Raw genomic sequence first — 56,328 nt, 5'->3', positions numbered from 1 at the left:
TCGACGCGGGGTACAGCGTCACCAGCACAGGCAAGCCTCAGCCCGAACGCTACCGCGCCAGCGTGGAGGCCCTCAGGAACCGGAGGCAAAAAGCTGCTTCTGTCTTGCTCGCACCTGATCTTTACTTGGTTGGCACCCGTTATGCGGACGCCTTCGATCATCTTGTCAGCTATGAAGCGCTACGCGGCGCTCTGAACGGTGAGGATCTGGAGCTTCTCGATGCGGCCATCGCGCAGGCTGCTACACCTTACGATCCGATTCCAAACGCCAGCAGCGGTGCCTTCCATGCTGATCTTAAGACCTTCGCATCTCTGCATTTCCCCGAGCTGATCATCAAGAAAAATCCGAATGGGAACGGCGTGCGGCCGGGCGGCTCCAATACGATCTATTTCGATGTGCCGCGCACACTGAAGAATTGGTCGCACTTGCCACGCCCGCGTATGTCTCTCCAATGCCGTGACCTTGGCGCGCCGTCAGCTTCGGTCAAGATCATGCTGGGCGGATTGGGTCGTCTGGCAGGTAGTATCGCCGCCCCGCAATCATTGTCGGAAATCGGAGGATACATCCGCCCCGCTGGGCAATCTCTAGGTCTTGTACTCGACACGCCGCAGCTCGACATCCAGCAGCCCGTCGACGCGCAAGTCTTGAAAGTTGAAGAGGGGTTGGAGGCCGCTCGCAAACTCACCGCTTGGTGGAATAGCAGAGCTGAAACGTTTCAGGTTTGAACAAAGGAAAACCCATGAGCCATATCGATTCCATCATTGCCCGCATTCCATCTATGGATGCAAAATCGCGTACCAATCTACGCGAAAACGCCGGAAACAAGTTAAAAATATCTCCGGAAGACAGGAGCGCTCGCCGTGTACTCGATGCCCTGAATGCCTTTGAGGACACCAATGACAGGTCGCAACGCCTTGAGGTGACCGGCCTGCTCGAATGGGAGAAGCGTCCGCACAATAAAATATTCACCTTTCGAGCATTTCACGAAGGTCGCGTCGTTGGAAAGATATTCAAGCGCGCCAACCACTCCACTGTCGAAAAGGACGTTTACTCTGTTGAAATCCTTAGTCAGCAACTTCCTGAAAAATTCCACCATATCAAAGATGCACGCGCCGCAGGTGAAGCTGCCTTCGCTGAGCAGAACGCGAAAAACAACCCCAGGAACATCGGGTGCACTGATCCGCAGGACGGATAGGGAGAAAAACCGCCAAATGGAAAACCTTGTCACATTCTTCCTTGTCGTTCTCATCTTGATCTTTCACCGACCGCTCGGCGCAATTCTGGGAGGCCTTTTTGCTATCGCTGTGCTCGGCGTGGCGTTGGTAATTTTCTTCTTTTTTCTGAGAAGCATGTTGTTCAGTTCATGATGGTTTTGGGGGTTATTACAGGTTCTGCCCTGAGGAGTAGAAGATGCTTCTTATTCCGGAAAATTTACGAACTTGGCGACTTTCTCGCGAGCAGACATTCGCGCATTTGCAGCGAAAGCCCGCTCCGTCCGCTCCTTACCTGTTCAGGCACGGCGCAGCGAATATCAGCTTCCGACTGATGTCGGCAAGAACAGCGACATTAGAAAAATCAGGCAGGCATTCCATCTGCTTTCGGAAGATTGGGGTCCATCTTATCCCACGGCTGTGCGCTGCTGACGTAAATGTCACGGCTTGGCGTGTACCAGCTCGGATCATCCAGGCTCCCCGCAAACAGGATCATAGCCCCTTCACTTGCCTTGTTGATCAGGAACAGCGGAGACCCACAGTCAGAACAGAAGCCGCGAAGCATGGCATGGCCGCGATCAGCTCGGCGCTCGAACCACTTCGGTTCCCCTTTTTCGAGCTTGAAATCTGCCTGTTTCACCAGGACAGCCGGAAAATATGCACTTCCAGTTGCCTGCTGGCAATCACGGCAATGGCAATTCCCCATGTAGCGGGCGACACCTTCGGACCTGTATCGAATTGCTCCGCAAGCGCATCCACCGGTGAACTGTTCTGGCAACATAAGTATTCCTCCCAAGTGTACCTTAGGAAAGTGAACTTATTTCGCAACACCCTTAAGGTCCTGCATGGCTTTACTGGGAAAACGGTCCTTGGATCATCGGCGGTCAAGGGCAGGTTTGTCCGCATACCACCTGTTCGCCATCGCCTCGATTTTGCGCACGCCGCCAATGTCAGCAACGCGCGCTGCTACCGCAGCATCCCGGCCGGTCGGCGGACGGCGGCTGTGGGCCGTCCTTGCCACGGCCAATGTCAGCAACGCGCTGTGGTTCTCACCCACTCATGCCAAGCGCAGAATCGGTCGAAATGGGTCTACCGGCCGTTAGCTGCGCTTTGCGGAAAGGCTTGGTTCCCTGACCTGATTTTGGTAGTCCGGCAACTCGATCGAGCCGTTCTCATAGATCGCTGCCTGCGTCTCGCCATTGTCCCACCGATACAGCAGGCCGATTTCTTCGCCTGTCTTTATACACGTAATGCGGCCGATGGCTTCGGCCGTTAAGCGAACACTTTCATGTTCGGGCATAACTAGCCCCTCTCGTTACACAATTCCTTGGGATCGACGCCGAGAGCATCTGCGATCCTCTCCAGAACATCGAGCGATGCTGAATTCCTAGCGAGTTCGATCTCGCTGATATAGCTGCGATCGACTTCCGCAGCTAAGCCTAGTTGTTCTTGGCTCAATCCTCTGGAATTTCTTAGATTCCGGATATTTAACCCTACTCGTTCTCGAAATTTCATGGCCTGTATTCGGCCAGATCACAAGAACCGCTCTACGGAATATATTCCACAAAACGCGCGCGAGCCTCACAAAGAGCATGCTCGCATATGGTGTAAAGGCAGAGAGTGGCGGTAGGGTAACAATAGTGCAATAATGTAATCAAAAGGCATGAATTGATATGCGGTGCAGATTCATCAGGAATTGGCTCGGCGGGGTCGCTATGGCTTTGCTTTCAACCGTGGCTCCACAAGCGGCGAAAGCCTATCAGGTGGACTGCGCCATTCTGCTTTGCCTGGCCGGTGGGTGGCCCGCGTCAGCAGAATGCGCCCATGCCCGTGCCGTGTTTATCCGCAGGATTACGCCCTGGCCGATTGAGCCGCCGTTGCAAATCTGGCGCTGCCCGATGGGTGTTTCTGAGCCCGCGCCGTTGCAAATTACGGCCCCTAAAATCTGGGAGGCCAGCTACCGAAATGGTCAGGCACTCGGCGAAGTCATTCTGGCTCAGGTGGCTGAAGGCGGTGCCGATATCGACATCAGTGGTCTGGAATTCGATTTCGTGCGCTCGATCCGCGTCTGGGATGTGCGGTACTATAGTCATCGCGAACGTGGCCGTGATGATGATTGCTCTGAAAGTTACAACATGCGCCTCGGGACCTATGGAACGCAGGGTGAATTCGGCTGGCAACGCACGACGCCAGCGGCCGCCCCACAATGGGTTCTGCCGTCACGGCGCTGTTCTTCGTCAAGCTGGCGTCGCGGGGTCGGTGTCGAATGGGAAGATTACGAAGGCAACCATGGATATGAGTGGGTGGCCTACTAGGGCTATTCGCCGATGTCCTTCATACGTTCTGCGATATCGCCCGCAATGCGTTCATACAGGGAGGCTTGCTTGTCCCTAGGTGAGCCGGGCTTCGGGTTTCTTCGGCGGATGCGTTTGGCGAGCCAGAAGAGCATCCGGGCCGCTGGATCAGACGTCGCATCCGGTTCTGTGGCCGGATACTTCTCCTCTAGGGCGACGACGATTTCCTGGGACAGGCTGCGCCGGTTGAGGGAGGCATGCGTTTCCAGACGCTTCTTCAGCGCGGCAGGAAGCAAGAGTTTGAATTGGAGCAAAGCTTCTTCTTTCATGATTCCATGATGGACAATATTTGTCCTCAATGATATGGACATTTAATGTCCTTTTGTTGAGGTGTAAATATGAAGACAACCCAATTCAAACTGAACCTACCAGCGGACGTGAAAGCCTGGCTTGAAGAAGAAGCTGTGCGGAACTTGCGCTCGCAAGGCGCTCAGGTGGTGTCATGTTTGCGGGCAGCCATGTCGCGGCAGGAAGCCGTGGGTGAGAGGGCTGAAAAATGAGCCCAAGCCATATCCAGTTGATTCCAACCCCAGAGCTCGCGCTTCTCTTCGGTTACAATGAACCGAGCGCGTCCTTCTATGACTTCTGCCGTAGGACGGGTATCGCTCCAGTGCCAGGGCGGCGCGGGTGGTATGACCCGAAACTCATCCGCGCGCGATTGGATGCTGTTCAGGGCATCAGCGCGGCAGAACGCGAGGCCACTTCGCAACCGAGCCTCGTTGCACAGCGGAGAGCGCGCCGTGCCCAGAAGTAGTCTTCCCAAGGGCGTCCACCGTGTCCGGCGCAAGGTCGTGTCCGGTGTTCGCTACCATTTCTATGCTTGGCGGGGTGGCCCCAAATTTTGGGAGGGGACGGACCCGAACCCCAAAGAGCCCGAATTCTTCCATGCGTTTTCACAGTGCGGTACGCCCGTGAGCCCGGCCGAATACCTGACGACTCACTTGGTCGACGATTTTCTGTCCAGTGCGTCCTTGCCCAAGGCTGAGCGTTCAAAGGCGGATATCCGTAAATGGCTGGAGTTGTTCCGTGAGGAGTTCGGCGCAGATCCTGTCGCGATGTTCGAAGAGCGTGCCTCAAGGGGCGAGGTCAATAATTGGCGCAAGAAGTGGCTTCATTCGCCCAAGCAGCACGATATGGCGGGCACCCATGCGACGCGCGTCCTCAATTGGGCCGTGGAAGAGGGGAAGCTGAAAGAGCATCACTGCCACAAGCTCAAGAAGCTCTACCAATCGAACCGCACAGAAATCATCTGGACGAGCGGCGATATCGCACAGTTCAACAAACATGCACCCAAGTGGGTCCAGAGGATTCTGACCGCCGGATGCGAAACCGGTTTGCGAGCGGCCGATCTGGTTAAGGTTAAAATGGACCAATTCGAAGACACGCCGCACGGCAAGCGCTTACGTTTCAGGACCAGTAAGCGCGGCCAGATCGCATATATCCCTGCCACATCGGCACTTGAGAAATTGATCGCAGAGACGCCGGAAGAACAAGAAGAGCTTCTGGTATCAGAGCTTGGCAGGCCTTTGACGGCCCGTTGGGCATCGAACCAGATCACCAAGTGGCGGCGCGAAGCTCAGATCCCCCCTTGGATCGACGGCAGGGAGAAGACTCTGTCTGATACGCGCGGGACGGCGGCGACAAGATTGCTAAATGCCGATTTGTCTTTGCGCCAGATTGCGGTGCTGATGGGGTGGTCGGTTCGCTACGCGGCGCAGGTAATCGAGCATTATGCGCAGGTTAGTCCGGACGAAAGCGATGCGGTTCTGCGCAAGCTCAATCGAGCAAAATCACTGTCTCAAGACACAAAAATGTAAACGCCCCTGTAAACGCGGGGCCTCAAACACGGCAAGGAGTGATGTAAGTGATTGTTTTTAAATGGAGGCGAGTACCGGAATCGAACCGGTGTACACGGATTTGCAATCCGCTGCGTCACCACTCCGCCAACTCGCCATCCGTGGTGTTTGGCTTCTCTATCGCCAATTCCGGGGCCATGTCCAGCCCGGAACCGCAGCGCAGATGCAAAACTGTCGGCTGAAATCAGTTTTGCAGGGCTGCGACGCATTATCCAGTTTGATCCGTGCGGGATTGCCGCGTCTGGCTATCTATGGCAAGAGAAGCCAGACGTCTTAGAAATGATAGGCCAGACATGACTGATTTTGCCATGCGCCGCACGATGATGGTGGACACGCAAGTTCGCCCGTCTGATGTGACCAAATTCCCGATTATCGAAGCGATGCTTTCTGTCCCCCGCGAAGACTATGTGCCGGACGCCAAACGCGAAGCTGCCTATGTTGGCGAGAATATCCCACTGGAGGGTGGACGCGTTATGCTGGAGCCGCGCACATTGGCGAAAATGCTGGATGCCGTGGATATTCAGAGCGATGAACTGGTGCTTGATCTGGGATGCGGGTTTGGATACAGCTCTGCCATTATCGCGCGCCTTGCCGATTTTGTTGTCGCCGTCGAAGAGGACGAGACGATGGCGGCGGAAGCACAGGCGAACCTTTCTGAGCACGGGGCAGACAATGTCGCGGTCATCGCTGGTCCTCTGACCGAGGGAAATGCCAAGAACGGCCCGTATGATGTGGTTCTGATCCAGGGAGCGGTTGAGGCTGTGCCATCGGCGATCACGGATCAACTGAAGGACGGTGGCCGGATCTGCTGTATATTCGCCGAAGGTATGCTGGGCACTGTGAAAGTGGGTTACAAGATCGACGGGAATGTTGTGTGGCGCCATAGTTTCAGCGCCGGTGCCCCGGTGATCGACGGGTTTCAGAAAACCCGCGAATTTGTACTTTAATGAGACCCGGGATGGGGCAGACAAAACTGCTCCGATCCAGGCACGAGTGAGGTTGCAGAATGGCCCGTCGATTTGGAATGAAATGTGCAAGCGTCCTGTTGGCGATCGGCGTTTCTGCCGCGCAGGCGCCGTTGGCCATGGCGGAAACGCTGTCTGATGCAATGGCAGCCGCTTATAAGCAGAGTGGTCTTCTGGATCAAAACCAAGCTCTGTTACGCGCGGCGGACGAGGATGTCGCGATTGCACAGGCAGCACTGCGCCCGACCTTGAACTATGCCATTACCCATGGCTGGACGGACCCGAACACCAGCATTTCCGGCAACTCGGCATGGGCCACAACGGCGTCGTTGACGGCCGAGTTTCTGATCTACAATTTCGGGCGCGGCAAGGCGGCAGTTGAGGCACAGAAAGAGATTGTTTTGGCCACGCGCGACGGATTGGTCAGCGTCGAGCAGCAAGTGCTTTTGCGTGCGGTCAAGGCCTATGTGGACGTTCGATCTGCCGTCGAGAATGCACAGCTTCAGAGCAATTCGGTCCGGGTTTTGACACAGGAATTGCGTGCGGCCAATGACCGGTTCGAAGTGGGCGAAGTGACCCAGACAGATGTCGCATTGGCACAGGCCCGTCTGGCGGCGGCGCGCGCCAACGAAGCTTCGGCGCGCGGCAATCTGGAAATCGCCCGTGAAGAATATCGGGCGGCAACCGGAAACTTGCCCGGTGCGCTGTCCACACCGCCAGCCCTGCCGATGACGGCAAAAACACTGGATGCAGCCAAAGCAATCGCGCGTCAGGGGCATCCTGATATTCTTGCGGCGCAACACAATGTGGCGGCGGCTGACCTTGCAATCGAGATTTCGATGGCCGCCATGAAACCGACGCTGGTCGGTAGCGCGGAAACCAAATGGCAAGATGTGGGCGGAACGGATTTTGTCTCCAACAACGTCGGGGTGGCGCTTCGGGGAACGATCTATTCTGGTGGTAAGCTATCGGCGGACTATCGCAAAGCGGTCGCAAATGCGGAAGCTGCTCGCGCCGGGTTGCATCAGACCCGTTTGGCTGTCGATCAGGGCGTGGCCAATGCCTGGGCGCAGCTTGCCATTGCGGCGGCTTCTCTGGAAGCGACCGAACGTCAGATCCGCGCCAGCCGGGTTGCCCTGCGCGGTGCCCGGGAAGAAGCACAACTCGGGTCGCGCACCACGCTTGACGTGCTGAATGCCGAGCAAGAGCTCTTGAACGCAGAGGCCAGTCGCATCACCGCACAATCCAACCAATACCTCGCGGCCTATTCATTGTTGTCGTCGATGGGATTGCTGACCGCAGAGCACCTGAAACTGGGCGTGGTGATTTATGATCCCGAGGCCTATTTCAATACGGTCAAGTCCGCACCGGTCCAACGGGTCAGCCCGCAGGGCAAGCGTTTGGACAGCCTGTTGGAAGCCCTTGGCAAAAATTGAAACAGTTCGTTCAGTTGTGCGAACGCTCTGCATTGGGTAGTGTTCTGGTAATGAAGGCCGGACGGACCGGTCCAAGGAACAAATTGCAGGTGTTTTTGCATGTCTGACCCGGTTTCAAATGCCGAGATAGAGGATGTCCTGTCCTCGATTCGTCGGCTGATCTCTGAAAGTAAAGCGACCGATGAGCGAGCGGATTCGGGTAAAACGGAAAAGCTGGTCCTGACACCCGCGTTTCGGGTTCATGACGAGGGCAGCAAGAAAGCTGCCGATCGGGCACCCGATCGCGACCTTGAGCAGAAGAGGTCTGCTGCTTCGAATACACTGCCACAAAATCCACCTGCCGAAAAAGCAGACATCGGTGAAGACGACCGTACGAACCCGGTTTTCTCGCATCGCGGCTATTCCCCACCCGATGATGGGGATGTGGAAGAAATGCACACTGACCTGTCAGCGACCTCGGACGACGCGGTGTCGCGGACCGGACGAGTCTCGAATTTCCAAGATCCCACCAATCAACGTCAGGACCTTTGGGAAGCTGACGGCGGGGATGAGACAACCCAAACCGATGTATTGATGTTCCATGCGGCGCGGCTGCGTTCGGAAGATGAAAATGTCATCGTAGGGGAAAGCAATCCGGGTGGCTGGTCAGACGAATCGGATGGCGGCGAAGCTGACGAAGCGCCGTTTGTTGCCGTCGATGACTCCGCAGATGAACGGTCGTTACCGCCCGCCGACACTGTCCATAACCGTGATGAGCACATGACCCCGATCCCGACGGGACGCGAGGTTGAAATCGTTGGCGACGATACAGACATCATTGATGAAGAAGTGGTTCAGGCCATGGTTGCCCGACTGGTGCGGGAAGAGCTGCAAGGCGAGGTTGGTGAAAAGATCACCCAGTCCATCCGCCGCTTTGTCCGGCGCGAGATCGAACGCGCGCTGACCCTGAAAGGGTTGGAATAGGCGCGGGCGTCACTCGGCGAGGCTCAGCAAGCGATCAAGGTCCAGATGAGTTTCGACATGTTGGGCCAAAGCTTCCAGCGTGGTGTCAACTCGGGTTTCGAAGCCCGACGACGCTGCCCGCGCGCCCAATTCTTCCAGATAAGCCTTTCTGAACCCATCTGCCGAGAACAGACCATGCAGATAGCATCCCAGAACGCGGCCATCGGCGCTGACGGCCCCCTCGGGTCGGCCATCCACTGACAGCCAGGCACGTGCAGTGTCCGGGCCGGTGCTGCGACCCAGATGGATTTCATAGCCCTTGACAGGCTCGCCCGAGGCGATGTGACGGGCTTTGGTCAACGCCAAGGTTTTCTTGGGTTCCAAATGGGTGGTGATCAGAAGGTGCCCCAGACCTGCCACCTGTCCAGGTGGGCCTTCGATCCCGCTCTGGTCGATGATCTTCTGCCCCAGCATCTGATAACCACCACATATCCCCAACACATGACCACCGCGTCGAATATGGGCGGCCAGATCCACATCCCATCCTTGGGCGCGGAAATCTGCGAGGTCGGCAATGGTGGATTTCGAACCGGGGATCAGCACCAAATGGGCGTCACCGGGCAGCGCACGGCCGGGTTCGATGATATCGACCGTTACGTCGGGTTCGTTAACCAGCGGGTCCAGATCATCGAAATTCGCAATTCGGTTCAGACGCGGCACCGCGATTTTGAACGCACCCCCCGGACGGGTCGCGATGTCCATCACATCCTCGGCAGGCAGGCGCCACGCGTCGGCGAACCAGGGTAGCGTGCCCAGATCATGCCAGCCGGTGCGGTCCGCGATTGCGGCGGCGCCGTCGGCAAACAGGGTCGGGTCGCCGCGAAACTTGTTTACCAGAAAGGCTTTGATCCGGTTGCGATCCCGGGCTGGCAGCACCGCATGGGTGCCCACAAGCTGTGCGATCACTCCGCCGCGGTCGATGTCACCGGCCAGCACGACGGGCAGGTTCGCGGCCTCGGCAAAGCCCATATTGGCAATGTCGCCCGCGCGCAGGTTGATCTCGGCGGGGCTGCCCGCACCTTCGACGATGATCAGATCGCGGCCTGTGCCCAACCGGTGAAAACTATCCAGCACACGTGGCATCAGATCGGCCTTGGCCTTGCCATAGTCGCGGGCTTTCATTGTGGTAAAACGTTGTCCCTGCACGATCACTTGCGCGCCGGTGTCGGTTTCGGGCTTCAGCAGCACAGGGTTCATGTCGACCATCGGCTCTAACCCGCAAGCGCGTGCCTGAAGGGCCTGCGCCCGCCCGATCTCGCCACCGTCGACGGTCACAGCGGCATTGTTCGACATGTTTTGTGGCTTGAACGGCGCGACATTCAGGCCGCGTATAACACAGGCGCGCGCGATCCCTGCCACCAGCAGGGATTTTCCCACGTTCGAGCCTGCGCCCTGTATCATGATCGCTTTGGTCATACCGGTTGCATAGGAGCTTTTCGCAAATCTGCCCAGCCCTGAACCGACGGATGATCGGCCGTGAACGAAAAACGCGCCCCTTGGGACGCGACTTCGTTCGATCCGGCACGGATCGTCTGGTTATGCGGCTTCTGCCTGTGCGGCGTTGCGACGCTCGCTTTCTTCGCGGCTCAGCGCTACGGACGTGCGAATGCCTTTGGAAACGAATTCCATCAGGCCCTTCACGACACGTTCGTTCGGGTCGATGCCAGCACAGCTCAACACCTCACGTCCGTCGCGCGAACGTGCCCAGCGGGCAATCTGGTCGGGGCCATTGCCGTATTTCTTGTCATCGGCGATTGCGTCGTCCAACGCGGCCAGTACCACAGCGGCAAACAATTTGCGCGCGCGGTTGCCTTGTTCGTTGTTGAAAGCGGTACCGTCTACGGAGTCCAGCATGGTCGTCCTTTATTTTTCTTGCTCTTGCGCTCGTCGGAGTAGCGGACAATATGGCCTTTTCTGCGTGATTCGGTATCCCCGCAGCCACATGCCTGCTATGCGTTTTACGCATGGCTTCGGCGTTAGGCATACCAAATACGTCACCTTGCCAGAGCCAGACCGTCAAGATATAGGTGCAGGCCAACAGAGTTCAACCTTTTGCAAAGGTTTAAGGTATGCCCAAAATCAATGGTAACGAAATCCGGCCCGGCAACGTGTTGGAACATAATGGCGGTCTGTGGGCTGCGGTGAAGGTCGATCACGTCAAACCGGGCAAGGGCGGCGCGTTCGCTCAGGTCGAGATGCGCAACCTGCGCAACGGATCGAAACTGAACGAACGCTTCCGGTCGGCGGACAAGGTCGAACGGGTGCGGCTTGAACAGAAAGACCAACAGTTCCTTTATGAAGACGACGGGATGCTGATCTTTATGGATACGGAAACCTATGAGCAGATCCAACTGCCTGCTGACCTGCTGGGAGAGCGCCGTCCGTTCCTGCAAGATGGTATGACCATCGTGGTGGAATTCTATGAAAGTGAGGCGCTGAACGCGACCTTGCCGCAGAAAGTGACCTGTACCATTGAAGAAACCGAGCCGGTCGTCAAAGGTCAAACCGCTGCCAACAGCTTCAAGCCTGCGCTGCTGGACAATGGGGTGCGCATTTCCGTGCCGCCCTTCGTCGGGCAGGGCGAGGCCATCGTGGTAAACACGGAAACCATGGAGTATTCCGAGCGCGCATGACGCGGGCCGGGTTAGCAAAACGGGGCAGGGCGGTCGCTCTGCCCTTTTTTCTTGGGAGTGCCGCGCGGTGACGACCATCCTGTTCAACAAACCCTTCAATGTGCTGTCGCAATTTACCGACAAAGGCACCATGGGGTCGCAGCGCGCGACCCTGTCCGATTACATTGACATTCCGGGTGTTTATGCTGCGGGCCGACTTGATCGTGACAGCGAAGGGCTGTTGATCCTGACCGATGACGGGACGTTGCAGGCGCGAATTTCCAATCCACGACACAAACTGCCAAAGACCTATTGGGTTCAGGTCGAAGGGATGCCCGATGACAGTGCTTTGCAGGCTTTGCGAGACGGCGTTGCACTGAAAGACGGAGTGACCCGCCCTGCGCAAGCCCTCTGCATCGACACGCCCAACACACTCTGGCTGCGCGACCCGCCCGTGCGGTTTCGCAAGTCTGTTCCAGACTGTTGGATCGAACTCACGATCCGCGAAGGCAAAAACCGGCAGGTGCGCCGGATGACCGCTGCGGTCGGGCATCCGACCCTGCGCCTGATCCGGTATGCCGTGGGGCAATGGACGTTGGACGGCCTGGCGTCCGGCAAATGGCGCTACGCCTGAGGCGCGACCTCTATCCCAGCCAAGACACGCTGGCGTCGCCGGCCTGCATGTCCTTGCCCGCGCGATCAAACCGCAGATAGGCAATGGCCCGATCGCCGGACTGGGTGAACAACGTGCCCACCGGTTTGCCAACTGCGGTGATCTGCGTTCCAACCGGGGCCATGCCGTCGATCTGGACCACGGTCAGCCCTTTCTTCAAGTCTGTCTTGTGTTTCATGCGGGCCGTCACCTCTTGCCCGACATAGCAACCCTTGCGGAAATCAACGCCATTCAGGCGATCTAACCCGGCCTCTAACGGATAGGTGTCCGGTGTCAGTTCGATCCCGGTTTCCGGAATGCAATGGGCGACCCGAATAGCGTCCCAATCAACGCCGTCCTGCGCGGTCTGTCCATCATAGGCGCGCCAACCCATCGCGTCATGTCGGGGATCCACAAACGCGCCATCGGGGATATCACCAACTCCGCAGGCGGGCACGATGTCGGCTGGTGTGATCTGCACATCTGCCCGAAGCTTGTACATTGTCAGTCGTTGGGTCAATGATGCCGCCAGTGGTGTTGCCACGTCCAGCAAGATGGCATCCCCGTCCGGCACCAGAAAAAAATCCGCCAGATATTTGCCCTGCGGGGTCAACAAAGCCGTATAAACCAGCCCATCGGCCAGTTTCTTGACATCGTTGGTGATGAGGCCCTGAAGAAAGTCCTGCCGGTCATTCCCGGTCAGACGCAGAACCCTGCGCGATGTGTCTGTTGTCATGCTGCTCTCCTGTCGCCGCCTCAATATAGGCGCGCACGCGCAAAGCGAAAGGGTCAGTCGCGTCGGCTGCCCAGCAACCCACTAAACAATTGGCGCACAGACCAGCGAGCCGGTTCGGACTGTTCGGGTTGCGGCAGGCGACGCTTGCGGCGCTTCCCCTTCACCGGGCGAGAGGCGGGCTTGGCTTCGTCCTGAAACTGCAACTTGTAAAGCTGGGCGTATATGCCGCCACGGGCCAGAAGCTCCTCATGTGTGCCATGATCGACCACTTGTCCCTGATCCATGACGACGATCTTGTCGGCCTCGCGCACGGTGGCCAAACGGTGGGCGATCACCAGCGTCGTGCGGTCTTTTGACAATTCGTCCAGTGCTTTCTGGACCAGTTTTTCCGACTTGGCATCCAAGGCGGATGTCGCCTCGTCCAGCAGCAGAAACGGTGCGTTGCGCAGAACCGCACGGGCAATCGCCACCCGTTGGCGCTGTCCACCCGACAGGTTCGAGCCCCTTGGCCCGGCCTGCGTGTCCAACCCTTGTTCCATCTGTGGCAGGAAATCGGAGACATGCGCCACGTCCAGTGCGTGTTTAAGGGTTTTGTCATCAACATCGGTGCGCCCCATGAGGATGTTGTCACGCAGAGTTTCGTCGAACAACAGCGCCTCTTGGCTGACGACCGAAAACAGACCGCGCAGGTGATCGAGTGGAAGCCGAGTAACATCTGTCCCACCAACCATGACCTTGCCGGTTTTGGCGTCCGCCAGTCGGGTTAAAAGATTGAAGACAGTGCTTTTTCCTGCGCCGGAAGCTCCAACCAGCGCCGTTGTCTTGCCCGCCTCGGCGGTAAAACTCGCACCGCGCAGAACGGGCGTGTCACCATAGGAAAATCCGACATCCTTCAATTCAATACGGGCCTTGCGCGCGGGAATTGGCAGTGCCACGGGCGTCGTGGGCGACAGGATCGACGGGCGTTCGTCAAACACGTTGCGGATGCGGGCAAGGCTGGCCAGTGCCGCCTGCCAAGCGCCCGACACTTTGCCAAGGTTTCTGAGTGGATCAAAGACCAACGCCATTGCCGTGAAAAAGCTCATGAATTCGCCGACGGTCTTGGCACCCGAATTGATCTGCATCCCGCCATAGACCAGCACACCAAAGAACCCGACTGCGGCGATGATGTCGACCATTGCGACGATCCCGCCCTGATTGGCTTGGCTTTGCAGGTGCGTGCGGGCGAAGGCGTCAATCTCACGGTCCACGCGGCCTTGTTCGTGGCGTTCAGTGCCGGACAGCTTGATCGAGTTGATGCCATGGAAAATCTCGTCCAACCGGGTCGAGATTTGAGCCGCTGACGACCGGCTATCCGTCGTGGTGCGCCGCACCCGTTTTTGCAGGATGCTCATCGGAATGGTCAGGATCGGCGCTGCGGCCACCGCGACCACGACCCACAACCAGTCGATGGACAACGCCACGCCCAGCAATGCCAGAAGCGAGACGACATCGCGCGCGACAGCGGCCAGAACGACCTCCCAAATGTTGGCAATGGCTTGCGCGTCCCCGCGCACGCGTTCGATCAACGTGCCGGGGGAATTGTCGCGAAAGAAGTTGCTGTCCAGCGTCAGCATATGGGCAACCATGTCTGATTGCAGCTTGGCTGCCACCCTTTGACCGACATGGACCATCAGCACACGGTGCCCGAAGGCCGCGATAGCACGCGTGATGAAAATCGCCGCCACGATCAGCGCGACCCCGACAATCGACGAGGTGGTGCCTGACGAGAACGCCACATCAAACATCGGCTTGATCATGTAGCTCAGGCCCCCCAGCGCAAGCCCTTCCAGCAGCATCAGGAAAACAGCGGCGATAAGGGGCCAGCGATAGGCGCGCATATAGCTGCGCCACATCCAGCGGATCATGTCGGGGCGCTCTAGATCGCTCATCCTTTGCTCCGCTTGGCGTGAAACGAGGCGGTCACGGCCTCGGGGTCATAATGGTTTGCCAACCAGTCGCGCACCGTGATCGGATTGGTCTCGCAATGGATGGCGTAAGTATCCAGAAGATGATCCAGAATGCCCGCCTTTGACCAGCGTTGATGGGCGTATTTCAACGACAGTTGCGCCCGTGCCGCGTCAATGTCTGCCCCTTTTTGGTCCAGCAAATACAACGCAGCCGCAATCCCGGTGCGGTCGGCCCCGGATTTACAATGGATCAACATCGGTTTTTCGACAGACTCCATCAGGTCGAGCAGATCCAGGTAATCCTTTGGGCTGCCAAGCACACGTGCGAAAAGCTCGTGATTATACAACGCCATACCGTAATCCGTGCAGGCCTCTTTTTCGAACAGGTAGTATGAAAACCTGTCCGGTCCGCGCAAGTTTATCACGCTTCTGATGCCGATCTTTTGCAGGGCAGGGAAGTGAACGGGATCAGGTTGATTGGATCGCCATGCCTCGTCCGACAATTGGTATCGATTGGGCAGAATGCGTCGCAGGAAAGCATGGTCCACCAGATTGTTGTGACGCCGCGCCGCCTGACGCCCCTCGGGTGTCGAGATATCGGTGCCAAACGAGCTTTTCCAGCTGCGTTCCCATTGTTTGATCCGGGCATAGACCTTGGAAAACATGGTGTCTCCGGTGCGCTGGCCCGGCAGAAGTGCGGGCAGTTTCACGGCGGTGTATCCTGTCGGACAGGTCCAGACAAGCACAGCGGGGTGACGGGTTGTTGACGCGTTGACAGGGGCGCAGTACCGATTGGAAAATTCGCAACAGGACGAGCGCAGTATGACACTTTCCTTCGGACGCCACTATCTTGCCATTCCGGGGCCATCAGTGATGCCTGATCGAGTGCTGCGTGCAATGCACCGGGCTGGCCCGAATATCTATGAAGGCGCGTTGGTCGAGATGATGCCGACGTTGACCGACGATCTTAAGGCGATCGCGCGCACCCGGCACAATGTTGCGATCTATATCTCCAATGGCCACGGCGCGTGGGAGGCCGCACTGTCAAACGTGCTTGCCCCCGGCGACACCGTGTTGTCGCTGTGCACCGGGCGGTTCGGGCACGGCTGGACCGAAATGGCCGAGGCGCTTGGCGTGCAGGTCCAGATCGATGATTTCGGGATGCGCGCGCCCGTGGATCCGGACCGGGTCGAGTCCGCGTTGCAGGCGGATCCAGACCATCGTATCCGTGCTGTCCTGCTGACCCACGTGGATACTTCGACGTCGATCAAAAATGATGTGGCCGCAGTCCGTGCAGCAATGGATGCAGCGGGCCATCCCGCACTGCTTATGGTCGATTGCATCGCATCCATGGGCTGTGACCGGTTCGAAATGGACGCCTGGGGCGTCGATGTTGCAATCACGGCGTCGCAAAAAGGGTTGATGGTCCCCCCCGGCGTGGCCTTTGTGTTCTTCAGTGACAAGGCTGCAAGGGTGCGTGCAGAGATTCCGCGAGTTTCGCGATATTGGGATTGGACGGACCGAGCGAACCCTGATTTGTTCTATCAGTATTTCGGTGGCACCGCCCCGACGCATCATCTTTACGGGGTGCGTGAGGCGCTGGATATGATCGCAGAGGAAGGTGGTATGGAGGCTGTTTGGGCGCGCCATGCCCTTTTGGCGCGGGCCATCTGGGCCGCCTTTGACTGCTGGTCTGACCGCGGCCCGGTGGAACTGAACGTGGCCAACCCGGCACATCGTTCTTGTGCCGTGACGTCGGTTCACATCGGTGCCCCACACGGCACGGCGCTGCGACGCTGGACCGAGGAAAAGCTTGGCGTGACATTGGGGATCGGGTTGGGCATGCAATCAGAGGACGACCCGAATGCAGACGGATTCTTCCGGTTGGGCCACATGGGACATGTGAATGCTCCAATGGTCATGGGGGCGTTGTCGTCCATCCAGGCTGGGATGACTGCCCTGAAGATCCCACATGGTGCCGGTGCACTTGAGGTCGCAGCGCAGCTGATCGCCGAGGCTTAACCACGCGCCTTTGCAAGTGCGATGGGCAAAGCTGCTGCGAAGATATCCAGTTCTTCAGGCCGCCCGGCGGACACGCGTATGCACCTGTTTTGCGGGCTGGCAAAGGGCATCCGAACAAAGACGTCCTGCTCAATCAACGCATCCAGTACCGATTTCGCAAACGCAGCATCACTGCCACAATCAACCGCCACGAAATTGGTGGCCGAGGGCAGGGTGGTCATACCGTTTCGCCGCGCGATACTGTCAATGCGATGCCGTGCGTCTGCCACGTTGGTCAGTGTGACCGCCAGATGATCCTTATCTTGCAACGCCGCCAAAGCGCCGGCCTGACTGATCCGACACATTCCGAAATGGTTGCGGATCTTGTGAAATGCCGTGATCAGATCCTGCGCAGCAATCGCGTATCCCACCCGCGCCCCGGCCATCCCATACGCCTTCGAAAATGTGCGCATACGGATCACGCGCGGATCGTCAGGCGCAAGCTCGGGTATGGTCCCTTCCGGGGCAAACTCGACATATGCCTCGTCAAGGGCCAAAAGGCACCCCTCGGGCACCGTATCAATCATTCGTTGGATGGTGCCCGCATCGTGCCATGTGCCCATCGGGTTGTCGGGGTTGGCAATATAGACCAGCTTTGCGCCAACCTCTGCCGCCGTCGCGATCAACGCGTCAGGGTCTTCATGATCGTTCTTGTAAGGCACCGGTTCGATCCGCCCGCCAAATCCCGTCACATGATAGTTGAACGTGGGATAGGCCCCTTGCGAGGTCACGACGACATCGCCGGGGCCAACCATCAGACGCACCAGATAGCCCAACAACCCGTCAATTCCCTCACCCACCATGATGTTGTTCGGGGAAATGCGGTGATGCGCCGCCAAAGCACTGCGCAGATCGAAGTTTTCCGCATCGCCATACATCCACACGTCCTGCGCGGCTTGCGCCATCGCCGCGACCGCCTTGGGCGAAGGACCGAAGGTGTTTTCATTGGCACCCAAGCGCGCCGCAAAGGCACGGCCACGGGCGCGTTCCTGCGTTTCCGGCCCCACAAAAGGGACGGTGGCGGGCAAGCTGTCGGCAAGCGGGGTCAGGCGGGCATATGTCTTTGTCATGACGCTGTTAGAGCAGGGTGCACCACACGCGACAAGGTTGAAAATTCGCGGTCAGCCATTAGGTCAATAGGGTCGTTAACAAGTCAGGGGCTCGCATGCTCAAGATGAACCGCCGAGTGTTTCTTGTCAGTTCTGCTGCGGCTGGGGTTGCATCACGCGTTCCCCAAATCGCCGTTCAGACCGCGAAATCTCCCCCGATGCGCCGCATCCTGACGTTGGTCTATGACAAATCGCTCGGTATGATGAGGGCAGTGGAGCGCCTGGTTCCCTGAGCCTGTTCTTCTGGCCGTAAATATCCCGGGGTAGAGTGAAACCACAGGTTTCACTCGAAGGGGCAGCGCCCCTCAGGCTCACACCGTGAGCCACGTTCCCCGAGCGCGTTCAGATTTCGCGAAGCCGTTCCAGTGCAGCGGTCAGGGTCGCCTCTTCTTCCTCGCGCGCAGAAAGGTTGTCCTCGGCCTCTTCCACCACCTCGGGCGGCGCGTTCTCGGCAAATTTCGGGTTTTTCAACCGTCCGCGCAATCCGCCGATTTCCTTGCTCAGTTTGCCCAGCGTTTTCTCAAGCCGTGCAACTTCTTCATCCACGTCGATGATGTCTGCCAAGGGCAGGGCAAAGATGCCACCCGCCACCGCGATGGTGATGCAGCCCTTGGGCAGGTCCGCCATCTCGGTCATGCTGTCGATCCGCGCCATGCGCTTGATCATCATCTCGTTGTTGGCCCAGGCCCTGCGCCCGACGGCGTCGAGTTCTTGCAGGATCAGCGGCGCTTTCAGCCCTGCGGGCACATGCATCTGCGCGCGCGCCGAGCGGATGCTCTCGATCAGTGAAATCACCCAGTTCATTTCACGCGCCGCGTCGTCATCGACCAACTCGTCACCATAGGTCGGCCAGTCGGCATGGATCAGCATCGTATCGCGTGCTGCGATTTGGCCCCACAGTTCTTCGGTGATGAAGGGCATGATCGGGTGCAGCAGGATCAGGCACTGGTCAATCACCCAGGCCATTGTGGCACGGGTCTCGGCCAAAACGGCCTCATCCTCGGAGTTCAGAAGCGGTTTGGAAAATTCGACATACCAGTCGCAAACCTTGCCCCACACGAACGCATACAGCCCGTTGGCGGCGTCGTTGAAGCGGAAGGCGGCCAGGGCTTCGTCCACCTCGGCGCGGACCTTTGCAGTTTCCGAGATGATCCAGCGGTTCGCCGTCTGGGTCGGGCTTTTCGGATCAAACCCGACGACCGGTTTGCAGCCGTTCATTTCTGCAAAGCGCGCGGCGTTCCACAGCTTGGTGCTGAAATTGCGATAGCCCGCGATGCGTTCGCGCGACAGTTTCAACACGCCGCCGATCGACGCCATGGACGTGTTGGTGAACCGCAGCGCATCGGCGCCATATTCGTCAATGATCTCAAGTGGATCAATAACGTTGCCGGTGGTCTTGGACATCTTCTTGCCCTTCTCGTCACGGACAAGACCGTGCAGATAGACCGTGTGGAACGGGTTTTTGCCCGTGACCGCCTGGCTCATCATCATCATCCGGGCGACCCAGAAGAACAGGATGTCCTGTCCGGTGATCAGTACGTCACCGGGGAAGAAGCGGTTCAATTCGTCGGTGTCCTGAGGCCAGCCCAGCGTGCCAAAGGGCCAAAGGCCGGAGGAGAACCAGGTATCGAGCACGTCGGGGTCGCGCCATACGGGATAAACCAGTTTTGTTGGATCTTGCGTGCTTTCATAGGCAGCAAGGCTTTCAGCCAACGCGTGAATTGCAGCCCCACGGTCCGCCACTTCGACCACGCGCGCGTTGCCTAGCGGAACGGGGAGGGTGACAAGCACCTCGTCAAACTTCGGTACAACGGCTTCGAAGTCATGGGCACAATGGCTGTGCTCATGCCCGGGCAACATATCCTGTTGCAAGAGCAATCGACCCATTTCGACCAGATCAAGCGCATTGTCGCCTTCGTCGTCGGTGAAGCCTTCGCCCGACAGGTCAAGGCCATACCAAACCGGCACCTGATGTCCCCACCAGAGCTGGCGCGAGATGCACCACGGTTCGATGTTTTCCAGCCAGTGGAAGAACACCTTCTCGCCGCTTTCCGGCATGATCTTCACGTCGCCCTTGCGCACAGCGTCCAACGCAGGGCCGGCGATCTTCTCGGCGTCCACGAACCACTGGTCGGTCAGCATCGGTTCGATCACCACCTTTGAGCGGTCCCCGAAGGGTTGCATGATCGGTTTGTTTTCAACATAGGGCACGGTGCCGGTGATTTCCTCACCGTCCACCTCGACAGTCTGGGTGATCATCACCGCCAAGCCCTCGGCCGTGATCTGGTCGACCACGCGCTTGCGCGCTTCGAACCGGTCCAACCCGCGCAGTTCGTCCGGGACAAGGTTCATCGCCGCGATCTTCGCCTCGTCGAATCCTTCTTCACCATTGGCGATGCGCTGGGCGGTCGCGGCTTCCTCGGCATAGGGCAAACCATCGGCCCGCATGTGTCCGCGCGTGTCCATCAGCGAATACATCGGGATGTTATTGCGCTTGGCGACTTGATAGTCATTGAAATCATGCGCGCCGGTGATCTTCACCGCACCCGAGCCGAAGTTCATGTCCGGGTATTCATCGGTGATGATCGGGATCAGGCGGCGATGCTCTTTCGGACCCACGGGGATTTCGCAGAGCTTGCCCACGATGGGCGCATAGCGCGCGTCATCCGGGTGCACGGCCACCGCACCGTCGCCCAGCATGGTTTCGGGGCGAGTCGTTGCAATCGAGATATAGTCGCGCTCTTCTTCCAGAACGACATTCCCGTCCTCGTCTTTCTCGACATAGGTATAGGTCGCCCCATCGGCCAGCGGGTATTTGAAGTGCCACATATGGCCGGGTGTCTCGATATTCTCGACCTCAAGATCGGAAATTGCGGTCTCAAAATGCGGGTCCCAGTTGACCAGACGTTTGCCGCGATAGATCAGACCCTTGTCATACATATCCACGAAAACCTTCAGAACGGCGTCGTGGAAGTTGGCCGAATTCTCATGCCCCGTGCGTGGATCGCCCGGTGCGCCAGCCATGGTGAAGGCGTTGCGCGACCAGTCGCAGGTGGAGCCCAGACGCTTCAACTGGTTGATAATGGTCGAGCCGGAATTGCCTTTCCATTCCCACACCTTCTCAAGAAACTGCTCGCGGCCAAGTTCACGGCGACCGGGTTGCTGCGTCTCGGCCAGCATCTTTTCGACTTGCAACTGGGTGGCAATGCCCGCGTGGTCCTGGCCGGGCTGCCATAGCGTGTCAAACCCGCGCATCCTGTGCCAGCGGATCAGAATGTCCTGCAATGTGTTGTTGAACGCATGGCCCACATGCAGCGCGCCCGTGACGTTGGGCGGGGGGATCATGATCGCGAAGCTGTCTGCCCCCGGCTTGGCATTGGCACCTGCTTTGAAAGCGCCTGCGTCTTCCCAACTTTGATAGATGCGTGCTTCGGCGGATGCTGCGTCGAATGTCTTGTCCATGGCCATGGTTTTGTCCCAAGTCGTATGAGTTCAAGACCGTTTACCCAAGACGACGGCAAAGGGAAAGCCCGCGCAGAGACGACAACGCCCGGACCTTGGCCCGGGCGTTGAATTGCGCATTCTCTTGCGAAGATCAGAAATCCATCTGATAGCCGATCGTCGCCATCACCGACGGTTTCTCCGCATAAGGCGTCTGATGCACGCCCAGCCCCAGATCATAACTGCGTCCATTCCCCAGAGTGTGGGTATATCGGGCTTCGGCAAACAACCGGTTTTCATTCTCAAGCGGCGGACCAGCCACGGCAAAACTGGTCATGCCCGGAATGGCGCTGGTCCCCGACACGGTGTCGGCAGAACGCGACAGGTCCCATTCAACACCAGCGGTCAGGCGCACCACGCCCGCTTCGGAAACGGGAAGGCGCAGATCGGCGCCAAGTGTGGCCGTTGTCGCACTGACCTCGTAATCGTCATAGGTCACAGGGAAGGCGACGGCGTTGGTTTCTGTATATCCGTCACGCTGAACCGACGAACGGGTGACGCGCATGAACGGCGTAACCAGCGCGGCCCCGCGTTGCATGCCGTAGCCAAGCTCGATCGACGTGGCCCGTGCGCTCATATCGGTGGTTCCTGTGCCCCGCTCGGTATTCGGCAGTGTGGTGGACCGCGTGATGTCCACCTCGGCTGCCGATTGCGCGGTGGCGAGCTTCCAGTTCAACCCATTGGTGGCCGGATGCCCACCCTGCAAATAGGCGCCAAAGCTGCGGAAATTTCCATCGATGCCAAACCCGGTCAAGGTGTCGTCGTCATTGCCAAGCCCGACAAACCCGCCAAACGACAAATTGTCGGTCAGCGCCGTCGCGGCAATCAGACCGGCCACGGTGGTATCGTTGCCGTCGCGATTGCTTGCAGCGCCTGCGGTGATTTTCATCGAGAAAGGACGGCCCAACCCGGTTTTGCTGCGCTGCCCGTCAACGCCGTCGATGGGCAGTTCAAGCGATTGGCCCAGCGTGAATTGGACAAGTTTGTCCATGTATTGGGCACCTGCTGCCTGTTCAGCGGCGCTATTGGACACTTGCGTCAGTGTGTTTAGGTGATCCAGCATTGTTCCCCCGGGTCGAACAGCGTCGCGCCAGATGAACCCGCGTGAATTGGCTGCGTCATTGGTCGCCACCCCGACGACGACGGAGCCGTCCGCGCTGATACCATTGGCGAAGGACGTTCCTGTATTGCCCGTGGTCAGATCACCCAAATCCTGTGCGACCCCGTTTTCGTCCCAGCGCAAAGCGCGATAACCTGGTGTCGTCGAGTAGCGTGCGGCCCCCGCGACATAAGACCCATCCTGACTGGCAGCATTGGCCAGCGAGAAAATGACATTTGCCTCATCAGTCGACGCCAGTTGGACCATGCCGGTGCCCGCGCTCCAGCGAAAGGCGCGTTGCCCTGTCACGGAAGGCGCCACCGACTGGCCGACGACAACAAGCCCATCACCGCTGACCCCATTGGCTCGGCTTTGACCGGTTGCACCGCCGATGGTGCCCAGATCGGTTATGGCCCCACCAACCACTGCGCGGAACGCATGAGTCGCAGTTGCGGTCTCACCCCGCCCAACAACGATGCTGCCATTGTCGCTGATGTCTTGCCCAAATGTATCCCCGCCCACAATCAGGCTTGGAAGGGTGACGAATGTATTCGTGGCGCGCGTCCAGACAAAGGCACGGTCGTATGGGGCAGGAGAGGTCGGCCCGACGGGTGGTGGCGTCGCCGCGCCATTGTCATAGATGGTCCCGACAATCCGCGTGCCATCCGCGCTGATGTCGTTCGGCTCGCCATAAACTCCAGCGCTAATTGGAATGGTGACGGCCCCGGTCGCCTGGGTCCAGTAGAACATGGATGGAAGGCCAGCCGAGAACGTAACCCCGGTGATAACCGACCCGTCCTGGCTGGCACCTTTTGCAAAGCTGTAATCTCCGATTGCAGGTGCAAGATCAACAAGTGTGCCACCCGTAAAAGCAAATGCGCGCGGCACACTGGCCGTATCTGACGCGTTGCCAACAGCGACCGAGCCGTCGGCGGAAATATCCACTGCGTCAGACCCGGTGAAGAATGCCCCGTCATCAAAGGTCGGTATTTCTTCCATGGTGGGAATCGCTGTTTGGGAAAGCGCCGGATGCGCCGCCAACGCCAGTGCCGAAAGGGCGACCAATCGACACGTCTTTGTGCTGAGTTTCAGTGAAATGAGATTTGAATCTCGATCCTTGGAATAGTTTTTCATTTGCCCCTCGCAACTGAGAACACGCGAATTCAGCAAAGAACGGGCCTTACCGCCAATGCATGGTGGATTTGACCTGCGTCCGACCTTTGCCATTCGGTGATTTTCCAAATGTTATCAAAATCGCCCGGTTCGGGCGTGGTTGATTTATGGTTTACTTTAATAAAGCTGACCGTAGTCGCAAAAAAACAACTAGATGATGGCTCTTGGAATAACAATACACAGCAACATTCCCTACAAAGTATTCTCGGAATGGTGGAAAGGCACGGGCTAGGTCAGTACGTTCGGCGTGTGACAAACAGTAAAATGTTTGATTTGTGCAATCGCACATGTGGTCCCAACACCACTGAACACAGCCGATTGTGCGCCCAGATCATGAAATACTCCGGCGGAGCATATCGCCCAAGTCAGGTGCGCAAGGTCGCGCCCTCAGTCGCTGTGCCAGACAGGCGCGGAGTCGCCCGCAAACGTCGGAATGATCCCCCGACCAGTGCTGACAGAGCCGTCGGTCGGGCGGGTAAAGCTGGGTTCCTGGCCGCGATCACGGTCATTCCCTGCACGGCAACCTCGTCTGGGAAAGGGGAAATTCAATTCGATTGCCTTAGCCCAGTCGGTTGATCCGGGTCGACAGGTGGATCAGGCTTTCCGAACTTTTCACCCCGTCGATTTCACCAATTGCATCAAGCGTTTGATCCAGTTCAGCCGTCGATTTTGCGGCGAGTTTCAGGATCATGTCGAATCGGCCAGACGCCGTATGCGCTGTTTCGACTGCTGTCAGGGTTTTCAACCGTGCCAAGACCGCCGGAGTCGAACGTGGTTCGATCGCGATCAATACGGTCGCATGAATGCGGTCGCCGCGTGCCGAATCCCCAAGTCTGAGCGCATATCCGGCAATGATGCCCTTTTCCTCCAACCGTTCGATGCGGGCTTGAACCGTTGATCGGGCAAGCCCCAACCGCCGGGCAAGTGTTGCCACGGGCAGACGCGCATTTCCTTCAAGCTGAGCAAGCAATTCGCGGTCTTTTTCGTCCATATGGTCGGTATCCTCGATGTTTTGGCGGAAAATACACGACATATTGCCCGAAATGCCACTGGAAATCGACGGCTTCTGTTCAGATTCTAGAAGAACGACGCGAACAGACATTTTTCAAAGCGAGCGAACATGAGCAGGCAACCTTCGATCTGGCTAACGGCCTTGTCACATCTGAAATCCGAAACGCCGAAGCGGCCGGTGTTGTATTTCGCGCCCGCGACCTTGCAGGCGACGGTCCAGCAATTCGTCGACGGATTCGACGGTCTTGTGACCTATGCGGTAAAGGCCAATGATTCCCGTGTTGTGCTGGAAAACCTCGTGGCCTGCGGAATCAGTGCCTTCGACGTTGCCAGCCCGGCCGAGATGCACGCCCTGCGCGCCGTTTCACCCGATGCCATCATGCATTACAACAATCCCGTACGCTCCCACGATGAGATTGCCGACGCGATTGCCCTTGGGGTCCGGTCCTATTCTGTCGATGCGCCGCATGAGTTTGAGAAGCTACGCGCGCAGGTGGATCCGGAGGGTATCGAGATTTCCGTGCGTTTGCGCCTGCCGGTGGAAGGCGCTGCCTATCATTTCGGGGCCAAGTTTGGTGCAGATGTCGAACAAGCTGTCGCGCTTCTGCGCATGGTGAAAGAGGCGGGTTTTATCCCCTCGATGACCTTCCATCCGGGCACGCAATGCGCCAGCCCGTCGGCCTGGTCGACCTATATCGCCACTTGCGCCGAAGTCTCGAAGGAAGCGGGCGTGAAGCTGGCTCGTCTGAATGTGGGTGGCGGGTTTGCTGCCAACCGGGGGGTTGCCCCGGATCTGGATGCGATATTCGCGGCAATCCATCGGGCAGTCAAAAATGCCTTTGGAACCGACGCGCCAGCACTGGTCTGCGAGCCGGGGCGCGCGATGGTGGCTGAAGCCTTCACCCTTGCGACGCGGGTGAAATCCATCCGCGAGGACGGTGCGGTTTTCCTGAATGATGGGATTTATGGCGCACTGTCCGAGGCACCGTCCATCGGGGTGCCGGATCGCATCGCGACTGTTCGGGCCAGTGGAAAACGGCACAAGGGTGCGATGATCAAGCGCACAGTATTCGGGCCGACCTGCGATTCCATCGACCAGCTGCCGGATCCTCTAGCGATGCCAGATGATTTGGCTGAAGACGATTACGTGCTGTTTTCAGGTATGGGGGCGTATAGCCTTGCTACGGTGACGCGGTTCAACGGCTATGGGCTGATCGACATGGTGACGGTGCAGCGCGCCGGGGTGTAACCCGGCGTGCCGAGGTATTTGTCACTATGCCACGTCCTGCAATTTCATGGGGGGCGTGATGCCTAAAGCGTGCGCCACTTCGCGGGTCAGGGCAGGTTTGTTCAGCGTATAGAAGTGCAGATCTTTGACGCCGCCATCAATCAGGTCGGAACACAACTCGGTGCACAGGGCGGTGGACAACAGATCCTCGCGCCCGTCGCGGGTGGCTTTGGAAAACGCATCATCCAACCAGCCGGGGATATACGCACCGCAGCGTTCTGCGAATTTGCGCACGCCGTTCCAGTTTTCAATCGGCAGGATACCGGGAATGATCGGCACGTCGATTCCGGCCTTTTCGCATTTGTCGCGGAACCGGAAGAACGTGTCATCCTCGAAGAAGAACTGCGTGATGGCCGAATTGGCACCCGCATCCACCTTGCGCTTCAACCAGGCGACATTGGCATCCAGATCGGCACTTTCGGGATGCGGATCGGGATAGGCACCCACACGGATATGGAAATCACCGGTTTCCGCAAGGGCTTCAATCAAGTCCACCGACGAGGCAAAACCGTTCTTGTGCGGAGCAAAGCCGTTGCTTCCCTTCGGCGGATCGCCCCGTAGGGCGACAATTTCAGTCACGCCAGCCTGGGCATAATCTTTCGCGATGGCCAAAGTTTCATCGCGCGTGGCATCAACACATGTCAGGTGGGCTGCGACATTCAGGTCGTAATGTTTGTGGATGGTTTGCACGGCGTCATGTGTCAATTCCCGGGTCGTTCCGCCCGCCCCATAGGTGACTGAGACGAAGCTGGGGTCCAGCGGTGCGAGTTCGCGCACTGTTTCCCACAGTCGGAAAGAAGCATCCAGCGACTGGGGTGGGAAGAACTCGAACGAGATATTGGGCGTTGTCATGGCGGCCTCGGGATTCAGAGAAGTGACTGTTGCCCTCTTGTGCCGGTTTTCTGTTTGTGAGACAAATTCATAATTCTCACAATAAACATGAGCTTCGTGCATGTATTTGGAATTTCGTCATTTGCGCACCATTCGGGCGATCCATCAGGCGGGCAGTCTGGCACGCGCTGCGGATATATTGCATATCACCCAATCTGCACTAAGCCACCAGATCAAAGGGCTTGAAGATCAGGTCGGTATGGAACTGTTTCACCGCCGCACAAAGCCCATGCGGCTGAGCCCCGCTGGATTGAAATTGCTGCGCCTTGCCGAACAGATATTGCCTGAAGTCGCACGGCTGGAAGAAGAATTCAGGTCGCTGAAGTCGGGACGATCTGGCCGGTTGCACATTGCGATTGAATGCCACGCTTGTTTTGACTGGCTGTTTCCGGTGCTGGACAAGTTGCGCCATGCCTGGCCCGATGTTGATCTGGATATTCGTCAGCGACTTGCCTTTGATGCGCTTGAGGCGCTTCGGCGGGAGGAGGTCGACTTCGTGATCTCATCTGATCCCATTGCGATCCCGGGTATCACTTTTGCGCCTCTGTTTGACTATGAACCACGATTTGTCGCGGCCTCCACCCACCGATTGGCGCAACACGATTATATTGAGGCCGAAGACTTCGAAGACGAGATGCTGCTGACCTATCCGGTCGAACGGTCGAAAACGGATGTGTTCAGCGGGTTGTTGACCCCGGCCCGCGTCGAACCTCGCGCCGTGCGCCAGGTGGAAATGACCGAGGTCATTCTGATGTTGGTTGCTGCCGGGCGCGGGGTTGCGGTCATGCCGGACTGGGTGCTGCGCAATGTTGAGGACAACCCTGACTATGTCACGCGACCATTGACTGAGAAGGGGTTATCCAAGCGCATGTTTGCCGCCACCCGCGAAGAGGATGCGATCGTCCCCTATGTCGCGCATATGATCCGTTTGTGCCGGTCCGAACCCGTCAAGCTACAGCGCGCGTGAAACGGGGAAACGGGCTTGGCAAACAAGGCATCCCCGCGTATACGCGCCGTCTGAGATGATAGGAGCGCCCCCGATGGAAGGCAGTGCAAATCTGAACGTGATGATCAAGGCCGCCCGGATGGCGGGTCGCAGCCTTGTGAAGGACTTTCGTGAGGTCGAAAACCTGCAAGTTTCTATGAAAGGCGCGGGCGACTTTGTGTCGAAAGCGGATATTGCTGCCGAACAGATCATTCGCGACATCCTGATGGAAGCCCGCCCCAATTATGGTTGGCTGGCCGAAGAAAGCGATGCCACTGACGGCAAAGACCCGACCCGACGCTGGATCGTCGATCCGCTGGATGGCACCACGAACTTTCTGCACGGCTTGCCGCATTGGGCGATCTCGATTGCATTGGAGCATAAAGGTCAGATTGTCGCCGGTGTGATCTATGACGCCGCGAAAGACGAGATGTTCACAGCCGAAAAAGGTAAAGGCGCGTGGCTGAACCAAAGCCGCCTGCGCGTTTCCGGCCGTTCGCGCCCGATCGAAAGCCTGTTTGCGACGGGTTTGCCCTTTGCCGGGCGTGCCGATCTGCCGGACACGCTGCAAGATCTTGCGCGTATCCTGCCCAGTTGTGCCGGTGTGCGCAGGTTCGGTGCGGCGGCACTGGACCTCGCCTATGTGGCGGCCGGCCGTTATGATGGGTTCTGGGAACGTCGCCTGAACGCTTGGGATGTGGCCGCAGGGCTTGTCATTGTGCGCGAGGCAGGGGGATTTGTTGCCCCGATCAATCCCGAGGGGTCTATCCTTGAAGACGGAGAAGTCATTGCCGCAAACGAGGCGATTTTCGACAAGTTCTCGGGTCTTGTGCGGGGCAGTTGATTTCTGTCGCGAGCTGCAAAATACCGTTTCAGGGCCTTATTGCTGCCTGATTGTTCGGGAAAAAAAGCGATATGGAACAGTTAAAAAATATTTTCGCCCGTATTTCTGGGCTGATCACGGACGAAGACGGTGCTGTTACCGTTGATTGGGTCGTGTTGACGGCATCTATCGTGATGTTGGGGATGGCTAGCATGTTTATTGTCGCCGGCAATATTCCCGGGCTGACCGAGCAGATCAGCAGCGTGGTGGCTAATCAATCAGTGGGCAGCTAGAACACTGTTTGCGCTGCTGCTGGTTGAGTGGTGGTGTTCCATTCTTCCGCACTTGTTATCTTTCACTTCCGTCGACGAACGGTCGGAATGACGCTTTTCGTGACTCTGTATTGCGCATCCGGGTGATCTGGATGCCCGTCCGTGCGCATCCAGAATGCCCGGCCGCCCAAGCCTTTCCATATGGGCAGGACAAACAAGAACCCCGCGATGAAGCCGCCCGCATGGGCCCAATAGGCGACACCTCCGCCCATTTGGGACCAGTTCAGCGCACCGTTGACCACCTGCAAGCCAAACCAGAGCAACAGCATCAGCCAAGCCGGGAAGGGAAACACTTTGAAGATCACGACAAAGATGAACAGGACGTCAACGCGCGCCCGCGGAAACAACAAAAGATACCCCCCCATAACCCCCGCAATTGCGCCCGACGCCCCAACCATCGGGACCACGCTTGAGACGTCAGCAGCCACCTGAAGCAAAGCCGCGCCAAGGCCCGAGACCAGATAAAATATGGCAAATCTGACATGGCCGAGAACATCTTCCAGATTGTCGCCAAATATCCATAAGAACAGCATGTTACCCGCGAAATGCATGAAGCTGCCGTGGACGAACATTGAGGTGAGCACAGTCTCGAACCCGTCACCGCTCATCACGCGCAGGGGGATCAGACCATATTGCACGAACACGCGATCAGCTGCGACATCGTTGCCGTAGAGCGGCAGCATCGTCAGAAAGACGATCAGGTTCGCCGCGATCAGCCCGAAGGTGACATAAGGTGTACGTTCTGACGGGTTGTGATCGCGAATTGGAAACATGGGGGGACTTGACCCGATGGCGTCCGCCGGGTCAAGCGTCGCGCCTATTCAGCAGCCAGATCAGGCGGTTGCGAGAGCATCAACAGCTCGGCATTGCCACCCGAGGCTGTTGTGTCCACGCACAAATGCCGTTCATGGGTCACAGCCTCTTCCGTTACCGCGCCGGTGATCAAAGGCAGGATTGCCCCGGATCGTGCGGCAAGAGCCAGCGCAAGAGCGCGCGCGCCAACCTCGTCTCCCCAATAGATCGCACCGCCGATCCCCTCGACCTTGGACAGTTCGCCCGCTGCCAAGTCGGGTGCCAGCACCGCCAGTCCACCATGCGCCTCGACGTCCGTTTTCTGGCGTTCGGCGGCTGTGAGGCCGGGGCCAAGACACAGGAACGGGGCGCGGGGGTGCGTGGACAGTTGGTTCAGCTCTCCGGTTGGGCCGGGCAAGCGGGTTGATGCAAGCGTCACCGCACGCGTGGTAGCGGTGATAGTGCGCTCAAGCAGGGCGGGATTGGTCGATCCGTCGCCATCCGCCTCGCCGGTCATCGGGGCAGGCCCGGACTTGCAGAACCGATCCATGTAGGCTGGGCCACCCGCTTTGGGGCCGGTGCCGGACAGCCCTTCGCCGCCGAATGGTTGCGAGCCGACAATGGCACCGATCTGGTTGCGGTTCACATAGGCGTTGCCGGCACGGATGCGATCAACCACGTGCTGAACGCGGTCATCAATCCGGGTGTGAAGACCAAATGTCAGGCCGTATCCCGTGGCGTTGATCGCATTGATCACCGCGTCGAGGTTTTCGGCCTTGTAGCGCGCAACGTGCAGAACCGGTCCGAAGATCTCGCGCTTCATCTCGTGAATGCCGCTGACACGGATCAGTGTGGGGGCGATGAAGTGACCGCCGTCGGGGACTTTCAACTCGTGCACCAGCCGTTTTTCTGTGCGTGCCGTATCGACGTAGGCGCGAATGCCCCCATAGGCCTCGTCGTCGATGACGGGACCAAGGTCGGTGGACAGGTGCCACGGGTCAGCCGGGGTCAATTCGTCCATCGCGCCGATCAGCATCTCGGTCAGGCTGTCGGCGATGTCGTCCTGAACATAGAGACAGCGCAGGGCCGAGCAGCGTTGCCCTGCCGATTGGAAACTGGACGCGACGATGTCACGCACCGCCTGTTCGGGCAGCGCGGTGCTGTCCACGATCATGGCGTTCAACCCGCCGGTTTCCGCGATCAGCGGTGCGGCGGGTGACATATGCTGCGCCATCGCGTGGCGGATGATCTGCGCGGTTTCGGTCGATCCGGTAAATGCGACCCCGTCAATGCGCGCATCCGACGTCAGCGCCGCCCCGACGGTTGCCCCGTCGCCGGGCAAAAGCTGCAACGCCTCGCGCGGAACACCGGCTTTGTGCAACAGCTTCACCGCCTCATATGCGATGATCCCGGTCTGCTCGGCAGGTTTGGCCAACACGCCGTTGCCCGCCGCCAAAGCCCCCGCAATCTGACCGGTAAAGATCGCCAAGGGGAAGTTCCACGGCGAAATGCAGGTGAACAGGCCACGCGCATCGCGGGTAAGGTGCGGGATGCGGGACGCATAATATCGCAGGAAATCAACGGCTTCACGCAATTCGCCCAGACAGTCGGGCAAAGTCTTTCCCGCTTCGCGGGCAAGCAGGGCGAAGAAGATTCCAAAATGTTCTTCATAAAGATCCGCTGCGCGGTTCAGAACCTCGGCACGCGTTTCTGGTGCGGCATCCCAACGGGTTGCCGCGTCAAGGGCCGCCTGCACGTCCTTGGCGCTGGCCCAAGTGATCTTGCCAACCTCGGTGCCATTGGTGGGGTTGGTAACGGTCACATCCTTGCCGCCCTTTGGCGTGCCAGCAATCAGCGGTTCAGCGGCAAATCTCGTATCCGCGAAAGGATTGCGGGCGGTGTCGATCTGCTCCAGATGGGGTTCATATGTCAGGTCCAGCCCTTTGGAGTTTTTGCGATCCCCATAAAGCTCTGGTCCGGTGGGAACATGTGGTGCGGGATGGTCAAGCGCGTCGAAGGGGCAGGCGGCAACCTCCTCGGGCGAAACGCTTTCATCGACGATCTGGTTCACGAACGAGCTGTTGGCGCCGTTTTCCAACAGTCGCCGCACCAGATAGGCCAGTAGGTCGCGATGCGCCCCAACAGGGGCATAAATCCGGCAGCGTGTGCCGTTTTCATCCATGATGATCTGGTGCAAACGTTCTCCCATGCCATGCAGGCGCTGGAACTCGTAACCACGCGCGTTCACGCCTGAACTTTTTGCCATATCCAGTATGGCGGCCGCCGTGTGAGCATTGTGGGTGGCGAACTGCGGATAGATCCGATCGGTCAGCGACAGCAGTTTTCGCGCGTTGGCGATGTAGCTGACATCGGTGGCGACCTTGCGTGTGAACACGGGGAATGCATCCAAGCCTTCAACCTGCGCGCGCTTGATCTCGGTGTCCCAATAGGCACCTTTGACCAGCCGAACCATGATTTTGCGGTCCAGCCGTTTGGCCAGCGCGTGCAGCCAGTCGATAACGGTGCCGGCGCGGTGCCCATAGGCCTGCACGACCACGCCGAACCCGTCCCATCCGGCCAATGATTTATCGGACAGCACCGCTTCGATCACGTCTAGCGAGATTTGCAGGCGGTCAGCTTCTTCGGCGTCGATGTTGAAGCCCATACCCGCCGACTTCGCCAGATGTGCGAGGACCGAAACACGTGGCACAAGCACATCCATTACCCGGTCGCGCTGGGCGCGTTCATAGCGGGGGAAAAGCGCGGAAAGCTTTACGGAAATACCAGGATTGGCACGGATATCCTTGGATTTGCAGGCACTTGCGATCTCGGAAATTGCCTTGGCATAGGACATCTGATAGCGGCGCGCATCGTCATCGGTCAGCGCCGCTTCGCCCAGCATGTCATAGGAATAGGTGAAGCCTTTCGCTTCCATCTTCGACCCGCGTTTCATCGCAGCAGAGATGGTTTCGCCCAACACGAACTGATTTCCCATCTCTTTCATCGCGCGTCCGACGGCGGTGCGAATGACGGGTTCACCCAGACGTTTCACCGCCCCACGCAACGCACCGGTGATCCCCGGTTCGCGCTCGTCCAGCACCTTACCTGTAACCAAGAGCGCCCATGTCGATGCGTTCACCAAAGAAGACGACGAGCGACCAAGATGCTTGCCCCAATCGCTGGGTGCGATCTTGTCTTCGATCAGAGCGTCTATGGTTTCTGCATCCGGCACCCGCAACAGGGCTTCGGCCAGACACATCAGTGCGATGCCTTCATCCGTTGACAGGCCATATTCGGCCAGAAAAACCTCCATCATGCCCGGGTCGGATGACGCGCGGATGGCGCGCACAAGTTCGGCGCCGCTGGCCGCGATCCGCGCGCGGTCGTCACTGGACAGCCCCGCCTCTTTTGCGAGCGTATGGATATGCCGTTCCTCACCGGCATAGGCAAGATCGTCAATTTTCTGGCGAAGGCTGTCGGTCATGTGCGGATCCTCATGGTGTTTGCACTTCCCCTATGATATCCCGAAAAGACAAGGCGATTTTCCTGATTTTCGCCATTTGGCAGCCGAAATGACCGATTAAAGGTGGTGAATGCAGGAAGATAAGCAAGTTGATCTTGATCGGTTCGATCGCAGGATTCTGGATGTCCTGTCAGGCGATGGGCGCATTTCGATCACCGATCTTGCACAGCGGATCGGATTATCAAAGTCCCCGACCCAAGCCCGTGTACGTCGGTTGGAAGCGGAAGGGGTCATTACCGGATACCGTGCCGATATCGACCCGATTCGTTTAGGCCGGGATCATGTCGCCTTTGTCGAAGTAAAGCTTTCGGACACGCGCGAGGCCGCATTGAGTGCGTTCAACAAGCAAGTTTCCAGCATTCCCGAGGTGGAAGAATGTCATCTGCTGGCGGCGCATTTTGACTATCTTCTCAAGGTGCGCACCCAAGACATGCGTGACTTTCGGCGCGTCTTGGGCGAGGCAATTTCGACCCTTCCGCATCTGGCGCAAAGTTCAACTCACGTGGTGATGCAGGCGATCAAGGATGACAGCCCCTCCATTCTTGGCTGACTTCTTTTGGCAAATGCTTCTGACCGATTGCCTCCGGTTTTAAGAGGCGTTAGGGAAGGGCTGGGGCCAAGCTCCACCCGGTGCGGGCGTGATGGAATGGTAGACATACCAGACTTAAAATCTGTTGGGCCTTGTGCCCGTGTGGGTTCGAGTCCCACCGCCCGCACCATTCTCATCTCAGCAAAAACGTTTTTCAATACGATGTTCGGCCTTTGTTTCGACTGGCGTGATTGCGTGGTTGAGGGGCCGTGAATTATGCGTCAATTCGTGGGGCGGGGCATTGCTTTTAATCCGGACATGGCGAAACCTGAGTGCAGGTCGGGCACAGCAAAACATTTCTTTGCAGATTACAGCCAGTTTTTATTAGGCCTTTTCGATGACCAAACTATTTTTTTAAGTCTTTGGATTGGACGGTCGGGGTATGAGTAATTTTAGCTCATTAGACAGTTGGGAAATGGTCGGGTTGCTTGGGGCAGCGATCTATTGCACGACCTATATGTTGATCGCGTTCGACATATTGACCAGCAAGACGACGTGCTATTACGCGTTGCAGTTTTCGGCGGCCAGCTTCGTCGCACTGAGCCTGATTGAGCATTTCAACGTTGCCGCGTTGACCGTCCAACTGTTTTTTATCGTGGTGTCGGTCTTTGGTTTTGCAAACCATATGAAGGGGCGAACTGTTTCACCTGCGAAGGACAAAGAAGTGGTTTGACGGGAACGAGACCTCTCCCTGAGTGCGTTGTTCCACGCGCTCACAGAAAAGTCGGGCTAGGGGTGGCCCGGCTTTTCACTTTCTTACCGTGTGAAATCAGGCGTTGAACAGGAAGTGCAGAACGTCGCCGTCTTTAACCTGATAGGTTTTGCCTTCGGCGCGCATCTTGCCTGCCTCCTTGGCACCGCTTTCCCCACCCAATGCGATGTAATCGTCATAGGCGATGGTTTCGGCCCGGATGAAGCCGCGTTCGAAATCGCCATGGATGACGCCAGCTGCTTGTGGCGCGCGGGTGCCTTCGCGGATGGTCCAGGCACGGGCCTCTTTCGGGCCGACGGTGAAATAGGTTTCCAGATGTAGAAGTTCATAGCCCGCACGGATCAGGCGATCCAGGCCCGCTTCTTTCAGGCCCAACTCTTCCAGGAACATCTGCATGTCGTCGGCGTCAAGTTGGCTGATTTCTTCTTCGATCTTGGCGGAAATAACCACTGAAGCCGCGCCTTGTTCGGCGGCCATTTTCTCGACCGCTTGCGAATAGGCGTTTCCGCTGGCCGCATCGCTTTCATCCACGTTACAGACGTAAAGGATCTTCTTGGTGGTCAGAAGTTGCAGCATGTTCCAAGCCTTGCGATCTTCCTCGTCCACCTTGACGGTGCGGGCGGGTCGGCCGGCCTCAAGCGCCTCTTGTGCCGCGCGCATCAGACGCTCCTGCTGCACGGCTTCCTTGTCGCCGCCGCGCACCTTGCGCACGATGTTTTGCAACCGCTTCTCGATGCTTTCCAGATCGGCCAGCATCAACTCGGTCTCGATCACCTCGGCGTCTTCAACCGGGTTCACACGGCCTTCGACATGGGTGACGTCGCCGTCGTCAAAGCAACGCAGGACGTGGGCAATGGCGTCCACTTCGCGGATGTTGGCCAGAAACTGGTTGCCCAGCCCTTCGCCTTTCGACGCACCCTTCACCAGACCGGCAATGTCGACGAAGGTCATCCGGGTCGGAATGATCTCTTTCGAACCAGCAATAGCGGCCAGTTTGTCCAGCCGGTCATCCGGCACGTTCACCTCGCCCACATTTGGTTCGATGGTGCAGAACGGAAAGTTCGCGGCCTGCGCCGCCGCCGTCTTGGTCAATGCGTTGAAAAGGGTCGATTTACCGACATTCGGCAGACCGACGATGCCCATCTTGAAACCCATCACGGCCTCCGTCATTCAGTGTTCGGGGCCTTCTAGGGCTTTGACAGGATGGGCGCAAGCGTGGTGAAGTGGGAAGACGCGCAACAGAGGAGCTTTGCCATGCAACCTATTCCGTACGTGTTTTTCAAAGATAACTGCCGAGAAGCCGTCACGCGCTATGGCGAGATTTTCGGCAATGGACCAGAGATCATGTCGTTCGCGGACATGCCGGACGAAGATCGCAAGCAGATGCCCGGCGTGCCGGATGACGCGGTGATGCATGCCAGCGTCGCCGTCGGTGACGGGATGCTGTTTGCCAGTGACGACCCAAGCGGCGAGACGCCGGAAATGGCGGGCTGCAATGTCTGCCTTTCCCTGCCGGATGAGGCCGAGACAAAGCGGGTCTTCGATGCTTTGGCAGATGGGGGCGACGTGCGAATGCCGCTGAGCCCAACGTTCTGGACATCGCTTTTTGGCACGTTGACCGACAAATTTGGAGTGCGTTGGATGATCATGGCGGACAGCGATTACGAGTGACCCATTGATTTTCCCGACCGTATTCGGCACATCGGTTCTGAACATGACAAAGGACGGATGATGACCCGAATTGATGCGAAGTTTGCTGCCTTGGCCGAAAAGGGTCAGAAGGCGTTCGTCAGCTACATCATGGGCGGTGATCCCGATATGGCGACCTCGCTTGAGGTGATGAAAGGGCTGCCTCGGGCAGGCGTTGATATTATCGAATTGGGCGTGCCGTTTACCGACCCGATGGCGGATGGGCCGACCATTCAGCTTGCGGGACAACGTGCGCTGGAAGGCGGCATGACCCTGCAAAAGACGCTGGATATGGCGGCGGAGTTTCGTAAGGATGACGATACGACCCCGATTGTTCTGATGGGATACTACAACCCGATCTATAGCCGGGGCGTGGACAAGTTTCTTGCCGATGCAAAGGCGGCAGGTGTGGATGGGCTGATCGTTGTCGACCTGCCCCCGGAAGAGGACGACGAGCTTTGCATTCCAGCACAGAAGGCGGGATTGAACTTCATTCGGCTGGCGACCCCGACCACTGACAACAAACGCTTGCCGAAAGTGCTGCAAAACACTTCGGGCTTTGTCTATTACGTGTCTGTCACAGGTGTGACCGGGGCGTCCGAAGCGCAAGCCGCGAATGTCGGGCCCGAGGTCGCGCGCATCAAAGCCGCGACGGATATTCCCGTGATCGTTGGCTTTGGCGTGAACACCCCCGAAAAGGCGCAAGCGATTGCCAGCGTTGCCGATGGCACTGTTGTGGGCAGCGCGATCGTGTCGAAGATCGCGGCGGGTGAACCGGTTGCGGATGTGCTGGCCTTCGTGAAGACACTGGTCGACGGGGCGCATCGCGGCTGACGTCTAGATCACTGCGGCTTCACCAATCGGGCGGCCTTCTACGATCCGGTCATAGCCAAACGGGCAAAGGTCCAGCGTCTGGAAGCTGCCGGTTGTGATCAACTCGGCAAGGCCGCGCCCCATCGCGGGGGCTTGTTGCAGTCCGTGGCCGGAAAAACCGTTGATAAAATAGAAGTTCTCAACCTTGTTATGTGGGCCAAGAACGGCATTTTGATCCAGTGTGTTATAGGCATAATGACCCGCCCATTCGTGCACGATCTTCAGGGCGTCGAACTGGGGAATACGCGTCGCCACGATCGGCCAGACATGATGCTCCCATAGCCCGTGATCCATATGGAAATCATCGGGGTCGACTGCCGGATCGGGGTCGGGCCGCGCGCCGATCATATAGGTTTCGGGACCATCCTGTCTGATGTGAACGCCAGATGGGTCGATGGTCAGGGGAAGCTGACGATCAAGCGGACGCTCTGCTTTGACCACCCATGTGAACCGCTTCCGTGGCTCGACGGGGATGTCCAACCCCGCCATGCGCGCGACCAGTCTGGCGCGCGGACCGGCGGCGTTGACCAGATGACCACAAGACAGCGTCTGTCCTGAGGGCAGGGTAACATTGACCACTTTATCCTGCGCCGTGGTGATTGCCTCAACCTCGCCCGCCACATATTCGACACCGGCGGCGACCGCTTTGCGTCGGAACCAATCAAACAACGCCCCACCATCCCAGTAGCCTTCGTCGCGCGTGCCGTGGCTTCCTAAAAGAATGTCGTCCAACTGATAGAACGGAAAATCCCGCGCAATCTCGTCTCGCGACAGAATACGCGTGGCCGCGCCAAGGCGGCGCTGCATCGCTTGCGCGGCGCGCAGCGCGTCGGCATGCGCCTTGTTGTGGGCCAGATAAAGATACCCGAAGCTTTGGATGGTCAGATCTTCGATGCGGGGGTCGCCGCCCATATTGGCCCGCAAATTCTTGATGAAGGAAGCGGTGAATTGCGAGATACGCACATTTAGCGGCTCGCTGAATTGCTGCCGGAGGCAGGAGTTCGTATGTGCCGTAGAGCACAGCGCATAGCTTGGGTCACGTTCGACCACCAATATACGGCCCTGAAAATCCGGTGATTGGCTCAGCCACCAAGCCACCGACGACCCCATGATGGCTCCGCCCACGATGATCACATCATAGGTTTGGTGGTGAGGATCTGTCGCCATCGCAGCCACTTGATCAAGCTGGGTCAGAGGTGCTGCGGAACCGCCAACGCCCCGTCATCGCGTCGCCTCCCGCGCCCATGACAGGACGGCATCATGGTCAGGGGAAAGCTGTTCGGCATCGCCAACAAACGCCATGAACGCCTCGCGCGACCCTTCGGAAACACCGATGATCGCCGGGATGTCGCGGGCCAGTGCTTCGCCCACGGCTTCACGAAAGCCACGCCCCTCGGCTTCCTGTTTGCCGAATTTGTTGACGATCAGAAGATCGGCACCGGCTTTCAAACGGTCTTCGGTTTGCCCCACCGCTGTCTCCAACGCATCGGGGTTCAGTTTGCAGCCGCGCGCGTTGGCACCAAGATACTGGCTGATGCGGATCTTTGGACCGTCAGGCAACACCAGGACATCCATATCGCAATGGTGATCCTCGGCGCGTTCGGTATCAAGCTGGACGGTCCCGCACAGGGCCAGACCTTGCCGCGTCAACGCGTCCGCGACGCCTGCAAGCAACAGGTTGGTTTTGCCCCGACCGGGCGCGATGACATAGGCGAGTTTCATGCAATCCCCAATCGACCGTGCTTATCAGATGCCAATCGGAACGGGCGTTGTCAATTGCCGTGACGCCCCTCTGATGCGCTTGCGTGGTGCGACCGGCTGTGACCAGATGTTGGAAAAGAAAGGTGCGCCATCATGAAGCTGAAACTCCCTGATCACCGACCGCCGCGAGATGCAGCGCAGCGCCGCGCAGTCGCGCCAGTTATTTGCTATCCTGTCGATGGATTGCCTGTACCAAATATAGCGCTCTATCGGGCCGCGCGGAAAACAGCGAGAAAAATCACTGAAGTGCTGGTGCCGCCGCGGGATGCGAAGGTGTTTCAAGTGCCCGCAGGTCATTACTTTCGGATCAATTCGGTAGAGGGACCACAGGTTGGAGATCTGAATCTGTGGAATCTGCACGATCTGCACGAAAGGTTCTATTCAGGCAAGACGCGGGCGCTCCATGGCACGCATCTGTCTGTATCAGATCGGATTTGGTCAAGTCATCCCTATCTGCGTCCCATCGCAACCATCGTTGAAGACACGCTTGATTGGTACGGGTTTGACGAATTTGGTGGGTCCGTTCACGATGTGATCGGCACGCGGTGCGACCCGTACACACATAATCTGCTGGTGGGCGGTCACTATCACCATTGTTGCCATTCTAACCTGACGCGCGCGCTGGCCGATTACCTTGACTGCCCTGCATGTGACGCCGAACCACACATCCACGATGTTTTGAATGTTTTCATGTGCACGGGTTTCACGCGGGACACGGGGCAGTATTTCATGAAAGCCAGCCCGGTGCGGCCCGGTGACTATCTTGAGTTCTTTGCCGAAATTGACCTGCTTGGGGCGCTCAGCACCTGCCCTGGGGGTGATTGTTCGTCCGAGCACAGCTCGGATACCGCCACCTGCCACCCGTTGATGATCGAGCTGTTCGCGCCGACAGAAAATGCACTAAGGGATTGGTCACAGCCGCCGGTGAACGGCTATGACCGGACGCATGGGGTTTGACCGCGCAGATCACGCGAAGGCGGCTTCCAGTGCAATCTCGATCATGTCCCCAAAGGTCTTCTCGCGCTGATCGGATGGCAGCGCCTCGCCGGTTTGCAAGTGATCGGATACGGTCATGATCCCAAGCGCCCGCACGCCATGACGGGCGGCAAGGGTGTAAAGCTCGGCGGCCTCCATCTCGACCCCAAGGATCCCGTGACGGGTCATTTGTTCGTTCAGGTCAGGGCGTTCGTCATAGAAGGTGTCCGAGCTGTAGATGCCGCCCACATGCACCCCCACATCGCGTTTTCGTGTCGCAGCAACGGCGGCTTCCAGCAGGCCATAATCGGCGCAAGGTGAGTAATTCAAGTCGCGAAAGATCGTGGATGACGGCGTTGCGACTGTTGTGCAGGTCATGGCGATGATCACATCACGGACCTTAACCTGCGGCTGCATCCCCCCGATAGAGCCGACGCGGATCAGGGTTTTCACGCCGTAATCCCTGATCAACTCGTTGGCATAGATCGACAGGCTCGGCATCCCCATGCCTGACCCTTGAATTGATACCCGATTACCCCTGTAAGTGCCGGTAAATCCGAGCATTCCGCGCACCTCGTTCACCAGTTCCGCACCGTCCAGAAAGGTCTCGGCGGCCCAGCGGGCGCGATAGGGGTCGCCCGGCATCAGGACAGTTTCTGCGATCTGGCCGGGTGCGGCACCGATGTGGATGGTCATAGCTATCTCCTGTGGGTAAAGTCACGCATATGAAACCGGAATCCCTGATGCGCGCGCTGTTCTTTGCCCTCTTTATCCTCCCACTTCCTGCCTTGGCGCAAGAGCCGGGCGAGCTTGCATTGGTGAAGAAGGTGTTTGCGAAACTGCAACCGATCTCGATCCGGGCCAATCGCGAATATTGCGGGTATATCGGGTATGATCGCTCCGGCAAGCTCGTGGCGTCGAAGGCGTGGCGCGGCGGCAAGGGCACCTGTCGGGCGCGCGACCCCGACAACTTGGTCAATGTCGTGTCGTCCTATCACACCCACGGTGCCTTCTCGTCCCGCTATGCCAACGAAGTGCCGTCAGGCGACGATATGGCCACCGACGAGTTTGAAGGCGTCAACGGCTGGGTCGCCACGCCCGGCGGTCGGCTTTGGTATATCGACACGCAAAAGATGGTGGCGCGGCATGTGTGCGGTATCGGTTGCCTGCCAATGGATGCGAACTTCCTTGAAGGCGATATGGGACCAATCGCGCCCCGTTATCAATATGACCAGTTGATCCATAAGCTGATGTCGTTTGGCGGGTGATGCCTATTCCGCCGCGACGGTTTTGGGCGCAACCAACGTCACAATATCTTCCATGATGGTGTTCAATTCGAAATCCTTCGGCGTATAGACCTTGGCAACACCCATCGCGCGCAGACGGTTGGCATCGTCGTCCGGAATGATACCGCCCGCGACCACCGGGATGTGACCCAGTCCGGCCGCGCGCATCCGTTCGATTAGTTCTTCCAGAAGCGGGATGTGGCTGCCTGACAGGATTGACAGGCCGACCACGTGGGCTTTGGTTTCAAGCGCGGATGCGACCAGTTCTTCCGGCGTCAGACGAATGCCTTCATAGGTAATGTCCATCCCGCAATCTCGGGCACGGGCGGCAATCTGCTCGGCCCCGTTAGAATGACCATCCAACCCCGGTTTGCCCACAAGAAAGGTCAGGCGACGGCCAAGCGCGTCAGAGACCGCATCCACACGGGCGCGAATATCGTCCAGCCCTTCGGTGCGGTTTGATGGGTTTTTCGACACGCCCGTCGGTGCACGATACTGGCCAAAGGTCTGGCGCATCACTTCGCCCCATTCACCTGTCGTCACACCCGCTTTGGCGGCGGCGATTGAGGGCGGCATGATGTTGTCGCCGGACTTGGCTGCGATGCGCAGATTCTCCAACGCTTGCTTAACATCGGTCGCATTGCGATCGGCACGCCATTGCTCAAGACGTGCGATCTGATCGGCCTCGGCTTCCTGATCAGCGACCATGATCGCGCCATCCCCTGCCGTAAGCGGGCTTTCGGCGGCTTCGGTCCAGCGGTTCACACCGACCACGGTGGTTTCACCCGCCTCGATCTTGTTGATGCGGCGGGCATTTGAATCCACCAAACGCGACTTCATGTATTCGATGGCCGCCACCGCGCCGCCCATCCCGTCAATCTGGGCCAGTTCGGCGCGTGCACCGTCTTTCAACTCGGCCACTTTACGGTCCACAGCGGGGTTTTCGTCAAACAGGTCATCGAACTCCAGAAGGTCCGTTTCATACGCAAGGATCTGTTGCATCCGAAGGGACCATTGCTGATCCCATGGGCGGGGCAGGCCAAGCGCCTCGTTCCACGCCGGCAGCTGCACGGCGCGGGCGCGGGCATTTTTCGACAGCGTAACCGCCAGCATTTCGATCAGGATGCGATAGACGTTGTTTTCTGGCTGCTGCTCGGTCAGGCCCAGCGAGTTCACCTGAACCCCATAGCGGAAACGGCGGAATTTCGGGTCTTCCACACCATAGCGGTCGCGGGTGATTTCATCCCACAACTCGACAAAGGCGCGCATTTTGCACATCTCGGTGACGAACCGGATGCCCGCGTTTACGAAGAAGCTGATGCGGCCTACCATGGCTGGGAAGGCGTCCGCCGGGACTTTGTTTTTCAGATCGTCGAGCACGGCGATGGCGGTGGCAAGCGCGAAGGCCAGTTCTTCTTCGGGCGTCGCGCCTGCCTCTTGCAGGTGATAGGAACACACGTTCATCGGGTTCCACTTTGGCAGATGCTGGCGCGTATAGGCGGCGACATCGGTGATCATGCGCAGGGACGGCTCGGGCGGGCAGACATAGGTGCCGCGCGACAGGTATTCCTTTATGATATCGTTCTGCACCGTGCCTTGCAGCTTGGATACATCCGCGCCCTGTTCTTCAGCGGCTGCAATATAGAGCGACAACAACCACGGCGCAGTGGCGTTGATCGTCATCGAGGTGTTCATCTGCTCCAGCGGGATATTGTCAAACAATGCCCGCATGTCCCCCAGATGGCCAAGCGGCACGCCCACCTTGCCGACTTCACCGCGCGACAGTTTGTGGTCACTGTCATAGCCCGTCTGAGTTGGCAGATCGAAGGCCACCGATAGGCCCGTCTGACCTTTGGCCAGATTGGTGCGGTAAAGCTCGTTCGAGGCTTTGGCGGTCGAGTGACCGGCATAGGTGCGGAAAAGCCAGGGGCGGATCGAGTTTTGGCTGGGCATGTCAGAGACTCATCGTTTTGTTGCGCTGCAGCATTTTTCGCAGACGAAAGAATATTACGCAAGGGTGAAATTCGTGGGAAGAAAGTTGCGCAGGGTGCGGGGTGCACCGATCTTTGTGGGGTGTCAGTGGATAGTCTTGCAGCATACGATCCAATTCACACCACCGGATTGCTTTTGCGGCACGACGCGCCGTCTTTACCTTGTCGCTTTTTCCTGAAAACGTAGCGCCATGACGCGTTCCATAGAATTGCCCCTGTGGCTTCTTGTTCTGATTCTGGCTTTCGCCACGGTGACGTTCGCGTCCCATTTCCTTTTTCCTTCGGTCCGCTGGTTCTTCCGCAAGCGACTTGAGCGGGCGGTGGAACGGCTGAATGAAAAGCTCGAACGTCCGATCGAGCCGTTCAAACTGGCGCGTCGCTATGACATGGTTCAACGCCTCTCATATGACCCCGAGGTTGCAAAGGCGATCGCCGAACATGCGCGCAAATCGGGCATGCCAGAGCAAGTCGCCTTTGAAACCGCACAACGCTATGCTCGCGAGATCGTGCCACGGTTTTCGGCCACAGCATATTTTGGCTTCGGTATATGGATTGCCAAACTGCTCAGCCGTTCTTTCTATCGTGTGCGACTTGGGGCTTTCGATGAGGCGCGGTTGAAAGAGATCGATCCGGATTCGACCATCGTCTTCGTGATGAACCATCGGTCAAACATGGATTACGTTCTGGTCACGTGGCTGGCCGCTGAACGGTCACATCTTTCCTATGCCGTGGGGGAATGGGCGCGGGTCTGGCCGCTACGCATGTTGATCCGGTCGATGGGTGCCTATTTCATTCGTCGAAAAAGTCGCAATGCTTTGTATCGCAAGGTGTTGTCGCGCTATGTGCGACTGGCAACGGATGGCGGGGTCACACAAGCGATGTTTCCCGAAGGCGGATTAAGCCTGAATGGAACTGTCGGCGAGCCGAAACTGGGGCTGCTGAGCTATCTTGTGCAGGACTTTGATCCAGAGGTGAACCGCAACGTCGTCTTTGTCCCCGTCGCCATGAACTATGATCGCGTGCTGGAGGATCGGGTGCTTGTCAGGGCCGATATCTTGGGCAATCGGCGGTTTGGGTTGCGATTCAAATACGTCGCCCGCCACATCGGGCGCCATGTTTGGCAACGTGTGACGGGAAAGTTCCATCGTTTCGGGTATGCCAGTGTGTCATTCGGTGCGCCCTTATCGCTGAACGAATATCTCGCGAGCCACAGGACGGAGGAAGACCCACTGGAAAACCTGGGTCACGAGCTGATGTCACGCATTCGCGATGTGGTGCCCGTTCTACCTGTTCCCGTTGTGGCGGCAATCATGCTTGAGCAAGAGACGTTGACCCGCGCCGAGGTGGAAGCCCGCTTTGCGGCGCTGGTCTCGGATATGGAGGCCACGGGCGCCCATGTGCATCTGCCGCGCGGAGATATGAGCTATGCGACGGAAGTTGGTATCAGGCTGCTGTCATTGCGTAAGCTGATCGTCGAAGAAGGCGAGGGACCACTTGCCCGGTATCGTGTCAACCAGCCTGATCGCTTGATTCTAGCCTACTACGCGAACTCCATTGCACATTTGTCCGATGCCATCACGACGGTTCAGATGTCTGATTTGAGCCCGGCCGAGGTCGCGGACGCGGCCGGTTTTCCGGACTGATGCTTGGTTCGCCTTGATTTGAGCGCGACATAAAATTACAAAAAATGGCTAAATGTTGTTGCATTCTTGCGAGGCGATACGTAATGCTGCACGAGCAGCCGCATTTCTGCATCGCGGCAACAGAATCGGATAACGCGCAACAGAAGGAGGCCCCGATGGCTTTGGATACTCAACCCAGCATCGCAGATTACGATGCCCCGAAGAAGGACCTGTACGAGATCGGTGAGATGCCGCCGCTCGGGTATGTGCCCAAGCAGATGTATGCATGGGCCATCCGCCGTGAACGCCATGGCGAACCGGACAAATCGTTTCAGGTTGAAGTTGTCGATACTCCGGTGTTGGACAGCCACGAGGTGCTCGTCCTCGTGATGGCCGCTGGCGTGAACTATAACGGTGTTTGGGCCGGTCTTGGTGTCCCGATCTCCCCATTTGATGGCCACGGCGCGGATTATCACATCGCCGGGTCGGATGCTTCGGGTATCGTCTGGGCGGTTGGCGACAAGGTGAAAAGCTGGAAAGTGGGCGACGAAGTTGTCATCCATTGCAACCAGGATGACGGCGACGACGAAGAGTGTAACGGCGGCGATCCGATGTTTTCACCCTCGCAGCGGATTTGGGGATACGAAACCCCCGACGGGTCTTTCGCGCAGTTCACCAACGTGCAGGCACAACAGCTTTTGCCGCGTCCCAAGCACCTGACTTGGGAAGAAAGCGCCTGCTATACGCTGACCTTGGCCACTGCCTATCGGATGTTGTTCGGTCACGCACCGCATGAACTGAAACCCGGCCAGAACGTGCTGGTCTGGGGTGCCTCTGGTGGTCTGGGATCGTTTGCGATCCAGTTGATTAATGCTGCGGGTGCGAATGCGGTTGGCGTGATCTCGGATGAAGACAAACGCGAGTTCGTCATGTCACTTGGCGCAAAAGGCGTCATCAACCGCAAGGATTTCAATTGCTGGGGACAACTGCCCACCGTGAACACACCCGAATATGCGGCGTGGTTCAAGGAAGTGCGAAAGTTCGGCAAAGCCATTTGGGATATCACCGGCAAGGGCAACAACGTGGATATGGTGTTCGAACACCCTGGTGAAGCCACGTTTCCGGTGTCGACCTTCGTCTGCAAAAAGGGCGGTATGGTCGTGATCTGCGCCGGCACCACCGGGTTCAACTGCACCTTTGATGTGCGGTATCTGTGGATGCACCAAAAGCGCATCCAAGGCAGCCACTTTGCGCATTTGAAGCAAGCGGCCTCGGCCAACCGCATGATGATTGAGCGTCGAATCGACCCCTGCATGTCCGAAGTCTTCCCATGGGAAGATATTCCGGACGCACATATGAAAATGTTGCGCAATCAACACAAGCCCGGCAACATGGCGGTCCTGGTTCAGGCACCGAAGACCGGTCTGCGCACTTTTGAAGACGCTCTTGAGGCCGGCCCGAAATAAGCCCAAAACCAACTGAAATTCAGCCCTCCGTCCGATCTGGGCGGAGGGTTTTTTTGTCGAATTTTGAAACACTTCACATGTTAGATTTGCGAATCACCTACTCTTAAAGCTGACCCACTGGTCGGTTTATTCAAAGAACAATATGTTACGTGTTTCATCCTCCCCATTTATGGGGAGGTTAAATGGGTGAATACCGAAATGAGAAAACACATGCGAAGGTTGATTTCCCAACTTGCGAGATCGAGGCTTTACATGTCTGATGAATGGATCATTGATGTTCTTACTGACCTGAAGGCCTACGCGGTTAAAAATGGTTTGAACGTCACGGCCGACCAGCTTGATGACGCGCGACTGATTGCCATGACAGAAATCGCCTCCGCCTCACGTCAAGAGACGGAGAACGCGCGCGAATATGAAAAACCGGTTGGAAGACCTTGTCTCTACGTTGCAGGCGGCGAGCTCGCTTGAAGACCTGCAAGCCGTAACCGAGGCTCTGCGGGACCACTATGACGTTTCGCATACGGTTTATCACTGGGTTAATTCCGTTGGTGAAAGGTTCGGCGCGGGCACTTACAGCGCCGAGTGGGTTGATCGCTATCTTGAAAAAGATTACTTGCGTATCGACCCGGTTATTTTCGGTTGTTTTCAAAGATTTACACCGGTCATCTGGAAGTCGCTCGACTGGTCGTCGAAGGCGGCGCGGGAGATGTTTCAGGATGCCATGAACTATGGTTTGGGCAACCAGGGATTTACCATTCCGATACGTGGTCCCAACGGGCAATTCGCTCTGTTTACCATGAACGCGACCGCTGAAGATGACGCTTGGGAAACCTTCGTCGATGAGAACACGCGCGACCTGATGATCATCTCGCATGAACTGAACAAAAAAGCGTTGGAATTTGAGAAGTGGGGGCAGGATGTTCAATCCCCGTCACTGTCGCCTCGCGAGTTATCGGCGATGACGTGCTTGGCGAAGGGCATGAATCGCGCACAATCTGCGGCAGAAATGAACATCTCAGAGCACACGCTAAGAGTGTATATCGAATCGGCGCGACACAAACTTGGCGCGATGAATACAACCCATGCGGTAGCGCGTGCGTTGTCTGCGGGGATCATCATCGTATAAAATACATCTAAAACGCTTAAGACATTTGCCTTATTTTAACCATAAGGCGACCATCATTTGGCTAACTTATCGGACAAAGGAGCCAAACCGATGCTGCGCTATCTCTATGGTAATGATTTGAACAACTTCCCTCTGCTTGCAGACACAATGTTTCGTGATCGTGCGGAACAGTTTTCTCGTCGGTTGGGCTGGGATGTCCATGTAGACGATGCAGGCCATGAGCGGGATGAATACGACGACATGAATCCCCTATACGTGATCTGGGAACAGGCAGATGGTCGCCATGGCGGCTCAATGCGTTTTCTACCTACGGTGGGCCAAACCATGGTCAACGACCATTTCGATCACCTGACGGACGGGGTGCATATCGAAAGTCCGCTGATCTGGGAATGCACCCGCTTCTGCCTCGCGCCAGGCGCGGATCGTCGGGCCTCGGCCGCTCTGGCACTTGGTGCAGGCGAATTGATGGCCGCCTTCAAGCTGCGCCACTATGTCGGTGTGTTCGATCCGCGTATGGAGCGGATCTATCGCCTGATGGGGCTGGAGCCGGAAGTCATCGGAACTGCCGGTGAAGGTAAAGACCGCATTGGTGTGGGTCTTTGGTCCATGAATGATGATGCCTTTGCGCCGACACTTGCCCGAGTGGGCGTGGATCGCGAAACCAGCAAGAACTGGTTGCGGTATTCGCTGGGTCTTGGCCAACGTGTTGTTGCACCGGATGCCATTCCCGCAAGTGCATAAGCGGTCATCATACTGATGTGCGCCATACGTGCTGGCGCAGCATCAGAGCGCAGGTTAGGGTCGCGCCATGACCACTGGCGCGCACCTGACCTATTCTGATGACCAAGCGGACGCCCATGACCGCGTGGCTGAAATGCTGCGCGGGGCAGGCGTTGATTTGGATGATGCGCTGCTGACGCCATTATCCGACGGCAAGTCGCAAGTGATGGCCGTCGTCGGTAAAGCGGGGTCGGGCAAGACGATGCTGCTTGCCCAACTGTATCGCGCGCTGCAAGAAGCCGGGGTCGAGGTCGTGTCCGGCGATTGGGAAGGCAAACGTCGCAAGGATCGCAGGACTTTGGCCATATTAGCCCCGACCAACAAGGCGGCCAGCGTGTTGCGCAACCGCGGCGTGCCAGCAACGACGATTCATCGGATCCTTTATACTCCCGTCTATGACCCCGAATACGAAAAGATCGCCGAATGGCTGGCCGGAAACGGGGAGCGGCCGTCGGTCGAAGGTCTGACTGATGCGGCGCTGGATCGCGCTTTTGCTTTTTATCAGGCCCAGAAGTCCATTCCGGGGGCGCTTGCTGCGGCTGGATTGCGCGGATCAGATTTCATCACCGGCTGGAAACGGCGGGATGACCCTTTGGATATTGGCTTTGTCGACGAAAGTTCGATGCTGGACGAAAAACAGTTCAACGATCTGCGCGAGATCTTCCCGACATTGGTATTGTTTGGTGATCCCGCACAGCTGGCCCCGGTGGGCCAATCGGGTGAAATGGTCTTTGATCGGCTGGGCGACAGCCGAAAGATGGTGCTGCATCGTATTCACCGTCAGGAACACGATAACCCAATTCTGGATCTGGCCCATGCTCTGGCGGATGACACGCTGGATTTCGCAACGTTCGAAACCATGATCGAAGAGGCCGCACGCTTGGACGATCGGGTGGTGGTTGCACCCCGCGTGAATGCCGATCTGATGGCGCGCTCGCCCGTTCTGGTTTGGCGCAATGTGACACGCGTCCGACTGATCACCGCATTCCGGGGGGCATTTGGCGCGCCTGAGCATGAACTGATGCCCGGTGAACCGCTGATCTGCGACGGGATCGAGCTGCCCCTGAAGCATCGCAAGAAACGTATTGATCTGGAAGCGCGCGGCCTGATCAAGGGCGCGCAATGTGTTTATCTTGGCCCCGGAAAACGTCCGGGTTTTTCACGATTGCACGTGTTGGGGGCCGAGGATCCGCAATTGTCAGCGGCCTCGATCATCAAGATTGAAATGCCTGACGAAGAAGAACCGTTCATCCCGTATGCCGCCAACATGGGCGCGGCTTTTTTGCATGGGGCGGCTGTGACCATTCACAAGGCACAGGGGTCACAGTGGCCTGAGGTGCAGGTCTTCGCGCCGGACATCTGGGCGGCATCGCGGGCGGGACGAACAGAGGCTGGGCTGCCGTTGTGGAAACGTCTGGCCTATGTCGCCATCACGCGGGCCGAGACGCGCTTGTTTTGGGTGAAACGCTATGCGATGGCCCGGCCAGAGGTCGCATTGTCGACAAGCGACTTGGCTGCAAAGCCGGTGGAGTTGACCCTTGCCGCGCCGGGCGAAGGCGCAGCCTGACTCGGACAGATCACGTGCGCAGGATCACGCGAAACAGGGCTGATGCGCCCCATCCAGCGGCAATCGCGATCACCAGTGACAGGATGCCATAGATCAATGGTTGTTCGTGGGCGAGGTTGAAGATCCACCGTTCCAGCCCAACCTTCTGAACGTTGATCACCGTTTCATATTGCGAGGCAACATTACCGTCCCGCGTCAGATAGATACGTGTGCGATAGTCACCTTCGGTCACATTGGCGGGCAGGGCTATTCGCGTGTCGAACAGCGTTTCTTCCTGCAATTTGACGCTGTTTTCCATCAGCTTATATAGCCCCGACTTTTCGCGGATGCGGATCAGGGCGCGGGTGAAGTCGCGCGGGTCTTCGTTGGTGAAGGGGTTGTCGCTGATGCGGATCGACCGCTCGACCGAAATGACGTGCTTCAGGTCGTCAAGGATCGACAATGTTTCAGTCAGCGGCGCTGATGTTGCAACAGCATAGAAGCTTGGCGCAGCGGCCAGTTCGATCGAGTCCGTGTTCACCCATATCCCGAAACGCTTGTCCTTTTTGCGCACAGTGATCGGGTGCGCTGGGCCCTCGACGACGACGATCACTTGAAGGGGGCTGTCGTTGGGGGGCGGGGCGTCCCGCTTGACAGCACCGAAGATCAGGATCTCCGACCCCACAAAAGTCGCCGTGATCGAAACGCGGTTCTGGCTAAGTCCCGCAACGACTTTTTCTGCGCGTGCGGGCAGGGCGGCGAAGAACATCAACGAGAGGATGGAAATGGCACGCAGCATCAGTGCGCCCCGGCCTGACCGATTTCATAAAGCTCGGCCGGTTGGATCAGCAGGTCCAACCCAAGTTTGCCACAGACAACAAGCACCATCAGCGCCAGCAGCACCCGCAACTGCTCTGCTTTCAGTTTCACGCCAATGCGCGCACCGATCTGTGCGCCCACGACACCGCCGATCAGCAGCAGAACGGCCAACCCCATATCGACGGTGAAGTTGGTTGTGGCGTGCAGAAGCGTTGTAAAGGCGGTCACGAAGATGATCTGGAACAGCGAGGTTCCCACAACCACCTTAGTCGGCATCCCCAATAGATAGATCATGGCCGGCACCATGATGAAACCTCCACCGACGCCCATGATGGCAGCGAGAATCCCGACCAGAACGCCCACCAGAATGGGCGGAATGACCGAGATGTAGAGGCCCGAGGTGCGGAATTTCATCTTGAAGGGCAGGGCGTGCACCCATGTGTGCTTGCGGCGCGTCGGCACCGCCGTCCCCCCGCGGGTTTTCATCAACGCCCGCACGCTTTCAACGAACATCAGGGATCCGATGATGCCAAGGAACACGACATATGACAATTTGACCAACAGATCGACTTGTCCGATTGCTTTCAACGCATTGAACAATTGCACGCCCAAAGCCGCACCGATCAGACCACCGATCAGCAGCACCACCCCCATTCGAAGGTCCACCGTCTTGCGTTTCAAATGCGCCAGAACGCCAGAGAACGAGCTGGCCACGATCTGGTTGGCTTCCGTGGCCACCGCGACCGCGGGCGGAATACCGATGAAGAACAGCAAGGGCGTCATCAGAAAGCCGCCACCCACACCAAACATACCCGACAGAACACCCACGATGCCACCAAGCCCGAGCAGCAGAAACGCGTTTACGGAAACCTCGGCGATTGGCAGGTAAATCTGCATTGGGAAAGAACTCTGGGCTGGCTGTGAATTGGCTGGTTGTTTCTTTATTGGCCCATGAGGCGGGGGTTAGTCACGTGTTAAGTAGCGTCGAACCAGTTTTTCCAGCTTTTCAGCACCAAGTGGTGCCATTGCCTTGGTATGTTCGTGGCTGATCGCCTCGTCCGACAAACCCTGCGCCATGTTGGTGATGGTTGAAAAGGCGGCAACCCGCAAACCAAGGAAGCGCGCAAGAATCACTTCGGGCACGGTTGACATGCCGACCGCGTCCGCCCCCAAGGTGCGAATGGCGCGGATTTCGGCGGGCGTCTCGAAGGACGGGCCGGAATACCAGGCATAGACGCCAGGGGTCAGAGCAACGCCTTCATCTTTGGCGATCTTTGCGAAAACCTTCTGCATCTCGGCGTCATAGGCACCGCCCATGGGCACGAAACGAGCGTCAGACACTTCGCCGATCAACGGGTTCAACCCCGAGAAGTTGATGTGGTCCGAGATCAGCATCAGCTCGCCGGGCGGAATGTCCAGCCGCATTGATCCGGCCGCGTTGGTCAGGATCAGGCGATCCGCGCCAAGGGCTTTCAGAAGTTCCAGCGGCAGGCGCATCGCATCGGCTTTGCCATGCTCGTAATAGTGTGACCGGCCGCCAAACACGGCAACCCGTGTGCCTTCCATATGCCCGATCACCAGTTTCGGATTGTGGCCCGATACATGCGCCTGTGGGAAGCCATCAAGCTGGTCATAGGGGATCGCAACCCCGTCGACCGTATTGGCCAGATGCCCCAGGCCTGATCCAAGGACCAGGCCCACCTCGACCGGCTCTGACCCAGCCAGGTTGCGAACCTGCCGGGTCAGCGCCTCAGCGTTCCTTGACATAGGGTTGCCCACCGGCTTTCGGTGCAACAGCGGTGCCACCGAAGCCAGCCAGAATGATCACGGTCAGGATATAGGGCAGGGCCTGCATGAATTGCACCGGAATGACGAAGGTGCCAAGATCAATGTTCTGATACCGGTTGGCGATGGCTTCCAGCAGACCGAACAGCAGCGTGGCATAGAGCGCGTGCCACGGACGCCACCGGGCAAAAATCAACGCCGCCAGCGCGATATAGCCGCGACCTGCGCTCATTTCCTTCACAAAGCCTGCGGCGAGTCCTGTCGCCAGATAGACCCCAGCCAGACCACACAGGACGCCCGCAATCAACATCGCCGCGTAGCGCAGCCGGATCACCGATACGCCTGCCGTATCGACCGCCGCAGGATTTTCGCCCACGGCCCGCAGGCGCAGGCCAAAGCGAGTGCGATATAGCACGAACCATGACAACGGCACCATCAGAAGCGCCACGTAAACAAGGATTGTGTGGCCCGATAACAGATCGGAATAGATCGGTCCAAGGATCGGCACATCGGCCACCGCATTGGCAAAGGGCAGTTCCAGATTTGAAAAACGCTGACCGCCGGACAGGCTTGGCGTGCGCCCGCCAAGCCCGAACCACGCAGTGCCGATCAGGATCGTGATGCCCGAGGCAAAGAAGTTCAGCGCCACACCCGAGATCAACTGGTTCCCTTGAAAGGTGATCGAGGCAAGGCCATGCACCGCAGAGAACGCGATCGAGGACGCCACACCGGCCAGAAGCCCCAGCCAGACCGACCCGGTCGCCGCTGCAACGGCTGCCGAGAAAAAGGCCGAGGCAAGGATTTTGCCCTCAAGCCCGATATCGAAAATGCCCGCTCGTTCCGAGAACAACCCGGCAAGGCAGGCCAGCAAAAGCGGTGTGGCCAGACGCAAGCCGCTGTCTGCGATTTGGATGATCGTCAGGAAATCCATCAGTGCGCCCCCCGTTTTGCAGACCGGATGAACGCGCGTTCCACCGGCGCCCTGACCATGTTGTCAAGCGCCCCGGTGAACAGGATCACCAGCGCCTGGATGACGATGACCAACTCGCGCGGGATTTTCGTCCATAGCGACAATTCGCTGCCGCCTTGATAAAGGAAGCCGAACAGCAAAGCCGCCAGCAGCACCCCAAACGGGTGATTGCGGCCCATCAGCGCCACGGCGATCCCGATAAAGCCAGCGCCTTCAACCGAATTCAGGACAAGTCGCTCGGCCTCGCCCATCGTGTTGTTGATGGACATCATGCCCGACAATCCGCCGGACAGGATCATGGCGACCATGATGATCTTGAACGGTGATATACCCGCATAGACTGATGCTTCTGAGGATAGGCCAAAAGCGCGGATCTCGTATCCCAGACGTGACCGCCACATCAGAAGATAGACGATCAAGCAGGCCGCAAGCGCGATGAAAAGCGAGACATTCACAGGCGCGGATTTCGAGAAGTTTATGCCGATCGGAGCAAGAACGTCGTGCAGTGTGGGCAGTTGTGTTGTTTCGGGGAACGATGCGGTTTGCGGGTTCATCTCGCCTTTTGGACGCAGTACGTTCACCAGAACATAGTTCAGTGCGGCTGCCGCAATGAAGTTGAACATGATTGTGGTGATCACCACATGGCTGCCGCGTCGGGCTTGCAGATAGGCGGGAATAAGTGCCCAGGCCGCGCCAAACACAGCCCCGCCGATCATGGCGAACAATATCGCGACGGTCCAATGCGGGAAGGGGATATAAAGACAAACCAGCGCAACACCCAGCCCGCCGATCATCGCCTGACCTTCGCCGCCGATGTTGAACATCGCCGCTTTGAAGGCGATCGACACGGCAAGTCCGGTGAAGATGAAGTTGGTGGCATAGTAAAGCGTGTAACCCCAGCCGTAGGTTGACCCCAGCGCCCCGGAAATCATCATCCGAAGTGCATTGATCGGGTTTTCACCAATGGCCAGTATGACAAGCCCAGACAGCACAAAAGCGATCAGCAGGTTCAGAAAGGGGATCAGAGCCACATCGGCCCACTTGGGCATCTTCTGCATCAGGCTGCATCCCCTTCCTGTGTGACCCCGGCCATCATAAGGCCCAGTTCACGTTCATCTGTCTGGTCGGGCAGGCGTTCGCCCATGATATGGCCGTCAAACATGACCGCAATTCGATCACTGAGGGACAGGATTTCTTCCAATTCGACCGAGATGAGAAGCACCGCCTTTCCCTGATCGCGCAAGGCAATAATCTGTTTGTGAATGAACTCGATCGCGCCGATGTCGACGCCGCGTGTCGGCTGGCCAACCAAAAGCAGATCGGGGTTGCGCTCGATCTCGCGCGCCACGACGATCTTTTGCTGGTTGCCGCCCGAGAAACTTTTCGCCTCAAGTTGCGGATTGGGGGGGCGCACATCGAACCGGTCCATCTTGTCCTGGGCAATCTCCAGGATTTTCGCGTTATCCATCAGAAACTTGTTCTTTTGGTATTCCGGCGCGTGGTGATAACCGAAGACGATGTTCTGCCACGCCGGGAAGTCCATGATCAGACCGTGCTCCTGCCGATCCTCGGGCACGTGTGCGATCCCGCGTGCCCGCCGCGAGCGCCCGTCGGAATACTTGCCGGTCAGGTCAATTGAATCACCACTGATACGAATTTCGCCGGTGGCATTGGCATAGCCGCCCAGAACCTCCAGCAACTGCGACTGGCCGTTGCCGGACACGCCCGCGATGCCAAGGATTTCACCCGCGCGCACGTTAAGCGAAATGCCCTTCAGGCGTTCCACCCCATGATCATCGACCATGCGCAGGTTCTCGACCTCCAGAATCTTCTTGCCGGGACTTGCAGGAACCTTGTCGACACGCAACAGCACCTTACGACCCACCATCAGTTCTGCCAGGTGTTCAGGGTTCGTGTTCTTGGTCTTGACTGTCGCGGTCATCTCGCCGCGCCGCATGACGGACACGGTGTCTGTGATCTCCATGATTTCGCGCAGTTTGTGGGTGATCAGAATGATCGTCTTACCTTGATCGCGCAGCCCATTGAGGATGCGGAACAGGTGGTCGGCTTCGGCCGGTGTCAGCACGCCGGTCGGCTCGTCCAGGATCAGGATATCCGCCTCGCGATAGAGTGCTTTCAGGATCTCGACACGTTGTTGTACACCGACGCCAAGGTCTTCGATCAGCGTATCCGGATCAACGTGGAGTTCATATTCTTCTGCAAGCGATTTAAGCGATTTTCGGGCCTTGGCCAGTGACGGACGCAGCATCGCGCCATCTTCCACGCCGAGGATCACATTTTCCAGCACCGAGAAATTTTCGACCAGTTTGAAATGCTGGAACACCATCCCGATACCGGCAGCAATTGCGGCCTGACTGTCGGGGATCTGGGTTTCCTTGCCGTGGATGAAGATCTGCCCTTCATCGGCCTTGTAGAACCCATACAGAATGGACATCAGGGTAGATTTTCCCGCGCCGTTTTCGCCGATGATCCCATGGATCGTTCCCGGCTGCACGGAAATCGAGATGTCCTTGTTCGCTTGCACCGGCCCAAAGGCCTTCGAGATGCCACGAAGTTCGATGGCGGGGGCAACAGTCGCCTGTTGCCCCCCTTTGCTCATGTCAGCCATCGCCCGATCAGAACTTCATGACCGGGCAGGTGTCGTCCGACTGATAGTCGTGAACGGCGATTTCGCCCGAGATGATTTTGGCTTGGGCCTCTTCAACGGCGGCTTTCATCTCATCCGTCACCAGTTCGGCGTTATATTCGTCCATCGCCAGACCAACGCCGTCATGCGCCAAATCCATGACACGCACGCCGGGCTTCAGGTTTTCGCCTTCTTTCATGGCGTCATAGACCGAAACATCGACCCGCTTCACCATCGAAGTCAGCACCTTTCCGGGGTGCAGGTAGTTCTGGTTGCTATCGACACCGATGGACAGCACACCTTCGTCTGCGGCGGTCTGCAATACACCAA

At 57.9% G+C, this 56,328-nt stretch carries 55 protein-coding genes and 2 tRNA genes (2 of these 57 running past the window's edge); 28 read left to right on the top strand and 29 right to left on the bottom strand.

Annotated features, from left to right (window positions below):
- Positions 1-725 carry the 3' portion of a hypothetical protein gene (locus AC13C8_RS18165; RefSeq protein WP_482848607.1) on the top strand. Its footprint begins 223 nt before the window's first position, so only the last 725 of its 948 coding nucleotides appear in the window; its start codon lies beyond the left edge, outside the window; its stop codon occupies positions 723-725.
- Positions 726-739: 14 nt separating this feature from the next.
- Positions 740-1,195 carry a hypothetical protein gene (locus AC13C8_RS18160; RefSeq protein WP_482848606.1) on the top strand — a complete coding sequence of 152 codons (456 nt, stop codon included), beginning with the start codon at positions 740-742 and terminating at the stop codon, positions 1,193-1,195.
- Between the two features lie 380 nt (positions 1,196-1,575).
- Here the strand turns inward: AC13C8_RS18160 and AC13C8_RS18155 are convergent, their stop codons facing one another.
- From AC13C8_RS18155 to AC13C8_RS18145, 3 genes are all read right to left on the bottom strand, one after another.
- On the bottom strand, positions 1,576-1,992 hold the full coding sequence (locus AC13C8_RS18155; protein WP_035257155.1) for a GFA family protein: 417 nt from the start codon (positions 1,990-1,992) through the stop codon (positions 1,576-1,578).
- Between the two features lie 318 nt (positions 1,993-2,310).
- On the bottom strand, positions 2,311-2,511 hold the full coding sequence (locus AC13C8_RS18150) for a hypothetical protein (RefSeq protein ID WP_215989586.1): 201 nt from the start codon (positions 2,509-2,511) through the stop codon (positions 2,311-2,313).
- Between the two features lie 2 nt (positions 2,512-2,513).
- Positions 2,514-2,726, bottom strand: coding sequence for a helix-turn-helix domain-containing protein (locus tag AC13C8_RS18145; protein ID WP_108785920.1), 213 nt, complete (start codon positions 2,724-2,726; stop codon positions 2,514-2,516).
- Between the two features lie 200 nt (positions 2,727-2,926).
- Between AC13C8_RS18145 and AC13C8_RS18140 the strand changes: the two genes are divergently transcribed.
- Positions 2,927-3,526: a hypothetical protein gene (locus AC13C8_RS18140; RefSeq protein ID WP_482848605.1), complete on the top strand. Its 600-nt coding sequence runs from the start codon at positions 2,927-2,929 to the stop codon at positions 3,524-3,526.
- Between the two features lie 2 nt (positions 3,527-3,528).
- On the opposite strand, the gene AC13C8_RS18135 is transcribed toward AC13C8_RS18140, so the two are convergent.
- The gene (locus AC13C8_RS18135) at positions 3,529-3,876 is read right to left on the bottom strand and encodes a hypothetical protein (RefSeq protein ID WP_482848604.1); all 348 of its coding nucleotides are present in this window, start codon (positions 3,874-3,876) and stop codon (positions 3,529-3,531) included.
- A gap of 27 nt (positions 3,877-3,903) precedes the next feature.
- On the opposite strand from AC13C8_RS18135, the gene AC13C8_RS18130 reads away from it, so the two are divergent.
- Positions 3,904-4,065, top strand: coding sequence for an Arc domain-containing protein (locus tag AC13C8_RS18130; protein WP_088634878.1), 162 nt, complete (start codon positions 3,904-3,906; stop codon positions 4,063-4,065).
- Positions 4,066-4,356: 291 nt separating this feature from the next.
- On the top strand, positions 4,357-5,382 hold the full coding sequence (locus tag AC13C8_RS18125; RefSeq protein WP_482848603.1) for a tyrosine-type recombinase/integrase: 1,026 nt from the start codon (positions 4,357-4,359) through the stop codon (positions 5,380-5,382).
- Between the two features lie 62 nt (positions 5,383-5,444).
- Here AC13C8_RS18125 and AC13C8_RS18120 read toward each other — a convergent pair.
- Positions 5,445-5,518: transfer RNA gene (locus AC13C8_RS18120), tRNA-Cys, on the bottom strand.
- Between the two features lie 196 nt (positions 5,519-5,714).
- On the opposite strand from AC13C8_RS18120, the gene AC13C8_RS18115 reads away from it, so the two are divergent.
- The 3 genes from AC13C8_RS18115 to AC13C8_RS18105 all read left to right on the top strand — a co-directional run bounded on the left by AC13C8_RS18115 (position 5,715) and on the right by AC13C8_RS18105 (position 8,785).
- Positions 5,715-6,368: a protein-L-isoaspartate O-methyltransferase family protein gene (locus AC13C8_RS18115; RefSeq protein WP_482848602.1), complete on the top strand. Its 654-nt coding sequence runs from the start codon at positions 5,715-5,717 to the stop codon at positions 6,366-6,368.
- A 77-nt stretch (positions 6,369-6,445) separates the two neighbouring features.
- Positions 6,446-7,822: a TolC family outer membrane protein gene (locus AC13C8_RS18110; protein WP_482848601.1), complete on the top strand. Its 1,377-nt coding sequence runs from the start codon at positions 6,446-6,448 to the stop codon at positions 7,820-7,822.
- A gap of 99 nt (positions 7,823-7,921) precedes the next feature.
- On the top strand, positions 7,922-8,785 hold the full coding sequence (locus AC13C8_RS18105; protein ID WP_482848600.1) for a hypothetical protein: 864 nt from the start codon (positions 7,922-7,924) through the stop codon (positions 8,783-8,785).
- A 9-nt stretch (positions 8,786-8,794) separates the two neighbouring features.
- On the opposite strand, the gene AC13C8_RS18100 is transcribed toward AC13C8_RS18105, so the two are convergent.
- Both AC13C8_RS18100 and AC13C8_RS18095 read right to left on the bottom strand, forming a co-directional pair.
- A complete protein-coding gene (locus tag AC13C8_RS18100; protein WP_482848599.1) occupies positions 8,795-10,240 on the bottom strand; it encodes a cobyric acid synthase in 1,446 nt (481 codons plus the stop codon).
- A gap of 120 nt (positions 10,241-10,360) precedes the next feature.
- Positions 10,361-10,678 carry a DUF6280 family protein gene (locus tag AC13C8_RS18095; protein ID WP_091429074.1) on the bottom strand — a complete coding sequence of 106 codons (318 nt, stop codon included), beginning with the start codon at positions 10,676-10,678 and terminating at the stop codon, positions 10,361-10,363.
- Positions 10,679-10,893: 215 nt separating this feature from the next.
- Here AC13C8_RS18095 and efp point away from each other — a divergent pair, with 215 nt between their 5' ends.
- Entirely contained in the window at positions 10,894-11,457 is a 564-nt protein-coding gene (gene efp, locus AC13C8_RS18090; RefSeq protein ID WP_091429076.1) for an elongation factor P, read from the top strand.
- A gap of 67 nt (positions 11,458-11,524) precedes the next feature.
- Positions 11,525-12,070: a pseudouridine synthase gene (locus AC13C8_RS18085; RefSeq protein ID WP_482848598.1), complete on the top strand. Its 546-nt coding sequence runs from the start codon at positions 11,525-11,527 to the stop codon at positions 12,068-12,070.
- A gap of 10 nt (positions 12,071-12,080) precedes the next feature.
- On the opposite strand, the gene ygfZ is transcribed toward AC13C8_RS18085, so the two are convergent.
- Genes ygfZ through AC13C8_RS18070 form a run of 3 tightly spaced genes read right to left on the bottom strand, consistent with a single transcriptional unit; the run spans position 12,081 to position 15,483 of the window.
- The gene (gene ygfZ, locus AC13C8_RS18080; RefSeq protein ID WP_091429080.1) at positions 12,081-12,824 is read right to left on the bottom strand and encodes a CAF17-like 4Fe-4S cluster assembly/insertion protein YgfZ; all 744 of its coding nucleotides are present in this window, start codon (positions 12,822-12,824) and stop codon (positions 12,081-12,083) included.
- Positions 12,825-12,877: 53 nt separating this feature from the next.
- Positions 12,878-14,755: an ABC transporter ATP-binding protein gene (locus AC13C8_RS18075; protein ID WP_245744659.1), complete on the bottom strand. Its 1,878-nt coding sequence runs from the start codon at positions 14,753-14,755 to the stop codon at positions 12,878-12,880.
- Positions 14,752-15,483: a tyrosine-protein phosphatase gene (locus AC13C8_RS18070; protein WP_482848597.1), complete on the bottom strand. Its 732-nt coding sequence runs from the start codon at positions 15,481-15,483 to the stop codon at positions 14,752-14,754. Before AC13C8_RS18070 ends, AC13C8_RS18075 begins: the two co-directional genes overlap by 4 nt.
- A 112-nt stretch (positions 15,484-15,595) precedes the next feature.
- Between AC13C8_RS18070 and AC13C8_RS18065 the strand changes: the two genes are divergently transcribed.
- Entirely contained in the window at positions 15,596-16,795 is a 1,200-nt protein-coding gene (locus AC13C8_RS18065) for a pyridoxal-phosphate-dependent aminotransferase family protein (protein WP_482848596.1), read from the top strand.
- On the opposite strand, the gene AC13C8_RS18060 is transcribed toward AC13C8_RS18065, so the two are convergent.
- The 4 genes from AC13C8_RS18060 to AC13C8_RS18045 all read right to left on the bottom strand — a co-directional run bounded on the left by AC13C8_RS18060 (position 16,792) and on the right by AC13C8_RS18045 (position 24,707).
- Positions 16,792-17,904 (bottom strand): pyridoxal phosphate-dependent aminotransferase, encoded by a 1,113-nt coding sequence (locus AC13C8_RS18060; protein WP_482848595.1) that lies wholly within the window; start codon positions 17,902-17,904, stop codon positions 16,792-16,794. The two genes, AC13C8_RS18065 and AC13C8_RS18060, sit on opposite strands and share 4 nt — an antisense overlap.
- Positions 17,905-18,285: 381 nt before the next feature.
- Positions 18,286-21,411 carry a valine--tRNA ligase gene (locus tag AC13C8_RS18055; RefSeq protein ID WP_482848594.1) on the bottom strand — a complete coding sequence of 1,042 codons (3,126 nt, stop codon included), beginning with the start codon at positions 21,409-21,411 and terminating at the stop codon, positions 18,286-18,288.
- Between the two features lie 127 nt (positions 21,412-21,538).
- Positions 21,539-23,608, bottom strand: a complete 2,070-nt coding sequence (locus tag AC13C8_RS18050; protein ID WP_482848593.1) for an autotransporter domain-containing protein — start codon at positions 23,606-23,608, stop codon at positions 21,539-21,541.
- 667 nt (positions 23,609-24,275) lie between these two features.
- The gene (locus AC13C8_RS18045; RefSeq protein WP_482848646.1) at positions 24,276-24,707 is read right to left on the bottom strand and encodes an Lrp/AsnC family transcriptional regulator; all 432 of its coding nucleotides are present in this window, start codon (positions 24,705-24,707) and stop codon (positions 24,276-24,278) included.
- 129 nt (positions 24,708-24,836) lie between these two features.
- On the opposite strand from AC13C8_RS18045, the gene AC13C8_RS18040 reads away from it, so the two are divergent.
- Positions 24,837-25,976, top strand: a complete 1,140-nt coding sequence (locus AC13C8_RS18040; RefSeq protein ID WP_482848592.1) for a type III PLP-dependent enzyme — start codon at positions 24,837-24,839, stop codon at positions 25,974-25,976.
- Between the two features lie 24 nt (positions 25,977-26,000).
- Here AC13C8_RS18040 and metF read toward each other — a convergent pair whose 3' ends face one another.
- Positions 26,001-26,867 carry a methylenetetrahydrofolate reductase [NAD(P)H] gene (gene metF / locus AC13C8_RS18035; protein WP_482848591.1) on the bottom strand — a complete coding sequence of 289 codons (867 nt, stop codon included), beginning with the start codon at positions 26,865-26,867 and terminating at the stop codon, positions 26,001-26,003.
- Positions 26,868-26,967: 100 nt separating this feature from the next.
- On the opposite strand from metF, the gene AC13C8_RS18030 reads away from it, so the two are divergent.
- The 3 genes from AC13C8_RS18030 to AC13C8_RS18020 all read left to right on the top strand — a co-directional run bounded on the left by AC13C8_RS18030 (position 26,968) and on the right by AC13C8_RS18020 (position 29,007).
- Entirely contained in the window at positions 26,968-27,873 is a 906-nt protein-coding gene (locus tag AC13C8_RS18030) for a LysR family transcriptional regulator (RefSeq protein ID WP_091429095.1), read from the top strand.
- A gap of 73 nt (positions 27,874-27,946) precedes the next feature.
- Positions 27,947-28,735, top strand: a complete 789-nt coding sequence (locus AC13C8_RS18025) for an inositol monophosphatase family protein (RefSeq protein ID WP_482848590.1) — start codon at positions 27,947-27,949, stop codon at positions 28,733-28,735.
- A gap of 71 nt (positions 28,736-28,806) precedes the next feature.
- Complete coding sequence (locus AC13C8_RS18020; RefSeq protein WP_091429099.1) at positions 28,807-29,007, top strand: hypothetical protein; 201 nt, start codon at positions 28,807-28,809, stop codon at positions 29,005-29,007.
- A gap of 62 nt (positions 29,008-29,069) precedes the next feature.
- Here AC13C8_RS18020 and AC13C8_RS18015 read toward each other — a convergent pair whose 3' ends face one another.
- On the bottom strand, positions 29,070-29,819 hold the full coding sequence (locus tag AC13C8_RS18015) for a rhomboid family intramembrane serine protease (RefSeq protein WP_091429100.1): 750 nt from the start codon (positions 29,817-29,819) through the stop codon (positions 29,070-29,072).
- A 44-nt stretch (positions 29,820-29,863) separates the two neighbouring features.
- On the bottom strand, positions 29,864-33,322 hold the full coding sequence (gene putA / locus AC13C8_RS18010) for a bifunctional proline dehydrogenase/L-glutamate gamma-semialdehyde dehydrogenase PutA (protein WP_482848589.1): 3,459 nt from the start codon (positions 33,320-33,322) through the stop codon (positions 29,864-29,866).
- A 109-nt stretch (positions 33,323-33,431) separates the two neighbouring features.
- Here putA and AC13C8_RS18005 point away from each other — a divergent pair, with 109 nt between their 5' ends.
- The 3 genes from AC13C8_RS18005 to AC13C8_RS17995 all read left to right on the top strand — a co-directional run bounded on the left by AC13C8_RS18005 (position 33,432) and on the right by AC13C8_RS17995 (position 34,623).
- Positions 33,432-33,911, top strand: coding sequence for an Lrp/AsnC family transcriptional regulator (locus AC13C8_RS18005; RefSeq protein ID WP_091429104.1), 480 nt, complete (start codon positions 33,432-33,434; stop codon positions 33,909-33,911).
- An 82-nt stretch (positions 33,912-33,993) separates the two neighbouring features.
- A tRNA-Leu gene (locus tag AC13C8_RS18000) sits at positions 33,994-34,080 on the top strand.
- 252 nt (positions 34,081-34,332) lie between these two features.
- Positions 34,333-34,623: a CBU_0592 family membrane protein gene (locus AC13C8_RS17995; RefSeq protein WP_143064290.1), complete on the top strand. Its 291-nt coding sequence runs from the start codon at positions 34,333-34,335 to the stop codon at positions 34,621-34,623.
- A gap of 96 nt (positions 34,624-34,719) precedes the next feature.
- Here the strand turns inward: AC13C8_RS17995 and ychF are convergent, their stop codons facing one another.
- Positions 34,720-35,817 carry a redox-regulated ATPase YchF gene (gene ychF, locus AC13C8_RS17990; protein ID WP_482848588.1) on the bottom strand — a complete coding sequence of 366 codons (1,098 nt, stop codon included), beginning with the start codon at positions 35,815-35,817 and terminating at the stop codon, positions 34,720-34,722.
- A gap of 99 nt (positions 35,818-35,916) precedes the next feature.
- Between ychF and AC13C8_RS17985 the strand changes: the two genes are divergently transcribed.
- Together AC13C8_RS17985 and trpA are read left to right on the top strand one after the other, a co-directional pair.
- Positions 35,917-36,333 (top strand): VOC family protein, encoded by a 417-nt coding sequence (locus AC13C8_RS17985; RefSeq protein WP_091429108.1) that lies wholly within the window; start codon positions 35,917-35,919, stop codon positions 36,331-36,333.
- Between the two features lie 60 nt (positions 36,334-36,393).
- On the top strand, positions 36,394-37,185 hold the full coding sequence (gene trpA, locus AC13C8_RS17980) for a tryptophan synthase subunit alpha (protein ID WP_482848587.1): 792 nt from the start codon (positions 36,394-36,396) through the stop codon (positions 37,183-37,185).
- Between the two features lie 3 nt (positions 37,186-37,188).
- Here the strand turns inward: trpA and AC13C8_RS17975 are convergent, their stop codons facing one another.
- Both AC13C8_RS17975 and AC13C8_RS17970 read right to left on the bottom strand, forming a co-directional pair.
- A complete protein-coding gene (locus tag AC13C8_RS17975; protein WP_482848586.1) occupies positions 37,189-38,391 on the bottom strand; it encodes an NAD(P)/FAD-dependent oxidoreductase in 1,203 nt (400 codons plus the stop codon).
- 54 nt (positions 38,392-38,445) lie between these two features.
- Entirely contained in the window at positions 38,446-38,946 is a 501-nt protein-coding gene (locus tag AC13C8_RS17970; protein WP_091429111.1) for a DUF2478 domain-containing protein, read from the bottom strand.
- Between the two features lie 132 nt (positions 38,947-39,078).
- Between AC13C8_RS17970 and AC13C8_RS17965 the strand changes: the two genes are divergently transcribed.
- The gene (locus tag AC13C8_RS17965; RefSeq protein ID WP_091429112.1) at positions 39,079-39,942 is read left to right on the top strand and encodes an urea carboxylase-associated family protein; all 864 of its coding nucleotides are present in this window, start codon (positions 39,079-39,081) and stop codon (positions 39,940-39,942) included.
- A gap of 9 nt (positions 39,943-39,951) precedes the next feature.
- Here AC13C8_RS17965 and deoD read toward each other — a convergent pair whose 3' ends face one another.
- A complete protein-coding gene (deoD, locus tag AC13C8_RS17960) occupies positions 39,952-40,656 on the bottom strand; it encodes a purine-nucleoside phosphorylase (RefSeq protein ID WP_091429114.1) in 705 nt (234 codons plus the stop codon).
- 29 nt (positions 40,657-40,685) lie between these two features.
- Between deoD and AC13C8_RS17955 the strand changes: the two genes are divergently transcribed.
- Entirely contained in the window at positions 40,686-41,228 is a 543-nt protein-coding gene (locus tag AC13C8_RS17955) for a DUF4329 domain-containing protein (protein ID WP_482848585.1), read from the top strand.
- 3 nt (positions 41,229-41,231) lie between these two features.
- Here the strand turns inward: AC13C8_RS17955 and AC13C8_RS17950 are convergent, their stop codons facing one another.
- Positions 41,232-43,199: a methylmalonyl-CoA mutase family protein gene (locus AC13C8_RS17950; RefSeq protein WP_482848584.1), complete on the bottom strand. Its 1,968-nt coding sequence runs from the start codon at positions 43,197-43,199 to the stop codon at positions 41,232-41,234.
- Positions 43,200-43,428: 229 nt separating this feature from the next.
- Between AC13C8_RS17950 and AC13C8_RS17945 the strand changes: the two genes are divergently transcribed.
- From AC13C8_RS17945 to AC13C8_RS17920, 6 genes are all read left to right on the top strand, one after another.
- The gene (locus tag AC13C8_RS17945; RefSeq protein ID WP_482848583.1) at positions 43,429-44,880 is read left to right on the top strand and encodes a 1-acyl-sn-glycerol-3-phosphate acyltransferase; all 1,452 of its coding nucleotides are present in this window, start codon (positions 43,429-43,431) and stop codon (positions 44,878-44,880) included.
- A gap of 155 nt (positions 44,881-45,035) precedes the next feature.
- Positions 45,036-46,325 (top strand): crotonyl-CoA carboxylase/reductase, encoded by a 1,290-nt coding sequence (ccrA, locus tag AC13C8_RS17940; protein WP_091432090.1) that lies wholly within the window; start codon positions 45,036-45,038, stop codon positions 46,323-46,325.
- Positions 46,326-46,577: 252 nt separating this feature from the next.
- The gene (locus tag AC13C8_RS17935) at positions 46,578-46,793 is read left to right on the top strand and encodes a hypothetical protein (RefSeq protein WP_143064291.1); all 216 of its coding nucleotides are present in this window, start codon (positions 46,578-46,580) and stop codon (positions 46,791-46,793) included.
- Entirely contained in the window at positions 46,738-47,451 is a 714-nt protein-coding gene (locus AC13C8_RS17930) for a helix-turn-helix transcriptional regulator (RefSeq protein ID WP_091429118.1), read from the top strand. The genes AC13C8_RS17935 and AC13C8_RS17930 overlap by 56 nt, the downstream gene beginning before the upstream one ends.
- A gap of 90 nt (positions 47,452-47,541) precedes the next feature.
- Positions 47,542-48,192: an acyl-homoserine-lactone synthase gene (locus AC13C8_RS17925; protein WP_091429120.1), complete on the top strand. Its 651-nt coding sequence runs from the start codon at positions 47,542-47,544 to the stop codon at positions 48,190-48,192.
- A gap of 67 nt (positions 48,193-48,259) precedes the next feature.
- Positions 48,260-49,798 (top strand): ATP-dependent DNA helicase, encoded by a 1,539-nt coding sequence (locus AC13C8_RS17920; RefSeq protein WP_482848582.1) that lies wholly within the window; start codon positions 48,260-48,262, stop codon positions 49,796-49,798.
- Positions 49,799-49,808: 10 nt separating this feature from the next.
- On the opposite strand, the gene AC13C8_RS17915 is transcribed toward AC13C8_RS17920, so the two are convergent.
- The 7 genes from AC13C8_RS17915 to AC13C8_RS17885 all read right to left on the bottom strand — a co-directional run.
- Entirely contained in the window at positions 49,809-50,576 is a 768-nt protein-coding gene (locus AC13C8_RS17915; RefSeq protein ID WP_091429123.1) for a TIGR02186 family protein, read from the bottom strand.
- Entirely contained in the window at positions 50,576-51,493 is a 918-nt protein-coding gene (locus AC13C8_RS17910) for a sulfite exporter TauE/SafE family protein (protein WP_091429125.1), read from the bottom strand. Before AC13C8_RS17910 ends, AC13C8_RS17915 begins: the two co-directional genes overlap by 1 nt.
- 66 nt (positions 51,494-51,559) lie before the next feature.
- Positions 51,560-52,363: a purine-nucleoside phosphorylase gene (locus AC13C8_RS17905; RefSeq protein WP_482848581.1), complete on the bottom strand. Its 804-nt coding sequence runs from the start codon at positions 52,361-52,363 to the stop codon at positions 51,560-51,562.
- The gene (locus AC13C8_RS17900; protein WP_177179298.1) at positions 52,347-53,312 is read right to left on the bottom strand and encodes an ABC transporter permease; all 966 of its coding nucleotides are present in this window, start codon (positions 53,310-53,312) and stop codon (positions 52,347-52,349) included. The genes AC13C8_RS17905 and AC13C8_RS17900 overlap by 17 nt, the downstream gene beginning before the upstream one ends.
- Complete coding sequence (locus tag AC13C8_RS17895; RefSeq protein WP_091429131.1) at positions 53,312-54,409, bottom strand: ABC transporter permease; 1,098 nt, start codon at positions 54,407-54,409, stop codon at positions 53,312-53,314. Before AC13C8_RS17895 ends, AC13C8_RS17900 begins: the two co-directional genes overlap by 1 nt.
- Positions 54,409-55,980, bottom strand: a complete 1,572-nt coding sequence (locus AC13C8_RS17890; protein ID WP_482848580.1) for an ABC transporter ATP-binding protein — start codon at positions 55,978-55,980, stop codon at positions 54,409-54,411. Before AC13C8_RS17890 ends, AC13C8_RS17895 begins: the two co-directional genes overlap by 1 nt.
- A gap of 7 nt (positions 55,981-55,987) precedes the next feature.
- A protein-coding gene (locus AC13C8_RS17885) for a BMP family lipoprotein (protein WP_482848579.1) crosses the window boundary here: on the bottom strand, positions 55,988-56,328 show its 3' end. The gene runs 655 nt beyond the window's last position; only the last 341 of its 996 coding nucleotides appear in the window; the start codon falls outside the window, past its right edge; it ends in the stop codon at positions 55,988-55,990.

Source organism: Aliiroseovarius sp. B-4 (genome assembly GCF_056857795.1).
This window is presented reverse-complemented; position numbering and strand designations above follow the sequence as displayed.

Bases quoted from the DNA above. Each gene is read 5' to 3' on its own strand.
- AC13C8_RS18055 (WP_482848594.1), bottom strand. From the start codon at position 21,411: ATGGCCATGGACAAGACATTCGACGCAGCATCCGCCGAAGCACGCATC.
- efp (WP_091429076.1), top strand. From the start codon at position 10,894: ATGCCCAAAATCAATGGTAACGAAATCCGGCCCGGCAACGTGTTGGAA.
- AC13C8_RS18150 (WP_215989586.1), bottom strand. From the start codon at position 2,511: ATGCCCGAACATGAAAGTGTTCGCTTAACGGCCGAAGCCATCGGCCGC.
- AC13C8_RS17890 (WP_482848580.1), bottom strand. From the start codon at position 55,980: ATGGCTGACATGAGCAAAGGGGGGCAACAGGCGACTGTTGCCCCCGCC.
- AC13C8_RS17910 (WP_091429125.1), bottom strand. From the start codon at position 51,493: ATGCAGATTTACCTGCCAATCGCCGAGGTTTCCGTAAACGCGTTTCTG.
- AC13C8_RS17920 (WP_482848582.1), top strand. From the start codon at position 48,260: ATGACCACTGGCGCGCACCTGACCTATTCTGATGACCAAGCGGACGCC.
- AC13C8_RS18130 (WP_088634878.1), top strand. From the start codon at position 3,904: ATGAAGACAACCCAATTCAAACTGAACCTACCAGCGGACGTGAAAGCC.
- AC13C8_RS18030 (WP_091429095.1), top strand. From the start codon at position 26,968: ATGTATTTGGAATTTCGTCATTTGCGCACCATTCGGGCGATCCATCAG.
- ychF (WP_482848588.1), bottom strand. From the start codon at position 35,817: ATGGGTTTCAAGATGGGCATCGTCGGTCTGCCGAATGTCGGTAAATCG.
- trpA (WP_482848587.1), top strand. From the start codon at position 36,394: ATGACCCGAATTGATGCGAAGTTTGCTGCCTTGGCCGAAAAGGGTCAG.
- AC13C8_RS18005 (WP_091429104.1), top strand. From the start codon at position 33,432: ATGCAGGAAGATAAGCAAGTTGATCTTGATCGGTTCGATCGCAGGATT.
- AC13C8_RS18025 (WP_482848590.1), top strand. From the start codon at position 27,947: ATGGAAGGCAGTGCAAATCTGAACGTGATGATCAAGGCCGCCCGGATG.
- AC13C8_RS17950 (WP_482848584.1), bottom strand. From the start codon at position 43,199: ATGCCCAGCCAAAACTCGATCCGCCCCTGGCTTTTCCGCACCTATGCC.
- AC13C8_RS18040 (WP_482848592.1), top strand. From the start codon at position 24,837: ATGAGCAGGCAACCTTCGATCTGGCTAACGGCCTTGTCACATCTGAAA.
- deoD (WP_091429114.1), bottom strand. From the start codon at position 40,656: ATGACCATCCACATCGGTGCCGCACCCGGCCAGATCGCAGAAACTGTC.
- AC13C8_RS18060 (WP_482848595.1), bottom strand. From the start codon at position 17,904: ATGACAAAGACATATGCCCGCCTGACCCCGCTTGCCGACAGCTTGCCC.
- AC13C8_RS18095 (WP_091429074.1), bottom strand. From the start codon at position 10,678: ATGCTGGACTCCGTAGACGGTACCGCTTTCAACAACGAACAAGGCAAC.
- ccrA (WP_091432090.1), top strand. From the start codon at position 45,036: ATGGCTTTGGATACTCAACCCAGCATCGCAGATTACGATGCCCCGAAG.
- AC13C8_RS17930 (WP_091429118.1), top strand. From the start codon at position 46,738: ATGAAAAACCGGTTGGAAGACCTTGTCTCTACGTTGCAGGCGGCGAGC.
- AC13C8_RS18020 (WP_091429099.1), top strand. From the start codon at position 28,807: ATGGAACAGTTAAAAAATATTTTCGCCCGTATTTCTGGGCTGATCACG.
- AC13C8_RS18155 (WP_035257155.1), bottom strand. From the start codon at position 1,992: ATGTTGCCAGAACAGTTCACCGGTGGATGCGCTTGCGGAGCAATTCGA.
- AC13C8_RS18105 (WP_482848600.1), top strand. From the start codon at position 7,922: ATGTCTGACCCGGTTTCAAATGCCGAGATAGAGGATGTCCTGTCCTCG.
- AC13C8_RS17975 (WP_482848586.1), bottom strand. From the start codon at position 38,391: ATGGCGACAGATCCTCACCACCAAACCTATGATGTGATCATCGTGGGC.
- AC13C8_RS18115 (WP_482848602.1), top strand. From the start codon at position 5,715: ATGACTGATTTTGCCATGCGCCGCACGATGATGGTGGACACGCAAGTT.
- AC13C8_RS17915 (WP_091429123.1), bottom strand. From the start codon at position 50,576: ATGCTGCGTGCCATTTCCATCCTCTCGTTGATGTTCTTCGCCGCCCTG.
- AC13C8_RS17965 (WP_091429112.1), top strand. From the start codon at position 39,079: ATGAAGCTGAAACTCCCTGATCACCGACCGCCGCGAGATGCAGCGCAG.
- AC13C8_RS18065 (WP_482848596.1), top strand. From the start codon at position 15,596: ATGACACTTTCCTTCGGACGCCACTATCTTGCCATTCCGGGGCCATCA.
- AC13C8_RS17955 (WP_482848585.1), top strand. From the start codon at position 40,686: ATGAAACCGGAATCCCTGATGCGCGCGCTGTTCTTTGCCCTCTTTATC.
- AC13C8_RS18145 (WP_108785920.1), bottom strand. From the start codon at position 2,726: ATGAAATTTCGAGAACGAGTAGGGTTAAATATCCGGAATCTAAGAAAT.
- AC13C8_RS18045 (WP_482848646.1), bottom strand. From the start codon at position 24,707: ATGGACGAAAAAGACCGCGAATTGCTTGCTCAGCTTGAAGGAAATGCG.
- AC13C8_RS18110 (WP_482848601.1), top strand. From the start codon at position 6,446: ATGAAATGTGCAAGCGTCCTGTTGGCGATCGGCGTTTCTGCCGCGCAG.
- AC13C8_RS17935 (WP_143064291.1), top strand. From the start codon at position 46,578: ATGTCTGATGAATGGATCATTGATGTTCTTACTGACCTGAAGGCCTAC.
- AC13C8_RS18075 (WP_245744659.1), bottom strand. From the start codon at position 14,755: ATGAGCGATCTAGAGCGCCCCGACATGATCCGCTGGATGTGGCGCAGC.
- AC13C8_RS18160 (WP_482848606.1), top strand. From the start codon at position 740: ATGAGCCATATCGATTCCATCATTGCCCGCATTCCATCTATGGATGCA.
- AC13C8_RS17970 (WP_091429111.1), bottom strand. From the start codon at position 38,946: ATGAAACTCGCCTATGTCATCGCGCCCGGTCGGGGCAAAACCAACCTG.
- putA (WP_482848589.1), bottom strand. From the start codon at position 33,322: ATGACCGACAGCCTTCGCCAGAAAATTGACGATCTTGCCTATGCCGGT.
- AC13C8_RS17925 (WP_091429120.1), top strand. From the start codon at position 47,542: ATGCTGCGCTATCTCTATGGTAATGATTTGAACAACTTCCCTCTGCTT.
- AC13C8_RS18140 (WP_482848605.1), top strand. From the start codon at position 2,927: ATGGCTTTGCTTTCAACCGTGGCTCCACAAGCGGCGAAAGCCTATCAG.
- AC13C8_RS17985 (WP_091429108.1), top strand. From the start codon at position 35,917: ATGCAACCTATTCCGTACGTGTTTTTCAAAGATAACTGCCGAGAAGCC.
- AC13C8_RS17905 (WP_482848581.1), bottom strand. From the start codon at position 52,363: ATGTCAAGGAACGCTGAGGCGCTGACCCGGCAGGTTCGCAACCTGGCT.
- ygfZ (WP_091429080.1), bottom strand. From the start codon at position 12,824: ATGACAACAGACACATCGCGCAGGGTTCTGCGTCTGACCGGGAATGAC.
- metF (WP_482848591.1), bottom strand. From the start codon at position 26,867: ATGACAACGCCCAATATCTCGTTCGAGTTCTTCCCACCCCAGTCGCTG.
- AC13C8_RS17895 (WP_091429131.1), bottom strand. From the start codon at position 54,409: ATGCAGAAGATGCCCAAGTGGGCCGATGTGGCTCTGATCCCCTTTCTG.
- AC13C8_RS17900 (WP_177179298.1), bottom strand. From the start codon at position 53,312: ATGGATTTCCTGACGATCATCCAAATCGCAGACAGCGGCTTGCGTCTG.
- AC13C8_RS18100 (WP_482848599.1), bottom strand. From the start codon at position 10,240: ATGACCAAAGCGATCATGATACAGGGCGCAGGCTCGAACGTGGGAAAA.
- AC13C8_RS18135 (WP_482848604.1), bottom strand. From the start codon at position 3,876: ATGTCCATATCATTGAGGACAAATATTGTCCATCATGGAATCATGAAA.
- AC13C8_RS18015 (WP_091429100.1), bottom strand. From the start codon at position 29,819: ATGTTTCCAATTCGCGATCACAACCCGTCAGAACGTACACCTTATGTC.
- AC13C8_RS17945 (WP_482848583.1), top strand. From the start codon at position 43,429: ATGACGCGTTCCATAGAATTGCCCCTGTGGCTTCTTGTTCTGATTCTG.
- AC13C8_RS17995 (WP_143064290.1), top strand. From the start codon at position 34,333: ATGAGTAATTTTAGCTCATTAGACAGTTGGGAAATGGTCGGGTTGCTT.